Below are 52,997 nucleotides of genomic sequence, written 5' to 3' on the forward strand. Positions count from 1 at the left end.
CTTCCACGTAGACGTTGCCGACCGAGTCGGCGGTGAAGGCGCCCTGGGTGATGTTGCCCTGGGTTTTGCCGGTGATGCTGATGTAGGCGGGGGTAGGCATGACGGAACTCCGTTGTCGTCGTTAAGGCCCTGAGGGCCGTTAAACCTCCCGATGGAGGCGCTACGACGTCATATGCAAAACCCGTGCCAGATTCGGGCAACCAGAAATAAGCCATAAATAATCAATGACTTACGAGGATTCTCCGAGCGCTTGGAGTTGCCAAATCCAACCACGTGGCGAGAACCAGCGATTTTCAACGAAAAATCGGGCCAGATTTGACCCGATTTTTTATAAGCCATTGATAACTAAGGAAACGGAGCGAGCCAAATTTGACCCGGTCGGGTCAAATTTGGCCCGCTCTATCTTGCGGAGCGATTTTGGAACCTGCACAAGGCATTGCCTCGACCGGCCTAAGTGCCAAAAAACAAAAGGGCTGACCCGCAAGGATCAGCCCTTTTTCCTGTGCCGCCGCCCCCTCAGGGGCGTTGGCGCGGGAGGCTTACTGAACCACCTGGGCCAGCTTGCCCGACGCGTATTGCGCGGCGATTTCGGTCAGCGGCAGGGCCTTGATCTTGCTGGCGTTGCCGGCGGTGCCGAATTCGTTGTAGCGAGCCACACAGATGGCCTTGGCGGCGGCGCGGGCGGGCTTGAGGTATTCGCGCGGGTCGAACTTTTCGGGGTTCTCGGCGAAGAAGCGGCGGATCGCGCCGGTCATGGCCAGACGGATATCGGTGTCGATATTGATCTTGCGCACGCCGTACTTGATGGCTTCCTGGATTTCCTCGACGGGCACGCCGTAGGTTTCCTTCATGTTGCCGCCGAATTCACGGATCTCGGCCAGCAGTTCCTGCGGGACGCTGGAGCTGCCGTGCATCACCAGGTGGGTGTTGGGCAGGCGGGCGTGGATTTCCTTGATGCGGGAGATCGACAGGATGTCGCCGGTGGGCTTGCGCGTGAACTTGTAGGCGCCGTGGCTGGTGCCGATGGCGATGGCCAGCGCGTCCAGTTGCGTGCGGCGCACGAAGTCGGCGGCCTGTTCCGGGTCGGTCAGCAGCTGATCCATGGTCAGCTTGCCGTCGGCGCCGTGGCCGTCTTCCTTGTCGCCTTCCATGGTTTCAAGCGAACCCAGGCAGCCGAGTTCGCCTTCGACGGTCACGCCCAGCTTGTGGGCGATGTCCACGACCTTCTTGGTGACGTCGACGTTGTAGTCGTAGTCGGCGATGGTCTTGCCGTCTTCCTTGAGCGAACCGTCCATCATGACGCTGGAGAATCCCAGGTCGATGGCGCCTTGGCAGACCTTGGGCGACTGGCCGTGATCCTGGTGCATGACCACGGGGATGTGCGGATAGGACTCAACGGCGGCCTGGATCAGGTACTTCAGGAAGCCTTCGCCCGCGTACTTGCGCGCGCCGGCCGAGGCCTGCATGATCACGGGGCTGTCGGTCTCCGCAGCGGCTTCCATGATGGCCTGGACCTGTTCCAGGTTGTTGACGTTGAAAGCCGGAATGCCGTAGCCGTGCTCGGCGGCGTGGTCGAGCAACTGGCGCATGGAGACTAGGGCCATGAGTGGTCCTCCTTAGGTACTGTCTATTGAAAGATGGTTGAAGTCCTGCTGAATGGGGTGATTTTACGGGGGAATCGAAGAAAGGTCTTGCAACGGCCGGTATCCTATCCCTTCAGGCGATGCCGAACGGACGGGCGCAAGCGGCCGCCCTCATCCCGATGCAGGACGGGCCGGCGATACGCTTACGCCTCGCGCACTATGCTTACGGCCTGCCGGCGTGCGGCACGTCCACCCGGGTCGCGAGTATGCGGGCCTCTGGCCTGGCCCGGCGGTTGGCTTCGACGAAGTCCGGCGCGGCCGCCATGAACAGGGTCCGGCCATCCGGTCCCCCCAGGGCCGCGGCGAAGATGCCGAATTCGCCGGTATCGATCTGCTCCAGGATCCTGCCGCCCCGTTCGACGCGCACGATGCGCTTGCCGATGGCGTCGCCCACCCAGATCGCCCCTTCGGCATCCAGCGCGCCGCCGTCCGGCGCGATGGCTGATGCGCCGATCAGCACGGACAGGTCATCGCTGGCGGGCAATTCCCCGAAATTGGCCCAGTCCCGGCGAGGCCCCAGCGCGCCGTTGGCCTGGATGTCGAACTCGGAAATGCGGTTGCCGAAGGTTTCGTTGACGATCAGCGTCTTGCCGTCCGGCGTGATGAACGAGCCGTTGGGGAAGCACAGCCCGTCCGCCACCACCTGCGCCACGCCGTCGGGATCGACGCGCACCAGGGTCGTGGTCTGGACTGGCGCGCCGTTCATGATGTCGAAGCCGAAGTTGCCCACATAGGCCCTGCCCTGCGCGTCCACCACCATGTCGTTGACGTGCCCGCCCGTCAGCGCGGACAGGTCGGCGTGGACCGACAACGTGCCGTCGGCCTCGCGGCGCAGCACCTTGCGGTCTTTCATGGACGAGATCAGCAGGCGGCCATCGGGCAGCCAGCCCAGGCCCGACGGCTGCTGCGGCACCAGACAGACGCGGTCCACGGCGCCCTGCGCCGTCACGGTGATGACGTGGCCTGTATAGAAGTCCGACGCCCACAGGCGGTCCTCGTGCCAGCGCAACCCTTCAAGGTAGGTGTATCCAGACGCCAGTACGGACAATTCGCGATTCGGCATTGCTTTGTCTCCTTTGTCGCCCCCCGGCGGGGCCTGTGCTTGCGTCCGGCCCCATCGATGAAGGCCGGCGCCCATTCTGGCACGCCTGCCGCCGCTCGTTCCACCTTGCGGGCCGATACAAATTGCATTCTGCGCACACCCTTGGAGGCGTAAAAACGCCGCTCCATCCGTCCCCAAACTGACAACTAACTGTCAGGTGGCGGGCGTTAACATCGCGCCCCAAGGGTTAACCCGCAGCACCTCCCGGGCCCCTGGCATGTCCGTCACCGGACCGTCTTGCCCCGCCCCATGCCGGCGGGCCAGCCCCTTGGGGCAGCGGCGGCTCCCCGTTTTCCGTTTGAACATGAACACTAAGAAGCTGACGCGTTACATCGGCATCGCCATGGTGCTGGGCATCGTGGTGGGTTATTTCTGCAATACCTACGCGCAGAACCAGCAGGAGGCGGCGCAGATTGCCTCCTACTTCAGCCTGGTTACGGACATCTTCCTGCGCATGATCAAGATGATCATCGCGCCGCTCGTGTTCGCTACCCTGGTGACCGGCCTGGCCAGCATGAGCGACGCCAGCGCCGTCGGCCGCATCGGCATGCGCGCCATGATCTGGTTCATCGCGGCCTCCGCGATCTCGCTGCTGCTGGGCCTGGCGCTGGTGAACATCTTTCAGCCCGGCGCGCACCTGAACCTGGCCCTGCCCGACGCGGGCCTGACGTCCGGCCTGAAGACCGGCGACTTCACGCTCAAGGCCTTCATCGCCCACGTGTTCCCCAAGAGCATCGCGGAGGCCATGGCCAACAACGAGATCCTGCAGATCCTGGTGTTCTCGCTGTTCTTCGGCGCGGCGCTGTCGTACATCCGCGGCAAGGGCCACAACACGCTCTACAACATGATCGATGAGCTGGCCAAGATCATGTTCCGCGTGACCGACTATGTCATGCGCTTCGCGCCGCTGGGCGTGTTCGCCGCCATGGCCGCGGCCATCACCACGGAAGGCCTGGGCGTGCTGGTCAGCTACGGCAAGCTGATCGGCGAGTTCTACCTGGGGCTGGCGTTGCTGTGGGCCATCCTGTTCGGTGTGGGCTATCTGTTCCTGGGCAGATCCACGCGCCGCCTGGCCGGCCTGATCAAGGAACCCACCCTGCTGGCCTTCTCCACCGCCAGCAGCGAATCCGCCTATCCCAAGACGATCGAGGCCCTGGAACGGTTTGGCGTGTCCAAGCGCATTTCCGGCTTTGTGCTGCCGCTGGGCTACTCGTTCAACCTGGACGGCTCGATGATGTACCAGTCGTTCGCGGTGCTGTTCATCGCGCAGGCCTACAACATCGAGATGAGCTTTGCGCAGCAGCTCACCCTGCTGCTGGTGCTGATGGTGACCAGCAAGGGCATGGCGGGCGTGGCGCGCGCGTCGCTGGTCGTGGTGGCCGCGACGCTGCCGATGTTCCACCTGCCGGAAGCCGGCCTGCTGCTGATCATGGGCATCGACCAGTTTTTCGACATGGGCCGCACCGCGACCAACGTGGTGGGCAACAGCCTGGCCACGGCCGTCATCGCCAAGCTGGAGGGCAAGGAAGAGGCTCCGTCCGCCGCCCCCGAAACGGAAGGCGCGCCGGCCAGTCCGCCCGCCACCCAGAACGCATAAGAAAATCGGGCCGCAACGGCCCGATTTTTCTGGCCGCCGCAAGCTTGACCGGCTGCAGGGGCCGGGCGCAACATAGAGGCCCGTTTTTCACATTGCGGCGCGGCGCGCATGGGCGCCCCGCCTTCCTTGCACGCCATGAAATCCCGTCCCGTTCTTCGTGCCCTGGCGCTGCCCGCGCTTGCCGCGTGCGCCCTGGCCACCGCCCCCGCCGCGCATGCCTGGACCCGCATTTCCTGCGACCTTTCCGGCACCGTATCCAGCCTGCCCGCAACCCTGCGGCAGTTCCGGACCGATGGCACGGAGCTGTCTCAGGTGATGTTCAGATTGAAGGTCAGCGCCGCCGGCATTCCGGACGGCGAGCGCGCCGACAGCGATTGCACCCCGTTCGTGAACCGGGAGGTCGACGTGGTGCTGGACGATGTCGCGGCCCGCGCGATCCACAAGGGCAAGCCCCTGAAAGTGCGCTACCACTATGATGAATCGCTGGGGCAGAGCCTGGCGACAAAATACGAGCTGGCCCCTTAGGGCCGGCTCCGGGATGCGGCGGGTTTAATCGTTGACCGAGCAGGACACGGGCGTGCCGTCTTCGAATTCGACGTCATACGTGTGCACCGGATCCCAGGGCAGCGTGAACCACAGTTCGTAGCCGTCGCCGTCTTCGTCGAACAGCCACAGGGCGCGCAGCACGGCCTTGTCGGCCATGGCTTCGGGGGTTTCTTCCTTGAGCAGTTGATCGTCTTCGATGCCGAGCTTCTTGCAGTGCTCGTACGAATAGTTATCAAGCAGGAATTCGGCCGCGGCCAGAATCTGGTCATCGAGATTGTCGATGATGGCCTTGACCACCTTGGACGCGGCGCCGTCGGGCTCTTCGCCGTCCGTCTGGATCATGACGTGGATGGGCGGACGGCCTTCGCCCGCGGCGACGTTCTCGGCCGCCCAGAGATCGGGTTCTTCGGGGTCTTGAGTGAAATTGAATCGTGCCATCGCGCGCTCCGGAAAGAGAGGTGGCGAGCCGCGGTAGATACGGCGTCGCCTTAGGCGGTTACGCCTTTCCGCCATTTAACCAGATGCCAGCCCCCCCGTCTGTGGCTGCCGGCGATGTTTTTGCGCCTAGCACGGCCGCACCCTGAAAGACGGTCTTAAACCCGTTCCAGCGGAAGATGGGGCGGCTTGGGCAGCGTCACGCGGATGGAATCGCCCGCGCCCACCGTGCCGCCCGCCACCACGATGCCCATGACGCCGGCGCGGCGCATCAGGCTGCCGTCGGCATGGCGGCCCAGCACGGCGGCGGTCAAGCCCTGCTGGTAGTGGTCCAACTGGACGCAAGGGTTGCGCAAGCCGGTAATTTCGACAATCGCGTCCGCGCCCAGATGCAGCCGCGCACCGCGCGGCAGGCCCAGCAGGTCGATGCCGCGGGTGGTGATGTTTTCGCCCATCGTGCCCTCGGCCACATTGAAACCCGCTGCTTGGAGTTCGTCGTGGAGCTCGCCGTGGATCAGGTGGACCTGGCGCAGGTTGGGCTGCGTGGGATCGGCCCGGACCCTGGAACGGTGTTTGACGGTAACCCCCAGGTGCGCGTCGCCTTCCACGCCCAGGCCCGCCAGAAGCAGGATGGCGGGGACCACCGCCTTGGTGAAGGTATGCGTCTGGCTGAGCGCCACGGCTGTCACGACAGGATTCATTGCGGGTCTCCGGAAATCGCGTCAGGCCGCTAGGCTCTGCGGCTCGCCCGCCCTGCCCTCGTGCTCGCGCACCGGCGGATAGTGGGTCGAGAATACCAGCCGGCCGGCCGACCACGTATGGCTGATCAGCGGCTGCGCGCCCACCTGGGCGACCGCCACCAGGTCCGCGCGCAAGCCCACCGCGATACGGCCGCGGTCCGACAGGCCGCACGCCGCCGCCGGATTCAGCGTGACCAGCGCGATGGCCCGCGGCAAATCAAGGTCCGTCTGTGCCGCCACCGCGAAGGCGGCGGCGATCAGCGTCGATGGCTGGTAGTCCGAGCACAGGCAGCTCGCCACGCCCGCGCGAATGGCGTCGATGGCGCGCATGGATCCGCTCTGGCTCTGGCCGCGCAGCACGTTGGGCGCGCCCAGGATGGTGGGCAGGCCGCAGGACACCGCCGCCCGCGCCGTGTCCAGGGTGATGGGGAACTCGCTCATCGCCACGCCCAGGTTGCGCATGGTGGCGATTCGCTGGATGGAGTCGTCATCGTGGCTGGCGGTGGGGATGCCCAGCGCATGCGCCTGCGACAGCAGCGCTTCCACGCGCGCGACGGCGCCGTCCTTGGCGCGCGCCTTGGATTGCGCGGCCTCCTCGGCCTGCTCGCGGCTCATCGCATGGTTGCCCATCATGTATTGCAGATAGGATTCCAGCGTCTTGAACTGGCCCTGGCCCGGCGAATGGTCCATGACCGACAGCAGGTCGACCGCGCCTTCGTCCATCAAGGCACGCAGCACGTCCACGGACGTCTCATCGGTGACTTCGTAACGGCAATGGACTCGGTTGTCCACCAGGCTGTGGTGGCGGAAGGCGCGCACCGTGCGCACCACCTGCGCCGCGGTCTGGTTGTTGCGCACGCCCCATTCGTTGTTGGCGAACGACAGGGCGTGATAGGGCGTGGTGATGCCCGCGGCGGCATTGCGGCGGTCCACTTGCGCCACCGCGAAGTCCAGCGGAAACAGCACGCGCGAGCGCGGCTCGGCTTCCTTTTCGATGGCGTCGCAATGCAGGTCGATCAAGCCCGGCATCAGGGTCTGGCCCTGCAGGTCGATCTCGCGGTCGGCCTGCGCGCCATCCGGTTCGATGGCGACGATGTGGCCGCCGTCGATCAGCACGGCGCTGTTTTCCAGAACCCGGTCGGCCAACACCACGCGGGCATGGGTGAGGTAGGTGCTTTGCATGGTTACTCCGTGTCCGCCAGGGCGGGCTGCGCGGGGCGCAGGGCAATCGTCTTGGTGGCGACGGCATCGCGCACCTCGGCGTCATGGAAGATGCCCAGCAGGCAGCGTCCACCGGCCAGGGCCTCGTGGATCAGTTCGATCACCACGCGCCGGTTGTCCGCGTCCAGCGAAGCAGTGGGTTCGTCCAGCAGCAGGATCGGATGTCCGGCGATAAAGCCGCGCGCGATGTTCACCCGCTGCTGCTCGCCGCCGGAGAAAGTGGCTGGAGCCAGGCCCCACAGCCGGGACGGCACGTTCAGGCGCTGCAGCAAGGCGGCGGCGCGGGCGCGGGCCTCTTCGCCGTCCACCCCGGCCATGCGCAGCGGTTCGGCCACCACCTCCAGCGCCGACACGCGCGGTATCACGCGCAGGAACTGGCTGACATAGCCGATTACGTCGCGGCGCAGCGCCAGGATGCGCTGTTCGGGTGCGCCCACCAGTTCCACCCATTGGCCCCCGGCGCGCACACGGATGCTGCCCTCGGTCGCCAGATAGTTGCCGTAAAGGCAGCGCAGCAGGGTGCTTTTGCCGGTGCCCGAGGGCCCCGCCAGCACCAGGCAGTCGCCCGCGTCCGCATCGAAGTCGACGGACTCCAGCACCGGCAGGCGCATGCCGCCCTGGTTGTGCAGGGTGAACATCTTTCCGAGGCCCCGCACCTCGATCATGGATTTCGTTGCGCTCATGTTCAGCTCTGCAGGATGGAAGACACCAGCAACTGGGTGTAGGGATGCTGCGGATCGTCGAGTATCTGGTCGGTCAGCCCGCTTTCGACGACTTCGCCGCCGCGCATGACCAGCGTGCGGTGGGCCAATAGCCGCGCCACGGCCAGGTCGTGCGTGACGACGATGGCGGCCAGCCCCAGGTCGGTCACAAGCTGGCGCAGCAGGTCCAGCAGCCGCGCCTGCACCGAGACGTCGAGCGACGCGGTGGGTTCGTCCATGAACACCAGCCGCGGGTGCGTCACGAGGTTGCGGGCGATCTGCAGGCGCTGCTGCATGCCGCCCGAAAACGCCACCGGCGTCTCGTCCAGGCGGCTGGCGTCGATCTCCATCTTTTGCAGCCAGCTACCCGCGGCCTGACGCAGATCGCCGTAGTGCCGGTCGCCCACGGCCATCAGCCGCTCGGCAATGTTGGCGCCGGCGCTGACCTGCATGCGCAGGCCGTCGCGGGCGTTCTGGCGCACGAAACCCCAATCGGTGCGGGACAGCAGGCGCAGGCGCGCGCCTTGCAGCGCGGCCAGGTCGATGAAGCCCTGATCGCGGGTGTCGTACCAGACGCTGCCCGCGTCCGGCTGCGTCTGGTACGACACCGCGGACAGCAAGGTGCTCTTGCCCGACCCTGACTCGCCGACCACGCACAGCACTTCGCCGGGGTAGAGATCGAAACTGACGTTGCGGCAGCCGTGGGTGCCGTCCCAGGTGCGCGTCATGTTGCGCACCGAAAGCAGAGGTTGGGCGTTCATGCGGCGGCCTCGTTGGCGGCGGCTTGCGCCTGGCGGTGGTTGCAGTATTCGGTGTCCGAGCAGACGAAGCGGCGCGTGCCGGCGTCGTCCAGGATGATCTCGTCCAGGTAGCTGTCGCCCGAGCCGCACAGGTCGCAGCATTCGGTCCATTTCTCTATCGTGAAGGGATGGTCCTCGAAGTCCAGGCTCTTCACGCGGGTGTACGGCGGAACCGCATAGACCCGCTTTTCGCGGCCGGCGCCGAACAGCATCAGCGCCGGGCTGCGGTCCAGCTTGGGGTTGTCGAATTTCGGGATGGGCGACGGCCGCATCATGTAGCGGTCGTTCACGATGACCGGGTAGTCATAAGTGGTGGCGATGTGCCCGTGCTGCGCGATGTCCTCGTACAGCTTGACGTGCATGCCGCCGTATTCCGCCAGCGCGTGCATGGTGCGGGTCTCGGCCTCGCTGGGCTCGAGCCACCGCAGCGGCTCGGGCACGGGCACCTGAAACACCATGACCTGCCCTTCGACGAGCGGAGTCTCGGGGATGCGGTGGCGCGTCTGCACGATGGTCGCCGCGGGCGTGGATTCGGTGGTCGCCACGCCGGTCACGCGGCCGAAGAAGCGGCGGATGCTGATGGCATTGGTGGTGTCGTCCGATCCCTGGTCGATGACCTTCAGCACGTCATCGCGGCCGATGATGGACGCGGTGACCTGGATGCCGCCCGTGCCCCAGCCGTAGGGCAGCGGCATCTCGCGGCTACCGAAGGGCACCTGGTAGCCGGGGATCGCCACGGCCTTGAGCAGGGCGCGGCGCAGCATGCGCTTGGTGGACTCGTCCAGATACGCGAAGTTGTAGTGGCCGTCGCGGTCGGCCGTTGGGTTGCGTATCGTCATGGGGAAACGGCCTCGTCCATCAGCTTGTTGTGCGCGGCATCCGGCGCGCCGCGTTCCGCGCGCAAGCGGCGCAGCAGTTCCAGGTTGGACTGGAAGTCCACGTAGTGCGGCAGCTTCAGGTGCTGCACGAAACCCGACGCCTCGACGTTGTCGCTGTGATACAGCACGAACTCATGGTCGTTGGCCGGAGAGTCGGCGCGCTCGCCCAGGTCGCTCGCCTTCAGGGCGCGGTCCACCAGCGCCATCGACATGGCCTTGCGTTCGCCGTAGCCGAAGGTCAGCCCGTAGCCGCGCGTGAACTTCGGCCCGTCGTCGGCGGTGCCTGCGAACTGGCTGACCATCTGGCATTCGGTGACCTCGATCTCGCCCACGGCCACGCTGAAACCCAGCTCTTCGATGTGCATCTCCACCTCCAGGGCGCCGTAGCGGATCTCGGCGGCGAACGGGTGGGTGTTGCCGTAACCGCGCTGCGTGGAGTAGCCCATGGACAGCAGGAAGCCTTCGTCCGCGCGCGCCAGGTTCTGCAGCCGGGCCGCCCGCGTGGCGGGAAAGTCCAGGGGCTGGCGCGTCAGGTCGAAGGGTTCGGGGTCGCCCTCCGGGACGGGCTCCGCGTCGATCAGTTCGTCTTGCGCCAGCAGGTCCGTCACGCGCGGCATGGCGCTGTTCAGCGCCTCGCCGCCCGGCGGCAAGGCGTCGGCCTCGCGCTGCGCTTCCAGCGAGAAGTCCAGCAGGCGCTGCGTGTAGTCATAGGTCGGGCCCAGGATCTGCCCGCCCGGCACGTCCTTGAACGTGGACGAAATGCGGCGGTGCAGGCGCATGCAGCCGGTATCGATCGGCTGGGTGTAGCCGTATCGGGACAAGGTGGTGCGGTAGGCACGCAGCAGGAACACGGCTTCGATCAGGTCCCCGGCCGCCTGCTTGATCGCCAGCGCCGCGAGTTGCGGATCGTAAAGCGACCCTTCCGCCATGACGCGCGACACCGCCAGCGGCATCTGTCCGCGTATCTGCTCCAGGCTGAGCTCGGGCACCTTACGGTCGCCCCGCCGGTAGTCGTCCAGCATGCGATAGGAATTCAGGATGGCGCGCTCGCCTCCCTTCACGGCCACATACATATCAGCTCTCCACGCGCGTGCTGCGAGGCAGCCCGCAAATCCGCCGGCCCTGCGTCAGGAAGACGTCGACGCCCAGCGGGAACCGTTGATGATTGCGCCGCCATTCACGCCAGAAGCCGTCCGGCAGGCCCGCCGCGCGCAGTGTTTGCCGCGTCTGGATGCCCGGGCCGGACAGCATGGCGGCGTCCCCGTCCGTCAGTGATTCCACCTCGATCAGCAAGGTGGTCGACAGGTCGGGAAAGGCCGGGTCGCCCTGATGGCAGGCGGACAGCGCGGGCGCGTCCGAGCCCGCCGGTACGGCCGCGAACCGGGCCAGCGACGGCGACGGCACGATGGGGCACGCGCAATGAAAGCGCAGGAACGCAAGCACGTCCGCGCCGGTGGACTGCGGCAGCCACAGCGGGGTGTCCACGTCCACCAGCGTCAGCAGCAAGGCCGTCATGGCGGGCGACAGGCCGTCGGGCACGCCGCTGGCGGCCACGATGTCGTGCACCCGGCCCGGGTGGGCCAGCGCGTTCAACGCCGCGCGGAACGTAGCCTGCGCATCATGGCCCGGGTCCGCGAAGCCGGGCAGCAGCGCCCGGCTGGCCGCCGCGGCAGAGAGCATTTCTTGTTGCATGTCAGTCCTCGCCTCGCACCATCGTGAAGAACTCCACCTTGGTCTGTGCCGCCACGCGCGCCTGGCGTTCCACCCGTTCCGCGTGCTGGCGCGCCAGCGGCTGGATCAGTTGCGCCTGCACGGTTTCATGCCAGCCCGGCAACTGCAGCAGCGCGTCGGCGATCGCGGCCTGCTCGGCGTGGCGCAGCGAACGGCCCTGCACGTAGGACACGCCGACCACACCGTCATCCAGGGTTATGGCGCAACGTGTCACGGTGATTTCTCCCAGGTTGAACCGGGTTCCGGTGCCGCCGCTGCGCGCCCGCACCATGGCCATGCCCGTCTGTGCCGGCCGCAGCGTCCGATGCGCGGGCACGCCGCCCAGCGCGCCAAACGCCCCGTCCAGCGCGGCCGGATCGGCCATCGCCAGCACTCGCATCCAGGCGGCACGCCGTGCGTTGGCCGCGTCCTGCCCTTGTTGTGGGTGATCCATATTTCCTCTACACGTCTAGACGACTGGATGGAGTATGATCGCTCGGAATCCGAAGTTCAACAGCCTGGCGTGAATTTTTGATGACAGTTGCGGTCTGTCCCCACTGCCTATCCGGGCGGAGCCACATGATGCACAATCACAGCCAATCTTCATGAACTTGACGTGACAGCACGAGCGCACCCTATGGTTGAACGAGGTTCCGGCATCGCCGTCTGGCGGCAAATCGGCGAATCGCTTGCGGACGACATCCGCAACAAACTCTATGCGGCGGGCGAACAGCTTCCGTCGGAACCGGAACTGGCCGCCAAGTTCTCGGTAAACCGCCACACCATCCGGCGTGCCATGGGCGAACTCGAACAAGGCGGCCTGGTCCGGATCGAGCAGGGGCGCGGCACCTTCGTGCAAGAGCACGCCATCGATTACGCCATCGGCAAGCGCACGCGCTTTTCCGAAAACCTGCGCAGCCAGGGCGTGCTGGGCCACCTGGAGGCCCTGGGCAGCCAGACGCTGCGCGCGGCCGACATCGCCAAGCACCTGGGCCTCACACGCAGCGCGCCTCTGTTGCGCGTGCAGATCATGGGCAAGGCCGAGAACCGGCCCATCAGCGCCTCCGAGCATTTCTTCGACGAAAAGCGCTTCCCGGATTTCGCGGAACGCCTCACGGCGCTGCGCTCGGTGTCCAAGGTGTATGCGCACTACGGCATCGGCGACTACACGCGCAAGTGGTCGCGCATCACCGCCGCCCTGCCCACCCCGGAGATCGCCCGCCTGCTGGGCCAGCCGAAGACGCGGCCGATCCTGCAGGTGGAAGCCCTGAACGTCGATCAGGACGGCGCGCCGCTGCAGTACAGCATCACCCGCTTCGTCGGCGACCTGGTCCAGCTCATGGTGGCGGACGACGCATGACGGCGGGCACGCCGCTGGCCGGACGCCGGCGGCGTGCCATGGACGGAAGTATCTGAAAGCAATGCCGCGAAAGTCGCTACACACATCTAGACATCTGGTTGTAATGCAAGATCGATAACGTCTCATCATGAACTCACACGCACACGCCCCCTCGCCCTTGGCCGGTGTCACAGGCCAACGTATCCTGACCCCTCGCGGCATCGCCCAGGCCAGCCTGCGGTTTCAAGGCGGACTGATCGATGACGCGGGCGCCACGCCCGCGCGAGGCGCCGCGTGGTTCGACGCCGGCAACCTGCTGGTGCTGCCCGGCATCGTGGACCTGCACGGCGACGCCTTCGAGCGCGCCATCATGCCCCGGCCCAGCGTGACCTTTCCCTACAACAACGCCCTGTTCGACGTGGACCGCCAGTTGCTGGCCAACGGCATCACCACCGAATTCCATGGCGTCACGCTGTCTTGGGAAGGCGGACTGCGCGGCGAGGCCTACGCCGAACGCATGTTCGACGCGCTGGAAAGCATGCGCCACATCCTGGGCGCGCGGCACTACGTGCATCTGCGCTTCGAAACGCATCACGTGGGCGGCCTGGACATCGCCCAGCAATGGATACGCGATGGCCGCGTCCGCTTCCTGGCCTTGAACGACCACCTGCCCAGCATGGCGCGCCGACTGGGCGACGAGCGCCGCCTGATGCAATACGCCAACCGCGCCGAGTGCGACCTGGATGTGTTCCAGGATCGGATCCGCGCCGCCATGTCGGCGTCCGGCGCGGTGGCGGACGCCATGCGCGAGCTGACGCTGTGCGCGCAACAGGCCGGCCTGAAGGTGGCCTCGCACGACGATCCCGATGCCGCCACGCGCCGCTACTACCATCAACTGGGCTGCGGCGTGGCCGAGTTTCCCCTGACGCGCGAGGCCGCCGGAGTCGCGCGCGACCTGGGCGATTCCGTCGTCTTCGGGGCGCCCAACGTGGTGCGCGGCGGCAGCCACACCGGCGCGCCCGGGGCCACCGACATGATCCGCGCGGGACTGTGCGACATCCTGACCTCGGATTACTACTACCCCGCGCCGCTGGCGGCCGTCATGCGCCTGGTCCACGACGGCGTGCTGCCGCTGGAACAGGCCTGGAACCTCGTTTCCCTGAATCCGGCCCGCGCCGCCGGCCTGAAGGACCGTGGCGCCCTCGCGCCGGGCCTGATCGCGGACGCCATCGTGGTGGACGACCAGGTGGCCGGCCTGCCCCGCGTCTGCGCGGCCATCGTGGGCGGCGAGCTGCGCTACGCCACGCGCGCCTTCGGCGACGGCCTCGGCCAGCGGATGGCGGCCTGACCATGCCGCTTGCCCATCGTTACGCCCTCTATCTGGCGCCCACCGGCCCGTGGCGCGAACACGGCAGCCGCTGGCTGGGACGCTGCGCCGACACCGGCGAGGCGCTTGCGCCGCTGCCCGGCCAGGCCGACACCCCGCGCGAATGGACACAGGCTCCGCGTCACTATGGCCTGCACGCCACCTTGAAGCCGCCCTTCCGGCTGCGCGCCGGCGCCACGCCGGACGCGGTGGACGCCGCCGCCCGCGAACTGGTCCGCGGATTCCATCCCTTCGAGGTCGCCCTGGAATGTGAAACGTTGCGCGGCTTCCTGGCCTGGCGCATCGCGGACGCCGACACGCAGGGACAGGCCCGTATCCAGGCCCTGGCCGATGCGGCGGTGCGCGGCCTGGACGCCCTGCGCGCCCCGCCCACCCCGGAAGAAACGGCCCGCCGCCAGCCGCGGTCGCTCAGCCCCGCGCAACAGGACATGCTGGCACGCTGGGGCTATCCCTATGTCTTCGATACCTACACCTTCCACATCACCTTGACCGGCAAACTGGCGGGCGCGGCGCTGGAGCAGGCGCGGGCCGGCATCGCCGCCTTCGCCGATCCCCTGCGCGGGCAGGCCATGCCCGTGCCCGGCATCAGCGTCTATGTGCAGCCAGAATCCGGCGCAGACTTCATCGCCGCGCGGCATTACCGCTTCGACGGCAGCCACGCCGACGCGGCCGGCGCGGACTATCTGCAAGGCCCCGCCGCGCGATGAACGGATCCCGGCCGGTCCCGCCGCCCGCCGACGGCGGCCGCCTGATCTACCTGATGGGCCCGTCGGGCAGCGGCAAGGACACACTGCTGCGCCTCCTGCGCACGGGCCTGCGCGGCGAAGAGCCCGTGCTGGTTGCGCACCGCTACATCACCCGCGACAGCGCCGGCACCGAGGACGCGCTGCGCCTCACGCCCGAAGAATTCTCCCGCCGCGCCGCGCTGGGCTGCTTCGCCTTGCGCTGGGCCAGCCACGGGCTGCACTACGGCATCGGGGTCGAGATCGACGCCTGGCTGGCTGGCGGCGCGGCGGTCATCGTCAACGGATCGCGCGCGCACCTGGAACAGGCGCATGCGCGCTATCCGTCGCTGACCGCGGTGGAGGTGTCGGTGGACCCTGGCCTGCTGGCCCGGCGCCTGGCGTCCCGCGGACGCGAAAGCGCCGCGCAGATAGCGGAGCGGCTGTCGCGCGCCGCCCAGCCGTTTCCGGTGCCCGAGCGCTGCCGGCTGCTGCGGGTCAGCAACAACGAGGCGCCGGAGACGGCAGCCGGCGCCCTGCTGGATATCGCCCGCGCAAAGCTGGGACTCTGAAGGCCAGTCAGCGCGGATCGGCCTCGCCCTGCCGCCAAGGGGCGGCCGTGTCGCCGCACAGGTCCAGCAGGATGGCGGAGAAGCATTCTTCCGCGGCCAGCGGCTGGTCGCGCTTGCGGCGTATCAGGTTGATCGGCGGCAGTTCCCAGCCGAAATCCCAGGGCACCATCCCCAGCTTGCCGCGCAGGCATAGCTCGCGCGCAATATCTTCGGGCACGACCGAGACGAAGGTGTCGTTCATCGTCAGCATCCCTTCGATCACATCCGTTGAATAGGCCTCCAGCACCGGCGAAGGCGGGCGCAGCTCGGCGCGGATGAAATGCTCCACGATCAGTTGCCGGGTGGGCGTGTTGGCCGCCGGCAATACCCATTCCATTTCAGCGACCGCCGCCCAATCCGGCTTGCGCCGCGCCAGCCGCTGCGCGAGCCGGCCGTGCGCGATCAGGCGCGGCCGCTGGCGATACAGCACGCGATGGATCAGGTCGTCGGGCGCGACGGTCGACGTGGCGCGGCTGATGATGCAGTCCAGCTCGTGCTGGCGCAACATCGGCACCAGGTGGTCGGTGGTGGCGCGGTGCAGGCTCAGCGTCACGCCGTGGCGCTGGTGCAGGCGGCTGATGGCCGCGGTCAGCAAGGCGCTGGACACGTACGGCACCACCCCCACGTGCAGATGCGCGGACCGTCCCGCGTGCAAGGCTTCGACCTCGCGGGCCCACAGGTCCAGGTCGCTGAGCATGTGCCGCGCGCGCACCAGCGCCAGATTGCCCAGCGGCGTAGGCTGCAGGCCGCGCCCGGTGCGCGTGAACAGCGGCGCGCCGAAGATGTCCTCGAGTTCGGCCAGCGCCTTGGTGACCGCGGGCTGGCTGATGCCGGCGGCCGCCGCCACGCGCGTCAGCGAGCCGTGCCGGGCAATATCGATCAGCAGTGCCAGATGACGGTGCTTCAGACGGTTGGCGAGACGGACCGCGTCCCAGCTCATGGCATTCTCCTCATAACCAATTGGTTATTAAATTATGCCAACAAAGATAAAACCAGTTATTTCACGATCCTATACTTCCGACATCTCCCCCGCTGCCCGGAATGGCCCCATGAGCGCATCCTTCACCACCCGCCCCGAAATACGCGGCACGCACGGCGTGGTCTCGTCCACGCACTGGCTGGCCTCGCAAGTGGCCATGGGCGTGCTGGAGCGCGGCGGCAATGCCTACGACGCGGCCGTGGCGGGCGGTTTCACGCTGCAGATCGTGGAACCGCACCTGAATGGACCCGGCGGCGAAGTGCCCATCCTGTTCTGGAGCGAACGCGAACAGCGCATGCGCGCGCTGTGCGGCCAGGGTCCGGCGCCCGCGCTGGCCACCCCCGCGCATTTCCGCTGCCTGGGCCTGGACCTGGTGCCCGGCATCGGCCTGCTGCCCGCCACCGTGCCGGGCGCGTTCGGCGCCTGGCTGACCCTGCTGCGCGATTACGGCACCTGGGAACTGGCCGACGTGCTGCGCCCGGCCATCGACTACGCGCGCAACGGCTTTCCCCTGGTGCCGCGCATCTCGCAGGCCATCCTTGCCGTGCAGGCGCTGTTCCGCGACGAATGGACAAGTTCGCGGGACGTGTGGCTGCCCGACGGCCGCGTACCGGCCCCGGACGCCCTGTTCCGCACGCCCGCCATCGCCGCCACCTACACGCGCATCCTTGACGAAGCGCACGGCGCCAGCACCGACCGCCGCGGCCGCATCGATGCCGCGCTGGACGTCTGGTACCGCGGCTTCGTCGCCGACGAGATCGACGCCTACTACACCCATGAGGCGGTGCGCGACACCACCGGGCAGCGCAACCGCGGCCTGCTGCGCAAATCCGATCTGGCCGACTGGCGGGCCACGTACGACGAGCCGCTCACGGTGCAGTACGGGCGCTATACCGTGGCCAAATGCGGCGTCTGGTCGCAGGGCCCGGTCCACCTGCAGCAATTGGCGATACTGCGGCACCTGGACATCGACGGATTGGATCCGACGTCTGCGCCGTTCGTGCATCGCGTGGCCGAAGCCGCCAAACTGGCGTTCGCGGACCGCAGCGCTTGGTACGGCGATCCCGATTTTGTGCGGGTGCCGCTCGCGGAACTGCTGAGCGACGCCTACGCGAAGTCGCGCGCGGCCGGCATTGGCGACCGCGCCGCCACCGCGCTGCAGCCCGGCAGCCCGGCGGGCCTGGCGCCCCGCCTGCCCGACCTGGACGCCGCGGCCCGCACCCTGGCCGCGTCCGACACCCGCTTCGGCGTGGGCGAACCGACCTTCGCGGCCCTCCCGCCCGTGTCCGAATGGGCCGCGCGCGAGATCTTCGTCGGCGACACCTGCCAGATCGACGTCATCGACCGCGACGGCAACATGGTGGCCGCCACGCCGTCTGGCGGCTGGCTGTCGTCCAGCCCCGTCGTGCCCGCGCTGGGCTTCCCGCTGACCACCCGCCTGCAGATGACCTGGCTGGACGAGGGCGTGCCGGGCCAGCTACAGCCCGGCAAGCGCCCCTGCACCACTCTGTCGCCCGGCCTGGCGTTGCGCGACGGCCTGCCCTACATGGCGTTCGGCACGCCGGGTGGCGACCAGCAGGACCAATGGACCGTGGCGTTCTTCCTGCGCCACGCGATGGGCATGAATCTGCAGGAGGCGATCGAAGCACCCTCCTGGCATATCGATCACTTCCCGGGCTCGTTCTGGCCGCGCTCGCTGACGCTGAACCGGCTGACGGTGGAGTCCCGCATGCCCGCCGCCACGCTGGACGCGTTGCGCGCCGCCGGCCACGACGTCAAGGCCGGGCCGGACTGGTCCGAGGGCCGCATCAGCGCCTGCACCCGCGAACCGGCTGCCGGCGGCGGCCTGCTGCTGCGTGCCGGCGCCAATCCGCGCGGCATGCAGGGCTATGCCGTCGGCCGCTGAACCTGTTTTCATCCATCCGGCGCACAGACCGGACACTACGCAAGGGGTAAACACCATGAAGCTGCAATTCAAACGACTGTTGCGCACGTTCGCGCTGGGCCTGGCCCTGGCAGCGCCCGCGCTTACGCACGCCGCCTGGCCCGAAAAGCCGATCACGCTGATCGTGCCCTGGGCCGCGGGCGGATCCACCGACATCCTGGCGCGCGTGCTGTCCGAAGGCCTGACCCAATCGCTGGGCCAGCCCGTCATCGTGGAAAACCGCTCGGGCGCGTCCGGCAACATCGGCACCACCTTCGTCGCCCGCGCCAAGCCCGACGGCTACACGCTGCTGGTGGGCTCGATGAGCACGCACACGATGAACCAGGCGCTGTATTCCACCATGCCGTTCGACGGCGTGAAGGACTTCACGCCCATCGCGGAACTCGCGCTCGTCACCAACACCATGGTGGCGCACCCGTCCGTGCCGGCCTCCAACCTGAAGGAATTCATTGCCTACGTGAAGGCCAATCCCGACGCCGTGGCATACGCATCGGCGGGCCAGGGCTCGACCAACCATCTCAGCGCCGCCCTGTTCGAAAAGGCGGCCGGCGTGAAGATGATGCACATCCCCTACCGCGGCGGCGCGCCCGCGGTGCTCGACACCGTGGCCGGCCGCACGCAGGTGCTGTTCAGCGCCGGCACGCAGACCCTGCCGCATGTGCAGATGAACAAGCTGAAGCTGCTGGCCGTCACCGAGGAAGCCCGTTCGCCGTTCCTGCCCGACGTGCCCACCGTCGGCGAAACGCTGCCCGGCTATGAACTGTCGGTCTGGTACGGCGCGTTCGGTCCGGCGGGCATGCCGCCCGAGCTGACCGCCCGGCTGAACCGCGAAATCAACCTGATCCTCAAGCGTCCCGAAGTCATCAAGAAAATGGCCGACATGGGCGTGCTGCTGACCGAGACCACGCCGGAACAGTTCGGCCAGATCCTGGCGCGCGACGCCGACAAGTACGGCAAGCTGATCAAAGAACTGGGAATCACCGCGGAATGACGGCCGTCCCCAGCGCCGCCCTGCCCCCGAAGCCGGTGCTGGCCGGCGTGCAGGCCATCGCCCTGGCCTATGCCGCCGCCGATGCGGCGGCGGCCTTCCAGGCCATCGATGCCTACGCCCGCGCCACGCTTGCGCACACCCTGTGCACGGTCAACCGGTACGATGCCCAGGCCATGCGCGTCGTGCGCCTGTACAGCTCGAATCCAGAGGCCTATCCGCCCGGCGGCAGCAAGGACAAGACCGGTACGCCGTGGGGCCGCCACGTCCTGCTGGAACAACGGGTATTCGTGGGCGAAGGCGAGGACGCCATTCGCGAATTCTTCAACGACCACGATGCGATCCGCGACCTGGGCCTGCGGTCGGTCATCAACGTGCCCGTGGTGTACGGAGACGTCTGCCTGGGCACCATCAACTTCCTGATGCCGCGCCCCGTGGTGTCCGACGCCGACGTGGACGCCGCGCGCCTGGCGGGCCTGCTCGCGCTGCCCGCGTTCCAGTCGCTGCGCCAGCCGCCGCGCTGAGGCGCCCGGGGGTCCGCCCCCGGCCGTCAGATCAGCGCGTTGCGGATGCGCGCCGAGATCATATCGATCACCACGACGAAGGCTACGATGATGATCATGACCGCGCAGGTCTCGGCGTAGCGGAAGCTGCGGATGATCTCCCACAGCACGGTCCCGATGCCGCCGGCCCCGACGATGCCCAGCACCGACGCCGACCGCACGTTCGATTCGAACCGGTACAGCGAATACGAAATCCACAGCGGCAGCACCTGCGGGATCACGCCGTAAACGATTTCCTCCAGCGCATTCGCGCCCGCGGCCCGCACGCCTTCCACCGGCCGGGGGTCGATCGCCTCGACAGCCTCGGAAAACAGCTTGGCCAGCACGCCCGTGGTGTGTACCCACAGGGCCAGCACGCCGGCGAACGGTCCAAGGCCCACCGCCACGATGAACAGCATCGCGAAGACCATTTCGTTGATGGCGCGGCAGGCGTCCATCAGGCGGCGCATGGGCTGGTAGACCCAGGCGGGCACCATGTTCGACGAGCACAGCAGGCCCAGGGGCACCGCCACCGCGATGGCCAGGAAGGTGCCCCACACCGCGATCTGCACCGTGACGATCATCTCGTCCAGATACATGCGCCAGTCGCGGAAGTTGGGCGGAAAGAAATCGGCCGCGAACTGGGCCATGTTGCCCGAGTCCCGCAGCAGGTCCATCGGACGCATGTCGGCGCCTTGCCACGACATGACCAGCATTGCCAGCACGACGGCCCACACGAGAAGGACGGGCAGCGACGAGCGCGGCGCGGCGGGCAGGCGGGAGGAGTGCGTGGCGAGGTTCATTTTCTATGAAGATCCGCTAGGGAGATTGCTTGGGAAAAGAGCCAGCGCGCCCGGCGGCGCGCTGGCGTCATGCGGACAGGCTTACTGCCTGGCCACCGCCGGCTGGCCCAGGCTGGCAAGCCGGCCGTCCAGGTCGGACAGCAGCTTCTGCTTTTCGGCCTGGCCCAGCGTGGAATCGGCCTCGACCTTGGCCTTTTCGCGCGCCAGCTCGATCTGGCGGATGGGCACGAGCTGCAGGTTGTCCGACGCGCGGAAGCCCTGGTAGGTCAGCGCTTTCAGATTGGCCATTTCGCGCGCGGCGTCCTTGCCCTTGCCGTAGTTCAGGAAGAAGTCGCGGATCTTGGCCTTCAGGTCGGCCGGAAGATCGCTGCGCACGACCAGCGGATCGGCAGGAATGAGCGGCGACTTCCACAGCACGCGCACGCTGTCGTTGGCGTCGCGGCCGGTGCTCAGGCGGTAACGCTCCAGCGCCTCGGTATTGTTGACGGCCACGTCCACCTGCTTGTTGATGACCGACAGCAGATTCGCTTCGTGGTTGCTGGCGCGCACGGTCTTGAAGAAGGTCTTGGGTTCGATCTTGTTGGCGGCCCACAGGTAGTAGCCGGGCACGGCGGTGCCGGACGTGGAGTTGGGGTCGCCCGCGCCGTAGCTCAGCTTGGCGCCGTTCTTCAGCACGTCGTCCAGGGTCTTCAGGTTGCTGTCCTTGTTGACGATCAGGAGCGACCAGTAGCCGGGGTTGCCGTCCTTGTCGATGACCGAGGCGAACACCTCGCCCTTGGCGCGGTCGACGGCCTCGATCGCCGACTTGTTGCCGAACCAGCCCATCTGCACCTTGTTGAAGCGCATGCCTTCGATGATGCCGGCGTAGTCGGACGCGAAGAAGGGCTTGACCGGCACGCCGATCGAACGGCTCAGGTCGTCGATGACGGGCTGCCAGACGGACTTCAGATTGGTGGACGACTCGGTCGAGATGATGCCGAAGTTCAACGTCTTGGCGTCTTGCGCGTAGGCCTGGGCGGAGAGGGCCGCCGTGGCGATCAGGGTGACGAAGGTTCTGCGTAGCATGGAAGGCTCCGGGAAAGGAAAGGCCAGGAATCAGGCGGCTTGCGCCAGTCGGGACAGCGGCGCCACGGCCGGCGTGGCCGGCGCTTGGGGCGCGTATTCGGGAAGCAGCTCGCCCAGGTCGGAGCCATATAGCTCACCGAGCATGGCCGGAGTCAGACGGGCGGAGGGGCCGTCGTAGACCACCTTGCCGTGGCGCAGCGCCACGACGCGCGGGCAGTAACGCAGCGCCACGTCCACCTGGTGCAGCGACACCACCACCGCCACCTTGCGGCTTCGGTTGATCTGCGCCAGCGTATCCATGACGCGGCGCGACGATTCGGGGTCCAGCGACGCAATCGGCTCGTCGGCCAGGATGACGCGGGCGTTCTGCACCAGGGTGCGCGCAATCGCCGCGCGCTGCTGCTGGCCCCCGGACAGGGTGGATGCGCGCTGAAATGCGTAGTCGTCTATACCAACCTGGGCAAGCGCGTCCAGGCCCTGGCGCACCTCGTCGCGCAGGAACCAGCGCGTCAGGCTGCGCCACAGCGGCACGCGCGGCAGCATGCCGGTCAGGACGTTGGTGATGACCGGCAGGCGGCCCACCAGGTTGAACTGCTGGAACACGAAGCCGATGCCGGCGCGCGCGCCGCGCACATTTCGGCTCAGACGCCCATTGCGCTGGATAAGCTGGCCGTTGACCGTCACGCTGCCCGCTCCCGCGTCGCCCGCGACAAAGCCGGCCAGATGGCGCAACAGAGTGGATTTACCCGATCCCGAAGCGCCCAGCAGGGCGACCATCTCGCCGTCGGCCACTTGCAGGTTGATGCCGTCCAGCGCCCGCGTGCCGCCTTGAAAAGTCTTGCAGAGCCCTTGAACTTCGATGGCGCAGGTCATCGTTGGATCCCCTTGGATGTGTTCATGGCCGCATTCTGTTTTCGCGGCATGACAGCGCGATGACCTGAAGATCGAAACATTTGGCGAAAAATAGGGACATTGGAGCGGACTGAAAGACATCCGTCACAAAAGCCGGTTCGCGCGCATGGCGCCGCGGGTATATTGGAACTGTTCCCCCACTCGCCTAGCGCTCATCATGATCAAAGGTTCCTGCCTGTGCGGCCGCATTGCGTACGAGATCAACGGTCCGCTTACCAACGCCCTCAATTGCCACTGCGTCATGTGCCGCAAATCGCATGGCGCGGCCTTCCGCAGCCGCGCAACCGTCCAGGTCAAGGATTTCGCCTGGACTCTCGGGGAAAACCACGTCACCTGGTATGCCTCGTCGCCCGGCAATTACCGGGGCTTCTGCGAGGCTTGCGGCACCCCATTGCTCAGCCGCTTCGACCAGACGCCGGACGTCTACGGCCTGCCCCTGGGCGCGCTCGACGACGATCCGGGGGTCAAGCCCGAGGCGCACTGCCATGTGGCCGACAAAGCGCCATGGTTCGACATCACCGACAGCTTGCCGCAGCATCCGGGCGCGCTGGACGACGCGCCGGAGCACAGCCCGCAGATCGCCCCCCTGACTTTTTCCCACGGAAGATGAACCGGCGTCCGGCTCCGGACGCCCCAGGAGATCATCATGAGCGACTACGGCGCCGTACTGGACCCCGCCACCCTGCGTTTCACGCGCGTGCTGCCCGCCGGCGTGCAGGAAGTCTGGGCCTGGCTGACCAACTCGGACAAGCGCGGGCGCTGGCTTGCGGCCGGCGACATGGAGCTGCTTGAAGGCGGCGGCGTCACCCTGCGGTTCCTGCACGCCGACCTGTCTTCCGTGCGCGAGCCCACGCCCGAGGCCTACAAGCCCTATGAAGAGGGCCTCACCACCCAGGGGCTGATCACCCGTTGCGAACCGCCCCGCCTGCTGGCCTGCACCTGGGGCGGATCGGAAGGCGCGCCCTCGGAGGTGTCCTTCGAACTGTCCCCCCAGGGCGAAGGCACCCTGCTCGTGCTCACGCACCGCAAGCTGGCCAGCCGGGACGACATGGTCGACGTCGCCGGCGGCTGGCACACCCATCTGAATATCCTGGCCGCCAGGCTGGCCGGGCGCGACCCGGGCCCCTTCTGGTCCGCCAATGCAGCGTGGGAAGCCGAATACCAGGCCCGCATTCCGCGCCGCTAGAGTCGTTCACCAGCAACTATCGCGGCCAAGCCCAGGATAAAAACTGGCTAATCGGCGCGCTTTGAAGTAACATAAGTCCGTGATTTTTCCGCAAAAACCGGGCTTCGGTCACTCTGCGTGCCAACCTGTACCGCCAGCGGCGATGGGGCTTTTGACCCACCCTGCCAGCAACCCAGGCTGCTTCCGGTTTTTTTGGGCGAACCCCGTCACTGCCAAACGCGCGGCAACACCGATAATCGCGCCGCCCGGCATTGCAGCAGACGCTCCAACCCGCTTCTTCCGGCAATGTGCTTATCACGCCGCTGCCGCGACCAAGCCGCGCATCGCGCGCTCACTGCCCTCGCGGCGCGAGTACCCGTCATTTCAGACATCCGCTAGGGATGCCGTGGCCCCCACCCGCGCCTGCCCGGACGTTTTACGTTCAAACCGCTGGACCTGGTTATCTGAGTCCAACGCGCTTGCCGCCTTGCGCGGCGCGTCATGCCGCCGGCGTGGCTGCGCGTATTGATCAAGGAGTAGAAAATGGCTAAAGAAGAACTCATCGAATTGGATGGCATCGTTGACGAAGTGCTGCCCGATAGCCGCTACCGTGTAAAGCTGGACAACGGCATCGAAGTCGGCGCCTACGCCTCCGGCCGTATCCGCAAGCACCGCATCCGCATCCTGGCGGGCGATCGCGTCACCCTGGAAATGTCGCCCTACGACCTGACCAAGGGCCGCATCAACTTCCGCCACAAGGACGAACGCGCTCCCGCGCCGCATCGTCCCCAGCAATACCGCCGTTAAGTCTGGGATCCAGGGCCGGCCCGGCGCCGGCTCCCTGCCCCCCTTCGCGCGAGCCTTAAGCCCGTACCGCGAAATGCCGTAATGCGTGGAACGCCCGTTCATGAAAGAATGGCGTCCTGCCTGGCGCGACGCCTGGCCGGATACGCATGACGCAAGATGGACCTGAAAGAAGAATTGCAAGCCGCCGCAGACCAGCTTGCCCTGGCGCGAAGAAGATTCGTGAAGGGCGAGGAAGGCCTGCGCCTGCTGCGCCAATCGCGCGAGGCGTTCATCAACAGCCTGCGCAATACCGGCCTGACCTACTCCGAAGCCAAGACCAAGTACGACAACTGCCTGGATGACCAGGAAGCCGGGCATCTGCACGTCCGGCAACAGATGGAGTACGCCGAGCGCATGCACCAGTTCACGCTGAACCGGATCGCGTTGCAGGCCGCACAGGCGTAAAGCGCGCCCTGCCCCCTGCCGGCGGGCGCCTCAGGGCTTGAACGCCCCGATGAAAATGGCGGGATCGACGCGCGCGTCGTTCAGGCTCACGTTCCAATGCAGATGCGGGCCGGTCGCGCGGCCGGTCGCCCCGACCTTCCCCACCACGCCTCCCCGCGGCACCTCGTCGCCGACTTTCACGTCGATGGCCGACATGTGGCAGAACATGCTGACGAAGCCCTGGCCATGGTCCAGGAACACGGTCTTGCCATTGAAGAAGTAATCCCCCACCAGCACCACCACGCCGGCGGCCGGCGCCTTGATCGGCGTTCCCGCAGGCACGGCAAAGTCCAGGCCCGAATGGGGGTTGCGTTCCTGCCCATTGAAGAAGCGGCGCAAGCCGAAAGGACTGGACAGGCGGCCGCCATTGACGGGGCGGTCCAGCAGCAGATTGCTGGGCGTGACACCGGCCCGGTAGCCGCGGTTGGCGGCGCTTTGTTCGGCCATTTCACGCTCGATGCGCTTCATGTCGTCGGGATTCGGGTCGACCTGGCGCGGGTTCTTCAAGGTGATGTGCTGCGCCACGTAATCCTTGGCGCCGACCGTGAAGGCCACCTTGCGCTGGCCCTTCGCGTCCGTGACTTCAGCCTGCTGCTGGCCCGGCTTCACGCTCAGCGGAATGCCCAGCACCGCGATCCACTGCTTGCCCTCTTCCCGCACCACCATCACCCGCCGGCCCAGGAAGGAGACCTCTGGCGCGCGGTCGGCGTCGCCCAGGTTCAAGACGGCCACGCCGCCCGGCACGGGCACGTTGAGCTTGCGGGTGATGAAGCCTGCCTGCTGCGCGCGCGCGGGCAGGCCCAGACAGACGGCGGCCGCGGCCACGCCCAGGCGCAGTACGTCGCGGCGTCGATGCATCACGTTCACAGGCACAGGTTCGCCGGCTCGATGATGCTTTGGTCGCGACGCGCGATGCGCGTGGACAGGCGCGTTTCCGTCTTGCCCTTCCAGTGCGTGGTCGTCAGGACGGCCTCCACGCCCAGGCTGTCTTCCTGGACCAGTTCAAAGCCGTTGCGCACCGCCCGTTGCTTGAAGTTGACGCCCTGGGCCTTCCAGGCATCGGCCACGCACTGCGTGTAGTCCTCGGCCGAGCGCTGGGTGGCGCCGTAGAAAACGGGATCGCGATCGCGCACGTCTTTGACGTTGGCGCATGCCGACAGGGCGGCCAGGACGGTAAGGGACAGAACGATACGAACCTTCATGACTTTGGGACTCTCAGGCAGATGGGGATTATTGGGGGCGGACAACTATAACGCAGGGGCCTGGCCATATCGCCGGGGCCGGCAGCGCCCGCGTGCATCGCGCGGCCCGGCGGCCGGACTCAGGCTTGCGGGACGCGGCGGGCGGATTTGGGCCGGAAAGCGGCAATGACTTCCGGCCGCGTTTCGGCATACGGGCCGCCGATCAGGTCGATGCAATAGGGAATGGCGGCGAAGATGCCGGGCACCAGTTCGACGCCGTCTTCGGCCTTCAGGCCTTCGAGGGTCTCGCGTATGGACTTGGGTTGGCCCGGAAGATTGACGATCAGTGCGGCATGGCCGTCGGTTTCACGGATGACCGCCACCTGGCGGGACAGGATGGCGGTGGGCACGAAACGCAGGCTGATCTGCCGCATCTGTTCGCCGAAGCCCGGCATTTCCTTGGTGCCCACCGCCAGCGTCGCCTCGGGGGTGACGTCGCGCCGGGCCGGCCCGGTGCCGCCCGTGGTCAGGACCAGGTCGCAGCCGCAGCCGTCGACCAGTTCGACCAGGGTCTCGGAAATGCGGCCGGCTTCGTCGGGAATCAGCCGCTCCACCGCCTGCCAGGGCGTTGCCAGCGCGCGGCCCAGCCATTCGCGCAGCGCGGGGATCCCCTGGTCCTGATAGGTGCCGATCGAGGCGCGATCGGAGACGGACACCAGGCCCACGATCAGTTCATCGGGGTGGCTGCGGACGATTCGGGTGAGGTCGGTCATGGGCGGCGGGACGGGAATTCGAAGGGAAGGACGCCGCGTGGGCGGCTGACGCCGCGGTCAATCATGGAAATCCAGAAGAACCGCGCGACAACGATGCTATCGCATTCTTTGCCGGCAGGACGCGCGGTCCGCCGCCCGTCCGGTGTGGCAAAAAAGCAAATCGGCCCCGTGCGTGGGGTTTCCCGCGCTTGTTCCCGTCATGGACGCCCGATAACATCCGCTAACAATCGCAGCCTTCCGTCCGGGCATGCCGCGCACTCTTTCGGGTTTTCCATGTTCAAACGCACCCTTCGGCAGCATGCCCTGGCCGCGGCGCTGGCGCTGTCCGCCGCCGCCGCCGCCGGCTGGGGAGCCCTGCACGCGCTGGCCCTGAAGACCGGGCCGGTGCCGGCCGCCGCGCCCGGCGTCTACATCCCCAACCTGGGTAACACGCTGCAGGAACAGACCCGCAATCTTTCGCGGCTCGGCCAGGCGTTGCGCACCGGAGACCGCCTCGTGATCCTGGGCTCCTCTGAGCTGACCAGCAACGACCTGCGCTTCGTGCCCTACCGTTATCTGGCCGACGAATTGCAGATGCCCGTGCTGGCCTATGGCCATTCGGGCTTCCAGTCGCTGGGCATGCAGTTTGTGCTGGCGGCGCTGGCCGACGACCTGTCGCCGGCCTCGCGCGTGGTGGTCATGCTGTCGCCGGGATGGTTCGACGGCGATGGCGGGCTGGGGCCGGACGAATTCAAGGAACACGCCAACCCGCTGCTGCCCCGGCTGCTCAAGCAACCCGAGGCCCGGGCAGAGGTCATGCGCTGGCTGAACGACAAGGGCGACGCCAGCGTGATGTGGTCCATGGCCGCCGAACAGGCCTACGTATTCCGCCAGCGCCTGGTCGACCTGTGGACGCCGGCCTACGCCGCGCCCGCTCCCGAACCTGAGCGCGAGGGCCCGCCCGCCGCCGCCCGGGTGGTGGACTGGGATGCGCTGGCCAGCCAGGCGCAGACGGCCGAGCAGACGCTGATGAGCGGCAACCGGTACGCCGTACGCGACGAGTTCTTCAACAAATACCTGCGCGCCATCCCCGAGGGCGGCAAGACCGCCTACTTGCCCCAGCCGCTGACCGGGCGCGACGAGCTGCGCGAACTCACCGCCCTGATGGCGCTGTTGCGCCAGCACGGCGTCGATGCCCTGTTTGTCCTGCAACCGCTGCATCCGCTGGTGTTCAAGGACCTGGACCGTTTCCAGCCGATACAGCGCCATGTCGCGGCGCTGTGCCAGCGGTACGCCATGCGCTGCATGGACATGTACGGCGCGCCATTCGAAGTCGGAACGCTGCGCGACGTCCAGCACCTGGGTGAACTGGGCTGGCTGCGCGTGAACCAGAAGATCGCCGAGATATTCCGCCCATGAAGAAAACGCTTTGGCTCTGCCTGCTGTACCTGGGCCTGCTGGCCGTCATGCTGATCCAGGCGGATACGTCCGCCAATCTGGGCAAGCCGATGGAGATCGAGTTCCAGTATTCGAAGTTCTAGTAGCCCGACGCAACCGGGGACAGGTCACAAATCTGTAATAATCGGCACCTCTCGCCGGAACCTCGCCCCCGCCTCCATGTTCGACCTCTTCCACGGCCTAGACCCCTGGGTTGGCCTCAGTCTTGTGCTGGCCCTGACATTCGTCCTGGCCTTCGAATTCATCAACGGCTTCCATGACACGGCAAACGCCGTGGCAACGGTCATCTACACCAAGGCCATGCCGCCGCACCTGGCGGTGGTCCTGTCCGGTATTTTCAATTTCCTGGGCGTGCTGCTGGGCGGTGTCGGGGTGGCCTATGCCATCGTCCATCTGCTGCCGGTCGAACTGCTGATCAATGTGGACACGGGCCGCGGGCTGGCCATGGTGTTCGCCATGCTGGCCGCGGCCATCGCCTGGAACCTCGGCACCTGGTATTTCGGCATCCCCGCGTCCAGCTCGCACACCCTGATCGGTTCGATCCTGGGCGTGGGCCTGGCCAACGCGCTGATCACCGGCCTGCCGGTGGGCGAAGGCGTGAACTGGGGCAAAGCCATCGACATCGGCCTGTCGCTGGTGGCCTCGCCGGTGGCCGGGTTCCTGGTCGCGGGCGGGCTGCTGCTGGCGCTCAAGCGGTGGCTGCCGCTGTCCAAGATGCACAAGACGCCCGAGCAGCGCCGCGCCATCGACAACAAGAAGCACCCGCCCTTCTGGAACCGCCTGGTGCTGGTGCTGTCGGCCATGGGCGTGAGCTTCGTGCACGGCTCCAACGATGGCCAAAAAGGCATCGGCCTGATCATGCTGGTGCTGATCGGCATCGTTCCCGCGAATTTCGTGCTGGACACCACCAGCACCACCTACCAGATCGAACGCACCCGCGACGCGGCCAATCACCTGCTGGTTTTCTATCAACGCAACGAAGCGATGCTGGGGGACTTCCTGGCGCTCAAGCGCACCGATATCCAGGAAGAGCTGCCGGCCAATTTCCGCTGCGATCCCGCGCTGACCGTGCCGACCATCATTGCGCTGCAGACCGACCTGCACGGCGTGAGCAACTATGCCGACCTGTCCGCCGAAAAGCGTGTCGCCGTGCGCCGCTATCTGCTGTGCCTGGACGACACCGCCAAGCGGGTCGGGCGGCTGGAAGGGCTGCCCGCCCGTGAACGCGCCGACCTGCAACGGCTGCGCGCGGACCTGACCGCCACCACCGAATACGCGCCCTTCTGGGTGATCGTGGCGGTGGCGCTGGCGCTGGGCGCGGGCACCATGGTCGGCTGGCGCCGCGTGGTGCTGACGGTGGGCGAAAAGATCGGCAAGCAGGGCATGACCTACGCGCAGGGCATGTCGGCGCAGGTCACCGCCGTGGCCGCCATCGGCCTGGCCAACGTGTTCAGCCTGCCGGTGTCCACCACGCATGTGCTGTCGTCGGGCGTGGCCGGAACGATGATCGCCAACAAGACCGGACTGCAAGGCAACACCGTGCGCAACATCCTGCTGGCGTGGGTGCTGACGCTGCCCGCCTCGATGCTGCTGGCGGCCGGCCTGTTCTGGATCGGCGTGCAGATCGCCGGGTGATTTTCGGGGCCGTGCGGGCAATCCGCACGGCCGATGCAACACTCTGGCTACCGCGCCAGGCTGTTTCTTGCACCGGCCCGCGCCTACGATGGCGCCATGGCTACCCACACTCCCATCCTGCATTACATTTTCGATCCGCTCTGCGGCTGGTGCTACGGCGCCGCGCCGCTGGTGGAGGCCGCCCGGGGCATTCCGGGCCTGACCGTCATGCCCCACGGCGGCGGCATGATGACGGGCGGCAACCGCCAGCCGGTCACCGATGCGCTGCGGCGCTACGTCATGCCGCATGATGAGCGCATCGCCGGCATGACGGGCCAGGTGTTCGGCCCGGACTACTTCGACGGCCTGCTGCGCGACAGCGGCGCCGTATTCGATTCGGAACCGCCCACCACCGCCATCCTGGCGGCGCAAGCGCTGGCCGGCCGAGGCCTGGATCTGCTGCGCCGCCTGCAGCAGGCCCACTACGTGCAGGGCCTGCGCATCGCGGACCCCGCCGTGCTCAAGACGCTGGCCGCGGAAATCGGCCTGGACGCCGAGGCCTACGCCGCCGCCTATGCGGCAGCCGAAGGCGCCGCGACCGCCGCGCACATCGCCGACAGCCGCAAGCTGCTGGCACGGGTCGGGGGCACGGGATTTCCCACGCTGGCCCTGGAGCGCGACGGCATCTGCACGCTGCTGGAACCCAGCCGCTACCTGGGCCGCCCCGAGCAATGGCAGGCCCACCTGCGGGAACGCATCCAGGGCCAGGCCTGACGCCGGCCCGCCCGCGGCGGGACGGGAAGGCTCAGGACTCTTCGATGTCGCCGTCGCGCTGCAGGGCGCGGTGCATGGCCGGACGGTCGCTCAGGCGCTCGACGTAGGCGCTGAAGACGGGCGTCTCCGGTATGACCTTTACCTGCATCATGTACTGCAGCGATCCGCCCAGCACGATATCCACGGCGGAGAAGCGGTCGCCCAGGAAAAAGGGGCGCGCCTGCAGCACCCGGCTCAAGACCTGTTCGACCTCGTCCGCCGACCCCCATCCCAGCGCCGCCTGGTGCGGCGTCTTGAAGGCGCGCTCGACCATGGCGGGTTCGAACACGCCCGTGGAATACGCCAGCCAGGTCAGGTAAGGGCCACGCTGGCGGTCCCCCACCTGCGGCCCCAGGCCAGCCTGCGGAAACAGGTCCGTGAGATAGAGCGCGATGGCGGGCGTTTCGGATACCGGCACGCCATCATGCACCAGCGCCGGCACCTTGCGATGGGGGTGAATGTCGATGTAGTCCGAGGGCATATGGCCGGTGCTGTCGCTGCCGCGGATCGACACCATCTCGGTGTCGTAAGGCACGCCCAATTCCTCGAGCAGCCAGAGAATCCGGAACGACCGCGAGCGCGGCGCATGGTAGAGCGTAAGCATGGTCGGCCTCCTTGGGGGTTCGACCATTTTGCCTTGGGGCCACTACGCCGCCAAGGCCAGCAATATCCCGTATCCGGCCATGCCCATCAGCACCGCGACACCCGTATTGCCGACCATGCGCGCCGCCACGCCGGTGACCGCCAGCCCGCCCACGTACGGCGCGATGCGGGCGGCCTGATCGCCCGCGTCCAGCAGGTCGGGCACGATGACCGCCGCCGCGATCCCCGCCAGCAGGGACGGCCCCAGCGCGGCCAGCGCCGACCCTTCGCGCGAAAGATGGCGCAGCAGGCGGCTGCGCTCGGACAGCATGAAAGGGAGCGCGCGCGTCAGATAGGTGATGACCGCCATGGCGATCACCGCGCCCCAGAATCCCAGTCCATCGGCGTTCATGCCGGCCTCCTCAGGCGATAGGCGGCGCAGCCGATGATGGCGCCGGCCAGGATGGCCAGGCTGGTGTGGCCCAGCGCGGCGATCACGCCCGCACCCGCGACGGCGGCCACGATGGGCAGGCCCATGCCCCGCTTGGCGCTCTGGCACACCAGCGCCATGAACAGCGCCGGCAGCGCAAAACGCATCACCTGCGACAACACGGGGTAATGGCGTTCAAGTCCGTCGCCCGCATACACACCCACGGCGGTCCCGGCGATCCAGGTCAGCCAGGCGCCCAGACCCAGGGCGATCATCCAACCCTGCCGCCGGCCGGGCTCCACGCTTTGCAGGCGGTTGAACGCGGTGGCGAAGACTTCGTCGGTCAGCAGGAAAGCCACCTTCAAGCGGTCGTGCAGCGCGGCCGGCAGAAAGCGCGACAGCAGCGGCCCATAGAGCAGATGGCGGGCGTTGAGCAACGAACACAGCGCCACCACCCACAGCCACGGCGTGCCGGCCTTGATCGACGCCAGCAGCAGGAATTGGCTGGCGCCGGCATAGACCAGCACGGAGATCAGAATGACCTGCAGCGGGGTCAACCCGGCCGCGATGCCGGCAATGCCGAAGGTCACGGCCACGGGAAAGTAGCCGATCATCACGGGCAGGCAGGATTTCAGGCCGTCGATGCGCGCGCCGCCGGGAAGGGCGGGCGCGGCGGGAGGAGTCGCCAAGGTGCGTTTCGCTTTGTCGTGTTGCGCCGGGCGGCCATTTTACCCACCCTCGCCCACGCTATGGCTGGTCCAGGGCCCCCAGCGCCCGCAACTGCGATTTCAGACGGCGCACTTCCTGGCTCAGGTCCAGGATGAGCGCCACGGCGTCCAGGCCGGCGCCAAAGTCGTGTTCCAGGCGGCGCGCATGCAGCGCGCGCTGCAGGTCCACGCTATGGAAGCGCCATTCCGCGGGGCCGCCCCCGCTGGCGTTGACGATGCCGACCTCGACCAGCCGCGCCACCCATTCCACTTCCGCGCCGCACGCGCGGGCCAGGTCATCCGCGTTGAGCGGCTGCGCTTTGCCCACGACGGTGGCGCTGGTGATGACGATTTTCTTCATGGTCAGACCCCCAGGTGGCGCCGCGGGTTGAAGGGCAGATCCTGCTGCAGCTTCCGGTAGGCCGCCTTGGCGGCTTCGCTGTCGGCGGGCGGAAGCACCAGGTCCAGCACCAGGTACAGGTCGCCCGGCGGATCGCCGGGAATGCCGCGCCCGCGCAACCGCAGCTTGCGGCCGTTGCCGGATCCGGGCGGGACCGACACCTCGACCGTTCCGCCCGGCGTGGGCGCCTTGACGCTGGCGCCCAGCGCGGCCTCCCAGGGGGCCACCGGCAGCGTCATGTAAAGGTCGCGGCCTTCGGCGCGGTAGCGCGGATGCGGCTTGAAGCGCACCTCCAGATACAGGTCCCCGTTTTCGGCGCCGCCATAGCCGGGCATGCCCTGCCCCGTCAGCCGGATGTACTGGCCCTCCCGCACCCCGGCCGGGATCTTGACGCTGAGCGTGCGGGTCTGCATGTGGGGATGGCCCTGGTCGTCCATCTGCATGGACCGCAGGCTGATGTCGCGCGTGGCGCCCGCGAGCGCGTCCTCGAGGTCGACCTCGATCGCGGCGTGATGGTCTTCGCCGCGCGCGCGGAACTCCTGTTGCCGCGCCCCGCGCCGTTCGCCGCGGCCGCCGAACAGCGACGAGAAGAAATCGCTGAACTGCGCTTCTTCGCCGGCCGCCGCGCCGCGATGGAACTCGAACCCCTCGTCCCAGCCCGGCGGCGGCCGGAAGCCGCCTTCGGGCGAAACGCCCGCGGCCAGATTGTCGTACGCCTGGCGTTTTTCGGTATCGCGCAGCACGTCGTAGGCTTCGTTGACGTCGCGCATGCGGACCTCGGCGTCGCTTTCCTTGCTGACGTCGGGGTGATACTTCCGGGCAAGCTTGCGATAGGCGCGCCGGATATCGTCGTCCGATGCGCCCTGCTCCACCCCGAGAATGCTGTAGTAGTCCTTGAACTCCATGTTCCAGCTCACCGTGAGGGTTGAGGCCGCGCCCGGCAGCACCGGATTCGGCCTGGAATATCAAGAAGATAGGGGTTATGGACCGATTTTTCAATGCGCTTTGTCATGTCATCCGCGGCGCGCATAATGTTGGGTTGCCAACCCCAGATCCACCAGGAAACGATCGTGCTGGAAATCATCGACGCCGACTTCAACAATCCCGAGCATGGCCGCCAGGTGCTGGCCATGCTGAATGAGTACGCCAGCGGCCCCATGGGCGGCAATTCCCCCTTGCCCGCCTTTGCGCAAGCCAACCTGATCGCCGAACTGGCCCGCCGCCCCACCGCGCACGCCCTGCTGGCGCGCATCGACGGCGAACCCGCCGGCGTGGCGATCTACATTGAAGGCTTTTCGACCTTTGCCTGCCGTCCCCTGATCAACCTGCACGATCTGGGCGTCGCCGCGAAATTCCAGGGCCGGGGCGTGGGCAAGCATCTGCTGTCCGCGCTGGAAGACCGGGCGCGCCGGCTGGGCTGCTGCAAGATCACGCTGGAGGTGCTGGAGGGCAACGCGGTCGCCCAGGGGCTGTACCGCAAGCTGGGCTTCGAAGGCTACGCGCTCGACGAGGCCACCGGCCGCGCCATGTTCTGGCAGAAGAAGCTGGCCGCCTGAGTGGCGTAGTATGTGTTTACCGGCCTTGCCCCCGGGCAAGGCGCAAATGGCCCCGTGCAAGAGGCCGCAGTCACACGATGCAGGATTCAAGATGAAGATGAGCAACATCCCCTTCGGCACCACGGACTGGTCCGATGTGGAACGCACCGAACACGCGGGCGACACCGGCCTGGCCTATTGGCGGACCCGGCACTTCGGCGACCTGCGGGTGCGCATGGTGGAATACACGGCCGGATACCTGGCCGACCACTGGTGCAGCAAGGGCCACATCCTGTTCTGTCTGGAAGGCGAGCTGCACACCGAACTGGAAGACGGCCGCCAGTTCGTGCTGACGCCCGGCATGAGCTACCAGGTCGCCGACCAGGCCGAACCGCACCGTTCGTCCACCGCCACCGGCGCCAAGCTCTTCATCGTGGACTGACGCGCCGGCGCGACACGCCCGGATTGCACTTGCGTTACGCTTTGCAATTCCAGCGGCCGCGCGGCTCGCGCATTCCTTACCCCGCCTGACCGGAGACTAGCTTTGGGCGCCCCGATTACGCTATACGTCGATTCCCTGTTCCTCAGCCCGTACGCCATGTCGGTGTATGTCGCGCTGACCGAAAAGCAGTTGCCATTCGAAGTGCGCCCCGTCGACCTCGAGGCCGGCGAACAGCGCATGCAGCCGTTCCAGTGCCGCGCGCTCACAACGCGGGTGCCGGCCCTGACGCATGCGGATTTCAACCTGACCGAATCCAGCGTTATCGCCGAATACCTGGACGAAGTGTTCCCCGCGCCCGCGCATGCCGCCCTGTACCCGGCCGACACCCGCCAGCGCGCCCGCGCCCGCCAGATTCAGGCGTGGCTGCGCAGCGACCTGGGCGCGCTGCGCCAGGAACGCCCCACGGAAACGGTCTTCTACGGCAAGGCCGGCCAGCCGCTGTCCGACGCCGCCCATGCCGCCGCCGCCAAGCTCATCCATGTGGCCAGCCTGCTGGTGGGCGTGGACCAGACCGCCCTGTTCGACACCTGGAGCATCGCCGACACAGATCTGGCGGTCATGCTCAAGCGCCTGTCCCTGGACGATCTGCCCGATCCCCTGCGCGCCTATGCCGACGCGCAATGGCAGCGGCCCTCCGTCCAGAAATGGCTGGAGCACAACGCGGCCGCGCGAGCCTAGCCGCCTTTCGGCGCCCTTTCCCGGCGCCGGCTATGCAGGTCGGGGAGGGGAATCCGCTGCTTGACCGGTCAATCTGCACCATGTTGCACTGCAGCATCCATTGCGGTGTAATGGAGAGGTCAACTCAGCCGGTTCCACTTGGGATCGGCCCGGCGGCCTTCCGCCGCCAGCAGCCACTTACAGGAGATCGCCATGGCCGGATCCGGCACCGATCACGCACTCGCCCAGTCCTTCAACCCCTGGACCGCCGCCTACGAATACACCGTGGATGCCTGGCAGCGCGGCGTGCTCTACGCGGACGTGATGCGTCAGCGCGGCAATCAATACCACGCCCACATGGCCAAGCAGGCGCCCAATGTGCTCAGCATGGACTCCGAACTGGTGCTGGATGGCAGAAAGCTGCCGCGCCCGGTCAACTACGGCCTCCTGCGCATCACGCCGCCCGAGGGCGTGGAAACGGACCCGATCAAGCGCCCCTTCCTGGTGGTGGACCCGCGCGCCGGGCACGGTCCTGGCATCGGCGGTTTCAAGCCGGAAAGCGAGATCGGCGTCGCGCTGCGCGCGGGACACCCCTGCTACTTCGCGACGTTCCTGCCCCAGCCCATGCCCAGCCAGACCGTCGAAGACGTGATGATGGCCGAGGCCCGCTTCCTGGAAGAGATCATTGCGCTGCACCCCGACGCGGAGGGCAAGCCTGTCGTCGTGGCCAACTGCCAGGCGGGCTGGCAGATCATGATGACCGCCGCGGTCCGCCCCGAGCTGTTCGGCCCCATCATCGTGGCCGGCGCTCCGCTGTCGTACTGGGCCGGCTGGCGGGGCATGAATCCCATGCGCTATGCCGGCGGCCTGCTGGGCGGAAGCTGGCTCACGGCGATGACCAGCGACCTGGGCAACGGCAAGTTCGACGGCGCCTGGCTGGTGCAGAACTTCGAGAACCTGAATCCGGCCAATACCCTGTGGTCCAAGCAGTACAACCTGTACTCCAACGTGGACACCGAGGCCGACCGCTACCTGAGCTTCGAAAAATGGTGGGGCGGCCACGTGTTCCTGAACGGGCCCGAGATCCAGTACATCGTCGACAACCTCTTCGTGGGCAACCGCCTGGCCACCGCCGGCCTGGTGACGTCCGACGGTATCCGCATCGACCTGCGCAATATCCGTTCGCCCATCGTGGTGTTCTGCTCCAAGGGCGACAACATCACCCCGCCGCCGCAGGCGCTGGGCTGGATTCCCGACCTGTACCAGAATGAAGCCGAGGTGCTGGCCCACGGCCAGACCATCGTCTACGCCGTGCATGAAAGCATCGGCCATCTGGGCATCTTCGTGTCGGGCAGCGTGGCCCGCAAGGAACACCAGGAATTCACGTCCAACATCGACATGATCGACGTGCTGCCGCCCGGCATCTATCAGGCGGAGATCGCCGACAAGACGCCGGACACGCCCAACGCGGACCTGGCCTTCGGCAATTACGTGCTCTCCTTCGAACAGCGCAGCCTGGATGACGTGCGCGCCATCGTGGACCGCAACGAAGAGGACGACCGCCGCTTTGCCGCCGTCGCCCGCATCTCCGACATCAATCTGGGCATGTACCGCAGCTTCGTGCAGCCCTGGGTGCGCGCCCTGGTGACGCCGCAATCGGCCGAGTGGATGCAGCGGCTGCATCCGCTGCGCCTGCCCTACGAACTGATCTCCGACCGCAATCCCATGATCGCGCCGATCGCCCAGGTGGCGGAGCGCGTGCGGGAAAGCCGCCAGCAGGCGTCCCCCGCCAATCCTTTCCTGATGGCGCAAGAGATGTTCTCGAACATGATCGAGACCAGCCTGAACATCTGGCAGGAGCTGCGCGACTCGGCCGACGAACGCACCTTCATGGGCGTGTATGGTTCGCCGGTAGTGCAGGATCTGGCCGGCCTGGGCGCGCAGTCCGGCCCGCCGCGCAAACACCCCGGCGTCTCGCCGGAACACCGCCGCTTCATGGAAGAGCGCGCCGCCGAACTGCGTTCGCTGCTACAGGAAGGCGGCCTGCGCGTGGCCGCGATACGGATGCTGCTGTATGTCTCGGGCGCCGAGGGCGGCCTGGACGAGCGCAGCTTCGCGCTGATACGCAAGATGCGCGCCGAAGCCGACAACGCGCTGACGCTGCAGCAGTTCAAGGACGTGACGCGCGACCAGGCGTTGATGATGACCCTGGACTCCACCGCCGCGATCCAGGCCATGCCGCGCCTGCTCGAAGGTTCGACCGCGGCCGAAATCCGCACCACCCTGGATGCGATGAAGGGCGTGCTCGAAGCGGCCGAACCGCTGAGCGACGCCGCGCAAGAAAGCCTGGCCGAGATGGAGCGCATCTTCGAATCGGCCGAGCGCCGCGCGCAGAAGCGCGAACAGGGCCAGGCGCCCGCGGCCGCGGCGCGGCCCGCGCGCGCCAAGGCCGCCGATCCGGTCCAGGACCTGGTCGAAGCCGCCGCCCAAGTGCCCGCCAAGACCGCCAAGCCCCACCCCGCCGCCGCCCGCAAGGCGGCGAACGGGAGTTCCGCGGCGAGATCCGAAACGAAGCCCGCGCTCAAGGCTGCATCCAAGGCTGCTTCCAAGGCTGCGCCCAAGCCCGCCGCCAAGGCCGGCAAGGCCCCCGCCCAGGCATCCGCCAAAGCCCCCGCCAAGGCCCCTGTCGATGCGCCCGCCAAGCGCGCGCGCGGCAACGCCTCGTCCCGTCAACCTTCCAAGGCGTAGACCCCATGAGCCTGCCCACGTCCAAGCACTACGACAGACTCATCGCGCGCGCGCAGACGCTGGAGCCGGCCGCGTGCGCCATCGCCCACCCTTGCGACGAGCCCTCGCTGTCGGCCGCGCTGGAGGCCCGCGACCTGGGCCTGCTGCGGCCCATCCTGGTCGGTCCCGAGGGCAAGATCCGCGACACCGCCGCCCAGTTCGGCCTGCACCTGGGCGATGCCCGCATCGTGGATGCGCCGCACAGCCATGCCGCCGCCGAAACGGCCGTGGCGCTGGTGCGCAGCGGCGAGGCCACGCTGCTGATGAAGGGCAGCCTGCACACCGACGAACTGATGCATGAAGTGGTGGCGCGCACGACCGGACTGCGCAGCGGCCGGCGCATCAGCCATGTGTTCATCATGGAAGTGCCCACCTACACCGAACCGCTGTTCATCACCGACGCGGCCATCAACATCTTCCCCGACCTGGAAACCAAGGCCGACATCATCCGCAACGTGATCGACCTGCATCACGGACTGGGCCTGGGCGAGCCGCGCGTGGCCATCCTGTCGGCCGTGGAGCAGGTCACGCCCAGCATCCCCAGCACCATCGAGGCCGCCGCCTTGTGCAAGATGGCGGACCGCGGCCAGATCTCGGGCGGCCTGCTGGACGGCCCGCTGGCGCTGGACAACGCCATCAGCCCGGACGCCGCGCGCATCAAGGGCATCCGTTCGCCCGTGGCGGGCGTGGCCCAAGTGTTGGTCGTGCCCGACCTGGAAGCCGGCAACATGCTGGCCAAGAACCTGACCTTTCTTGCCAATGCGGAAGCGGCCGGGATCGTGCTGGGCGCGCGCGTGCCCATCATCCTGACCAGCCGCGCCGACAGCCCGCGCTCGCGGCTGGCCTCGTGCGCGGTCGCGGCGATCTACGCCCACCACCTCAGCCTACCCCCTACCCGCTGACGCGGGCCCCCTCCTGGGGGCGGAGCCAGAAACCTCAGTGTCTCAACAGGGAATCACAGCGCCATGAGCGATACCATTCTCGTCATCAACGCCGGCAGTTCCAGCATCAAGTTCTACCTGTACGACATCGAGGGCCAGGAGGCGCTGGCCCCGCGCCTGGGCGGCCAGCTTGAGGGAATCGGCACCACTCATCCCAGGCTGCGCGTGCGCGACGCGGCGGGCCAGACGCTGCTGGAACGCGACATCGCGCCCAGCCACGCGCCCGACGTGCCCAATGCCCAGGAAGTCGTGGGCACCTGGCTGAGCGGGCACCTGGGCGGCGCGCCGCTGGCCGTGGGGCATCGCGTGGTGCATGGCGGCCCGGACCTGTCCGAGCCGGTGCTGATCGACGACGCCGTCCTGGCCAGGCTGGACACCTTCACGCCGCTCGCGCCGCTGCACCAGCCCAACAACCTGGCGCCGATCCGCGTCATCCGCGAACGCCGTCCCTGGATTCCCCAGGTGGCCTGCTTCGACACCGCGTTCCACCGCAGCCACTCCGACGTGGCGGACCGCTACGCGCTGCCCGAGCGCCTGTACCTGGAAGGCGTGCGCCGCTACGGTTTCCATGGACTGTCGTACGAGTACATCGCGCAGCGCCTGCGGCAGGCGCTGCCGGACATCGCCATGGGCAAGATCGTCGCCGCCCATCTGGGCTCGGGCGTATCCGCCTGCGCCATGCACCAGGGCAAGAGCGTGGACAGCACCATGGGGTTCACGGCGCTGGAAGGCCTGCCGATGGGCACGCGCCCTGGCCGCCTGGATGCCGGGGTGGTGCTGTGGATGATGGAACAGGGCATGAGCCACAACGAGATCGAGCACATGCTGTATCACGACTGCGGCATGAAGGGGCTGTCGGGCATCGGCAACGACATGCGCGAACTGCTGGCCAGCGATGCGCCGTCGGCCCAGTTGGCGCTCAAGTATTTCGCCTGGCGCGTGGCCGAGGGCATGATCGGCCTGGGCTGCGCCATGAACGGCATCGACGGCATCGTATTCACCGCCGGCGTGGGCGAGAACTCCGCCGAGATCCGGCAGGCAATCAGCGAACATTGGGGCTGGCTGGGCATCAAGCTGGACCCCGAGCGCAATGCCCGGCACGGACCGCGCATCTCCAGCGACGACAGCCGCATCGGCGTGTACGTGGTGCGCACCAACGAAGAGCTGATCATCGCGCAGCACACCCTGGCCCTGGTGCGCCAACAATGAACGCGCCCCTTCCGCTGGCGGGCAAACGCGGCCTGATCACCGGCATCGCCAACGCCGATTCCATCGCCTGGGGCTGCGCCCAGGCGTTTCGCGCGATGGGCGCCGAACTGGCCGTGACCTACCTGAACGACAAGGCACTGCCACATGTGGAGCCGCTGGCGCGCCAGGTGGACGCGCCGCTGCTGATGCCCATGAACTTGCTGAACGAGGGCGAGCTGGAGTCCGTGTTCGCGCGCATCGCCGATGAATGGGGCGCCCTGGACTTCGTGCTGCACTCCGTCGCCTACGCGCCGCGCGACGATCTGCACGGCCGCGTCACGGACTGCTCGCGCGCCGGATTCCTGCAGGCGATGGACGTGTCGTGCTGGTCCTTCATCCGCATGGCCAAGCTGGCCGAACCCCTGATGGCGAACGGCGGCACCCTCTTCTGCATGAGCTACTACGGCTCGCAGATGGTGGTGGAACACTACAACATGATGGGGCCGGTCAAGGCCGCGCTGGAATCCGCCACGCGCTATCTGGCGGCGGAGCTGGGTCCTTCGGGCATCCGGGTGCATGCGATATCGCCCGGGCCGCTCAAGACCCGCGCCGCCTCCGGCATCGCCGACTTCGATTCGATGCTGGACCGCGCCCAGGCCAAGGCGCCCGCGCGCAGCCTGGTGTCCATCGAGGACGTCGGCCAAGCCACCGCCTGGCTCGCCACGGACGCCGCACGCCTGATGACCGGACAGACGCTATACATCGACGGCGGGTATCACATCATCGACTAGCGCCGGCGCCACGCAGCGTGCCGGGCGCCTCTTGGCGCCAGCGCTAGGCCAGCGTGTCCGGGGCATCCTGACGCCAGCGCTCGATGGCGTCCACCGCCTGTTCCGGGCTGCCGAAGATCTTGTCGCGGCCGATTTTCTTGATCAGGCCCGAACGTTCCAGCGCCGTGCGGAACTTGCCATGTCCGCCCGCGACCAGCAGCGTGATGCCGCGCGCATCCAATTCGCGCTTGAGCTCGTATAGCGCCTCGACCGCATCGGCATCGGCCTGGGTCATGGCCTCGGCGTCCAGCACGAACCAGCGCACGTCTCCGGCCTGCTCGATGATTTCGCGGGCGCGCCGGCGGAAGGCATCGGCGTTGAAGAACCACACCGACGACTCGAACAGCCACACCACCGCGCCCGGTACCGGCTGGGCCTCCGGATTCAGGTGCAGCTTTCCCAGCACCGACTCGCCGGGCACGCGGCCCAGCAGCGCGTCGCGCGGGTTGCCCGACACATACATGGCGTACAACAGGGTCGCGCCCACGGACACGGCCACGCCCTGCAGCACGCCGAATCCCACCACGCCGACCGCCGCCAGAATCCCGAACGCCAGCTCGATCCTGGAAATCCGGGCCAGCCGCAAGAAGGCGTGGCCGTCGAACAGACTGGCCGCCGCCTGGAGCAGAATGGCCGACAGCGCGGCTTGCGGCAGCCAGTACAACGGCGCGCTCAGCAAGCCCACCACTACCGCCAGCGCGGCGGCGGCGCTGACACTGACCAGCGGCGACGATCCGCCTGCCACCAGCCCCACGGCGGTGCGCGAATCCGCGCCGGTAACCACGTAGCCCTGGAACAGGCCCGCCGCCACATTGGCCGCGCCGAAGCCCACCAGTTCGCGGTTGGGGTCCACGTGCTCGCCCGAGCGGGCGGCAAAGCTGCGCGCCGTCACGATGCCGCTTGAAAAGCTGACCACCAGCACGCCCGCCGCGCCCAGCAGGATGCCATCCACGTTGTCCAGACGCAGCGGCAGGCTCAATCCGGGCAAACCGGCGGGGACCTCGCCCACCACCGCGATGCCCAACGCCGGAAAATTGAATATCCACGAAACCAGACAGGCGCCCGCCACCAGCAGGATGGGGCCGGGCCACGTGGGACGCCAGCGCTTGACGGCAACCAGCAGCAGGCAGGACGCCAGCCCCAGGCACAGGGTGGGGATCTGGATTTCAGACAGCCGGTGCGACAGCTCCAGGAAGGGATGCACCAGGCCGCTATTGCGCAGCCCCACGCCCGTCAGGCCGCTGAGCTGCGACATCGCCAGCGTGATCGCCACGCCCGCCATATAGCCGATCAGCACGGGCCGCGACAGCAGATTGGCCAGCACGCCCAGGCGCAGCACGCGCGCAATCAGGCAACCCACGCCCACGGTGAGCGCGATGGCGGTCGCGCCCACCAGCCGCTCTTCGGGCGTGGTGAGCGCCATGCCCGTCAAGGTGGCGGCGATCAGGGTGCAGGTGGCGGTATCGGGCCCCACGATCAGCGTGCGCGACGAGCCGAACAGCGCATAGCCCAGCATTCCGGCGATGGCCGCCCACAGCCCCGCCACGGGCGGCACGCCCATCATGGCGGAATACGCCAGGCCGACGGGCAGCGCCACGGCGGCCACGCTGAGTCCGGCGGTGACATCGCGCCGCGCCGATTCCCGGGTCACGCCGCGGAAGTTGTTCAGGCCAGGTAAAAAACGTAGATTCATGGCGCGGCGAAAGGACCGAAGGAAAAATTCCCGCACGGCGCGGGATCATCGCCTAGCCTACACCAAGCCCGTGACGCGCAACCCGCCCAAGATCAAGCAAGCGCGGATTCATTCCCCCAAGGAATGGACTTCATTCAATTTTTATCCCTTTTCCGCGACATGGGGATTGCGTAGAGTCGCCGGCATGAGAACCGCGGCGCAATGGCGCGCCGCTAGACCGACACGGCCCGCCCGCAGCGATACGCGTGACGGGGACAAAGGGCCGGCACTTCTGGAGACTCCATGTCCTTCGCCATCCTGCGACGCGCCCGCGGCGCGTTCGTGTTCGCCGTGCTAGCCGCCGGCATCGTCCCCGCCGCCCACGCGCAGGCCTATCCCGACCGTCCCATCAAGCTGGTCGTGCCCTGGCCTCCGGGTGGCGCAACCGATGCGCTGGGCCGGATGCTGGCGCAGCGCCTGACCGAACGCCTGGGCCAGACGGTCATCGTGGACAACAAGGCCGGCGCGGGCGGGAACATCGGCACCGCGTCCTTCGTGCGCGAAAAGCCGGACGGCTACACGCTGCTCATGGCCACCAGCTCCACCAACGCCGCCAACCCGCATCTGTATTCGCGCCTGGGCTTCGATCCGGCCAAGGACTTCACGCCCGTGGCCTTTGTCGCGGAGATCCCCAACATCCTGGAAGTGCCCAAGCAATCGCGCTTCCAGTCGGTGGCGGATCTGATCGCCGCCGCGAAGGCAGAGCCCGGCAAGCTCAATTACGGCTCGGGCGGGGTGGGTTCGTCGCAGCATCTGGCCGGGTCGATGTTCAAGCACCTGACCGGCGCGGACGTGCTGCACATTCCGTACAAGGGCAGCGGCCCCGCCGTATCGGACCTGCTGGCCGGCCAGGTGGACATGATGTTAGACACGGGCTCGCTCGCCCAGGTGCAGGCCGGCGCGCTGCGGGCGCTGGCCGTGGCATCGCGCACCCGCCTGCCGGCCTTGCCCGACGTGCCCACTTTCGACGAAGCCGGCGTGCCCAGGATGTACGCGTCAGCCTGGTACGGCATCGTCGCGCCGGCCGGCGCGCCGCCCGAGGTGGTAGAGCGCCTGAACAAGGAAATCAATGTTGTGGTGTCCGATCCGGAAATGAAAAAGCGGATGGAAGGCATGGGCGCGCTGGTGCCCGCGGGCCAGACGCCGGAAGCCTTCGGCGCCTTCATACGCGCAGAGATCGACCGCTACGCCGGCATCGTGAAGATGTCCGGCGCCAAGATGGAATAAGCAGGGTCCTGCCCAGCGAAAAAAAAGCCGCCCCGAGCAAGGGGCGGCTTTCTTGTCAGACGCAGTCTTGCTTACTTCCCGGCGCGGGCTTCCAGCACGGCAACGGCCGGGAGGGTCTTGCCTTCCAGGAATTCCAGGAACGCGCCGCCGCCGGTCGAGATGTAGCCGACCTGCTCGCCGATGCCGTACTTGGCGATGGCGGCCAGCGTGTCGCCGCCGCCGGCGATCGAGAAGCCTTCCGAGTCGGCGATGGCGCGCGCCACCACTTCCGTGCCGTTGGCGAACTGATCGAATTCGAACACCCCTACCGGGCCGTTCCAGACGATGGTGCCGGCCTTCTTCAGGATCTCGGCCAACTGCGCCGCGGTCTGCGGGCCGATGTCCAGGATCATGTCGTCGTCGGCCACGTCAGCCGCCGCCTTGACGGTGGCTTCGGCGTTGGCGCCGAAAGACTTGGCGCACACCACGTCCACCGGAATCGGCACGGCCGCGCCGCGCTTTTTCATGATGTCGATGACGGCGCGCGCCTGGTCGACCTGGTCGGGCTCGGCCAGCGACTTGCCGATGGGCAGGCCGGCGGCCAGCAGGAAGGTGTTGGCGATGCCGCCGCCCACGACCAGCTGGTCAACCTTGTCGGCCAGCGATTGCAGGATCGACAGCTTGGTCGACACCTTGGAGCCGCCCACGATGGCGACCAGCGGACGCTTGGGCTCGTGCAGCGCGCGGCCCAGAGCTTCCAGTTCGGCTTCCAGCAACGGGCCGGCGCAAGCCACGGGCGCGAAGCGCGCAATGCCGTGCGTGGTGGCTTCGGCGCGGTGAGCGGTGCCGAAGGCGTCGTTGACGTAGACGTCGCACAACGCCGCCATCTTCCGGGCCAGCGTTTCGTCGTCTTTCTTTTCGCCGACGTTCACGCGGCAGTTTTCCAGCAGCACGACCTGGCCGTGGTCGACCTGGACGCCATCGACCCAGTCGCGCACCAGTTGCACGGGCATGCCCAGCAGCTCGGACAGGCGCTGGCCAACCTTGGCGAGCGAGTCGGCATCGGTCAGGACGCCTTCTTTCGGGCGGCCCAGATGGGAAGTGACCATCACGGCGGCGCCGGCGTCCAGCGCCAGCCGGATGCCGGGCACCGAGGCGCGGATGCGGGTGTCTTCCGTGATGCGGCCCGCGTCGTCGAACGGCACGTTCAAGTCGGCGCGGATGAACACACGCTTGCCGGACAGGGCGCCGGCCTTGGCCAGCGCGGACAAAGTATTGACCTTGGACATATTTGGATTCCTACGATAGGCGAACAAAGGGGACGAACCCATTTTCCGCGATCGCGGAAAACAAATCCGTCCCCCTTTGGACTGACCGTGTGGCTTACTTGGCCGACATCAGCGCGACGGTGGTGTCGAGCATGCGGTTCGAGAAGCCCCACTCGTTGTCGTACCAGGACGAAACCTTGACCAGGCGGCCCGACACCTTGGTCAGCGACGCGTCAACGGTGCTGGAGGCCGGGTTGTGGTTGTAGTCCACCGAGACCAGGGGTTCGGTGTTGTAGTCCAGGATGCCCTTCAACTCGCCTTCGGAGGCGGCCTTCAGGATGCCGTTCACTTCTTCGGCGGTCGTGTCGCGGCTGGCCACGAACGACAGGTCGACCAGCGACACGTTGATGGTCGGGACGCGGATGGCGTAGCCGTCCAGCTTGCCGTTCAGTTCCGGCAGCACCAGGCCCACGGCGGCGGCGGCGCCGGTCTTCGTGGGGATCATGCTCATCGTGGCCGAACGCGCGCGGCGCAGGTCTTCGTGGTAGACGTCGGTCAGGACCTGGTCGTTGGTGTAGGCGTGAACGGTGGTCATCAGGCCGTTTTCCAGGCCCAGCTTGTCGTTCAGCGGCTTGACCAGCGGGGCCAGGCAGTTGGTGGTGCACGAAGCGTTCGAGATGACGGTGTCCGTCGACTTCAGCACGCCGTGGTTGACGCCGTAGACGATGGTGGCGTCGACATCCTTGCCGCCCGGGGCCGAGATGATGACCTTCTTCGCGCCGCCCTTGATGTGCGCGCCAGCCTTTTCCTTGGTGGTGAAGAAGCCGGTGCATTCCAGCACGACGTCGACCTTCAGGTCGCCCCACGGCAGTTCGGCCGGGTTGCGGTTGGCCAGCACGCGGATCTTGTCGCCGTTGACGACCATGAACTCGCCGTCGACTTCGACGGTGCCCGGGAACTTGCCGTGGGCGGTGTCGTAGCGCGTCAGGTGCGCGTTCGTCTTGGGATCGCCCAGGTCGTTGATGGCGACGATTTCGATATCGTGCTTCTTGCCACCTTCGTAGTGGGCACGCAGGATGTTGCGGCCGATGCGACCGTAACCGTTGATGGCGACGCGAATGGTCATGACTAAGCTCCCTTTTTACAAAACTTGGCGGACGGTCTCGGCCACCTTGTCGGCGGTCAGCCCGAAGAACTTGAACAGTGCGCCGGCCGGTGCGGACTCGCCGTAGCGGTCGATGCCGACCACGGCGCCCTCCAGGCCCACGTACTTGTGCCAGAAGGCGGTGACGCCAGCTTCCACGGCAACGCGCGGCAGGCCCTTGGGCAGCACGGACTGCTTCCAGGCGGTGTCTTGCTTATCGAACACATCGGTGCTGGGCATGGAGACCACGCGCACGGCGACGCCTTCCTTGGCCAGCAGCGCCTGCGCGTCCAGCGCGATGGCGACTTCAGAGCCGGTGGCGATGATGACGGCGCGGGCGCCTTCGGCGTCGCGCAGCACATAGCCGCCGCGGGCGATGGCGTCCACGGTGGCCGCGTCGCGCTGCACGAACGGCAGGTTCTGGCGCGACAGCAGCAGGGCAGTCGGGCCGCCGTCATGCACGTCCATGCCGATGCTGGTCGGGCGCGTCACGGCGGCGTTCCAGGCCACGGCGGTCTCGGCCGTATCGCAAGGACGCCACAGCGACAGGTTGGGGATCAGGCGCAGGCTGGCCGCGTGCTCGATGGATTGGTGGGTCGGGCCGTCTTCGCCCAGGCCGATCGAATCGTGGGTGAACACGTGGATGACGCGCTGCTTCATCAGCGCGGCCATGCGGATGGCGTTGCGCGAGTAGTCGGAGAACGTCAGGAACGTGCCGCCGAAAGGCAGGTAGCCGCCATGCAGGGCCACGCCGTTCATGATGGCGGCCATGCCGAATTCGCGCACGCCGTAGTTGATGTGGCGGCCGAACTGCACACCCTTGTCGCCGGCGCGGACGGCGGCGACGCCCTTCCAGTCGGTGAAGTTGGAGCCGGTCAGGTCGGCCGAGCCGCCCAGCATTTCCGGCAGCAAGGGGGCCAGCGCCGTGATGGCGAACTGCGATGCCTTGCGCGAGGCCACGGTTTCGGCCTTTTCCAGCGTTGCATCCAGGAATGCCTTGAACTGGTCGGCGTAGCCAGCGGGCATTTCGCCCTTCATGCGGCGCGTGAATTCAGCGGCTTGCGCGGGGAACTCGGCTGCGTAGGCGTCGAACGCCGACTGCCATTCGACCTGAGCGGCGGCGCCCTTCTTGCGGCCATCCCAGCCGTCGTAGATGTCTTGCGGGATCTGAAACGGTTCCGACGACCAGCCCAGCGCGGCGCGCGTGGCGGCGATCTCGTCCTTGCCCAGCGGGGCGCCGTGCACATTGTGCGTGCCGGCCATGTTGGGCGAACCCTTGCCGATCACGGTGCGGCAGACGATCAGCGTGGGCTTTTCCGATTGTGAACGCGCGGCCTTGATGGCGGCGTCCACGGCGGCGACGTCATGGCCGTCAACGCCACGGATCACGTTCCAGCCGTAGCCTTCGAAGCGCTTGGCGGTGTCGTCGGCGAACCAGTGTTCGACGTGGCCGTCGATGGAGATGCCGTTGTCGTCATACAGCACGACCAGCTTGGACAGCTTCAGCGTGCCGGCCAGCGAACACACTTCGTGCGAGATGCCTTCCATCAGGCAGCCGTCGCCCGTGAAGGCGTAGGTGTGGTGGTCGACAATCGTGTGGCCGGGCTTGTTGAATTCGGCGGCCAGCAGGGCCTCGGCCAGCGCCATGCCCACGGCATTGCCCAGGCCCTGGCCCAGCGGGCCGGTGGTGGTTTCCACGCCCGGGGTGATGCCCACTTCGGGGTGGCCCGGCGTCTTGGAATGGAGCTGGCGGAAATTCTTGAGTTCTTCGATCGGCAGATCGTAGCCCGTCAGGTGCAGCAGGGCGTAGATCAGCATCGAGCCGTGGCCGTTGGACAGCACGAAGCGGTCGCGGTTGGCCCAGGCGGGATCCTTGGGATTGTGGCGCAGGTTGCCGGCCCACAAGGCTTGGGCGATTTCCGCCATGCCCATGGGAGCACCCGGATGCCCGGAGTTCGCTTGTTGCACGGCATCCATCGCGAGGGCGCGGATGGCATCCGCCAAGGCAAGTTTAGGGGCGGTCGGATTGCTCATTCGGAAGGCTCTTTGAAACTGGCGCGCCTACGGAAGAAATAGGGCCAGTTGAGTAGGTTGCGAAGCAGGTGATTTTAGCATCAGGGGATTTCCCCAAGGCCATCGGCCGGATGCCCTATGTAAACGTGCGTTTCCGTGTGAAAACCCGGGCAGTGGTAGGCTACGCGTTCGACCGGGCGGCCGCTGCCCGCCGCAGCCTTTTTCCGACTCCCGCAACACCCATGCCCGCCCCCCGCTTCTACTGCGACGTACCCCTGACCGCCGGCGCCCGCGTCGCCCTGCCGGACGCCTTGGCCCATCACGCCCTGCGCGTGCTGCGCCTGCGGGCCGGCGAAACCATCGCGCTGTTCAATGGCCAGGGCGGCGAGTACCCCGCGGTGCTGGAAATCGACGGCAAGGCCGGCTATGCCCAGTTGGGCGATTTCGACCCGCGCGAAGCCGAACTGGCGGGGCGCATCACGCTGGTGCAAGGCCTGCCCTCCGGCGACAAGATGGACTGGGTGGTGGAAAAGGCCGTAGAGCTGGGCGCGGCCCGCGTCAGCCCCATCGCGGCGCAGCGCAGCGTGCTGCAGTTGTCTGGCCCCCGGCTGGAAAAGCGGGTGGCGCATTGGCAGCGCATCGCGCAATCGGCCGCTGAACAATGCGGCCGCAACCGCCTGATGGCGGTGGATGCGCCGCAAACGCTGGCCGAATGGCTGGCTGAGCCCGCCGAGGGCCTGCGCCTGCTATGCCATCCCGAGGCCGCCGAAGACCTGGCCGGCGTGCTCCGGGCGGCGCCCGGCTTGCCGGCGCTGACCCTGCTGGTCGGCCCCGAGGGCGGGTGGTCGGACAAGGAATTGGACTTGGCGCGCCAGGCGGGCGTGCAGGCGGTGCGCTTCGGGCCCCGGGTGCTGCGCACCGAGACGGCCGGACTGGCGTTGTTGTCGGCCGTCAGCGCCTTGATGGGCTGGTAGGCCGGATGGGCCGGGGCGCTGCCCCGGCAGGCGTATCAGCCGGTTTCGCCGTAAGGCGCCGCGGCCACGCCGGGTTCGGGGTCGGGATGCTTGCCGGCGTGCTCGATAACATACGCGAAGACGCGGCCGTTTTCATGCGCGAAATCCGCGGCGTCCGAGCAGACGGTTTCGATGCGGGCCGCATCTTCTTCCAGCGCCGGGTCTCCGGAGTGCAGCCGGTACAGCCACAGCACGACGCCGGCCTTGTGGTCCAGCACGGTATCGCACAGGCAGTCATACAGGGCGTCCAGGTTGCCGCCGAAATATTCGGGGAAGTCCACCGCTTTGACAATGGCGCGCAATACCGCCGAGCGGCTGCGGGCCGGATCGCAATTGGCAACGAAGAGCGACAGGCCAAGTTCATGCGCGGCATCCACCACGGCCTTCTTGTCCAGCCCTTCATGAGCCAGCGCTCCGCCGCGCATGAGTTGCCGCTGCAAAGTAGATTGGCCATTGCGCGTCATGCCTGTGCCTCCTTGAAAAAGGCGATCACTTCGTCGTTACGCTGCATCGTATCGGCATAACCCAGTTCAATCAATCGCTTGGTGTAGCTCGCTTCGAACAAGAGGTAGGACATAAGGGCCCCTCCCCCCGGACGGCCTGGATCGGACGATACACCGAGCACGCGAAAAAGGGCACGCGCCTGTGCGGGCATGTCCCGCAGATGTTCCAGCGCCATCAGATCCAGCGATTGGCTGGGCGTGATCGTCAGCACGTCGATGCGGCGCACGCTGGTGTGGGCACCGTCCGGGCCGGCCTGGTCCATCAGGTAATTGATCCGCTCCAGGCGCTCGACGTCCACCGACAGGCCGTCCAGGAAAATGCTGGACAGCGCGTGCCCGCCCACCTGCGCCAGCGACGGATACGGCGGGGAATCCTCGCGGTTCTCGGGGTGGGTGTCGTCGCGGAAGCCCGTGCCGATCACCAGTACGCGATGCGCTCCCAGATGGATGGCCGGGCTGATCGGCGCAAGCTGGCGCATCGACCCGTCGCCGCACCACTCGCCCTTGCCATGCACCTGCACCTGCCGGGCGGGAAACACAAAGGGGATGGCGGACGAGGCCATCAGATGGTCGATACCGATGGGAGTGGGAATCGCCAGCCGCAGGTAGCGGTGCCAGGGTTCGATGGGCGTGTGCGCCTGATAGAACGTCAGGTGCTCGCCGCTGGTGTAGCCCGACGCCGTGATCGCCAGCGCGGACAGCGAGCCGCTTTCCAGGTTCGCGCGCAGATTGTGAAAATCCAGCACCCGCTCCAGCAGCCCTTGCATGGGGGAGTTGTCCAGCAGGGAATGGGGCCGTTTGCGCGTCAGGCCCGAGTACATCCAGCCCAGGGACAGCAGCCCCAGCCACCGGACGCCGGTGCGGATCAGGCCGGGCGCGTCGGCCCGGTAGATCATGTCGGTATTCAGCGACGACCACAGGCGGCGGATGCGCCGCACGCCCAGATGGGGCCGGTCGGCGCGGCAGGCCAGCGCGGCGGCGTTGATCGCGCCGGCGGACGTGCCGCAAATGATGTCGAAGGGGTTCTGGAAACGGGAATGCCAGTCGGGGTCCAGCAGCTCCATGATGGCGCTGAGCACCCCAACCTGGTAGGCCGCACGCGCGCCGCCGCCCGTCAGGACCAGGCCGGTCGGCGTACGTCGGCAGGCTCGGCCTGCCGGCGTCACTTCAACGCGGTGTATTGACATCGACCACCGTCATCGCGGTCATATTGACGATGCGGCGCACGGTGGAACTGGAGGTCAGGATATGCACCGGCGCATTGCAGCCCAGCAGGAAAGGACCCACCGCCACGTTGCCGCCGGCCGCCGTCTTGAGCAGGTTGTAGGCGATGTTGCCCGAGTCCACATTCGGGCACACCAGCAGGTTGGCTTCGCCCTTGAGCGTGGACGACGGCAGGATGCGCATGCGCAGCGCCTCGTCCAGCGCGCAGTCACCGTGCATCTCGCCGTCGATCTCGAGTTCAGGATCGATCTGGCGCACCAGTTCCAGCGCGCGGCGCATCTTGGCGCCCGACGCCGAACTGCCCGAGCCGAAGTTCGAACGCGACAGCAGCGCCGCCTTGGGCGCCAGGTACATCCGGCGCATCTCGCGGGCGGCGGCCACGGTGAATTCCGCGATCTGCTCGGCCGTGGGCTCGTCGTTGACGTGCGTGTCCACCAGCACCACCGTGCGCTCGTTGAGCAGCAGGATGTTCATGGCGGCATACACGTTGTGGCCGGGCCGGCGGCCGATCACTTCGTCCACGAAGCGCAGGTGGTCGTGGTAGGCGCCGACCGAGCCGCAGACCATGCCGTCGGCATCGCCCAGGTGCACCATCATCGCGCCGATCAGGGTCATGCGGCGGCGCATTTCGACACGCGCCATTTCCTTGGTGATACCACGGCGGCACATGCGTTCCCAGTACGTCGTCCAGTACTGGTGGAAGCGTTCGTCGTATTCCGGGTTGGTGACTTCCACGTCCTCGCCCAGGCGCAGGCGCAGGCCCAGTTTTTCGATGCGGGTCAGCAGCACCGAAGGACGGCCCACCAGGATGGGACGGGCCAGGCCTTCGTCCACCACCACCTGCACCGCGCGCAGCACGCGCTCGTCTTCGCCTTCCGCGAAGACGATGCGGGCGGGGCCGCCTTCGCGCACGATGCGCTTGGCCGCCGAAAACAGCGGCTTCATGAACGCGCCCGAGTGGTACACGAACTGCTGAAGCTGCTCTTCGTAGGCTTCCAGGTCGGCCAGCGGGCGCGTCGCCACACCGCCGTCCATCGCCGCCTTGGCCACCGCCGGCGCGATGCGCACGATCAGGCGCGGGTCGAACGGCTTGGGGATCAGGTATTCGGGGCCGAACGAGATATCGAACGTGCCGTAGGCCGCGGCCACGACTTCATTCTGTTCTTCCTGCGCAAGCTGGGCAATGGCATGCACCGCCGCCATTTCCATTTCGCGCGTGATGGTCGTGGCGCCCACGTCCAGCGCGCCACGGAAAATGTACGGAAAGCACAGCACGTTGTTGACCTGGTTCGGGTAGTCCGAACGGCCCGTGGCCATGACGACATCGTCGCGCACGCCGTGCGCCACTTCCGGCAGGATCTCGGGCGTGGGGTTGGCCAGCGCCAGGATCAGCGGG

General features: G+C 67.3%; 56 protein-coding genes and 1 pseudogene. 26 read left to right on the top strand and 31 right to left on the bottom strand.

Features of this window, described 5'->3' with window-relative positions:
- The 3 genes and pseudogenes from ASE30_RS29900 to ASE30_RS11915 all read right to left on the bottom strand — a co-directional run.
- Positions 1-100: pseudogene (locus ASE30_RS29900) on the bottom strand (type VI secretion system tube protein Hcp); the annotation flags it as partial.
- A gap of 439 nt (positions 101-539) precedes the next feature.
- A complete protein-coding gene (fba, locus tag ASE30_RS11910) occupies positions 540-1,604 on the bottom strand; it encodes a class II fructose-bisphosphate aldolase (RefSeq protein WP_057284526.1) in 1,065 nt (354 codons plus the stop codon).
- A 202-nt stretch (positions 1,605-1,806) separates the two neighbouring features.
- Positions 1,807-2,706 carry an SMP-30/gluconolactonase/LRE family protein gene (locus ASE30_RS11915; protein WP_057284527.1) on the bottom strand — a complete coding sequence of 300 codons (900 nt, stop codon included), beginning with the start codon at positions 2,704-2,706 and terminating at the stop codon, positions 1,807-1,809.
- Between the two features lie 343 nt (positions 2,707-3,049).
- On the opposite strand from ASE30_RS11915, the gene ASE30_RS11920 reads away from it, so the two are divergent.
- Positions 3,050-4,342 carry a dicarboxylate/amino acid:cation symporter gene (locus tag ASE30_RS11920; RefSeq protein ID WP_057284528.1) on the top strand — a complete coding sequence of 431 codons (1,293 nt, stop codon included), beginning with the start codon at positions 3,050-3,052 and terminating at the stop codon, positions 4,340-4,342.
- Between the two features lie 135 nt (positions 4,343-4,477).
- Positions 4,478-4,867, top strand: a complete 390-nt coding sequence (locus ASE30_RS11925; RefSeq protein WP_057284572.1) for a hypothetical protein — start codon at positions 4,478-4,480, stop codon at positions 4,865-4,867.
- A 24-nt stretch (positions 4,868-4,891) separates the two neighbouring features.
- On the opposite strand, the gene ASE30_RS11930 is transcribed toward ASE30_RS11925, so the two are convergent.
- The 9 genes from ASE30_RS11930 to phnG form a co-directional block, all read right to left on the bottom strand.
- A complete protein-coding gene (locus tag ASE30_RS11930) occupies positions 4,892-5,326 on the bottom strand; it encodes a hypothetical protein (RefSeq protein ID WP_057284529.1) in 435 nt (144 codons plus the stop codon).
- Between the two features lie 155 nt (positions 5,327-5,481).
- Positions 5,482-6,024 carry an MOSC domain-containing protein gene (locus ASE30_RS11935; RefSeq protein WP_057284530.1) on the bottom strand — a complete coding sequence of 181 codons (543 nt, stop codon included), beginning with the start codon at positions 6,022-6,024 and terminating at the stop codon, positions 5,482-5,484.
- 21 nt (positions 6,025-6,045) lie between these two features.
- Positions 6,046-7,245 (bottom strand): alpha-D-ribose 1-methylphosphonate 5-triphosphate diphosphatase, encoded by a 1,200-nt coding sequence (locus ASE30_RS11940; RefSeq protein ID WP_057284531.1) that lies wholly within the window; start codon positions 7,243-7,245, stop codon positions 6,046-6,048.
- 2 nt (positions 7,246-7,247) lie between these two features.
- A complete protein-coding gene (gene phnL / locus ASE30_RS11945) occupies positions 7,248-7,967 on the bottom strand; it encodes a phosphonate C-P lyase system protein PhnL (protein WP_057284532.1) in 720 nt (239 codons plus the stop codon).
- Between the two features lie 2 nt (positions 7,968-7,969).
- Positions 7,970-8,746, bottom strand: coding sequence for a phosphonate C-P lyase system protein PhnK (phnK, locus tag ASE30_RS11950; protein WP_057284533.1), 777 nt, complete (start codon positions 8,744-8,746; stop codon positions 7,970-7,972).
- A complete protein-coding gene (locus ASE30_RS11955; RefSeq protein WP_057284534.1) occupies positions 8,743-9,624 on the bottom strand; it encodes an alpha-D-ribose 1-methylphosphonate 5-phosphate C-P-lyase PhnJ in 882 nt (293 codons plus the stop codon). Before ASE30_RS11955 ends, phnK begins: the two co-directional genes overlap by 4 nt.
- Entirely contained in the window at positions 9,621-10,736 is a 1,116-nt protein-coding gene (locus tag ASE30_RS11960) for a carbon-phosphorus lyase complex subunit PhnI (RefSeq protein WP_057284535.1), read from the bottom strand. Before ASE30_RS11960 ends, ASE30_RS11955 begins: the two co-directional genes overlap by 4 nt.
- Position 10,737: 1 nt before the next feature.
- Positions 10,738-11,355 (bottom strand): phosphonate C-P lyase system protein PhnH, encoded by a 618-nt coding sequence (phnH, locus tag ASE30_RS11965; protein ID WP_057284536.1) that lies wholly within the window; start codon positions 11,353-11,355, stop codon positions 10,738-10,740.
- Position 11,356: 1 nt separating this feature from the next.
- Complete coding sequence (gene phnG / locus ASE30_RS11970; protein ID WP_057284537.1) at positions 11,357-11,827, bottom strand: phosphonate C-P lyase system protein PhnG; 471 nt, start codon at positions 11,825-11,827, stop codon at positions 11,357-11,359.
- 183 nt (positions 11,828-12,010) lie between these two features.
- Between phnG and phnF the strand changes: the two genes are divergently transcribed.
- The 4 genes from phnF (at position 12,011) to phnN (ending at position 15,393) form a co-directional block, all read left to right on the top strand.
- Positions 12,011-12,733 (top strand): phosphonate metabolism transcriptional regulator PhnF, encoded by a 723-nt coding sequence (phnF, locus tag ASE30_RS11975; protein WP_057284538.1) that lies wholly within the window; start codon positions 12,011-12,013, stop codon positions 12,731-12,733.
- Between the two features lie 127 nt (positions 12,734-12,860).
- Positions 12,861-14,060 carry an alpha-D-ribose 1-methylphosphonate 5-triphosphate diphosphatase gene (locus ASE30_RS11980; protein ID WP_057284539.1) on the top strand — a complete coding sequence of 400 codons (1,200 nt, stop codon included), beginning with the start codon at positions 12,861-12,863 and terminating at the stop codon, positions 14,058-14,060.
- 2 nt (positions 14,061-14,062) lie between these two features.
- Positions 14,063-14,806: a DUF1045 domain-containing protein gene (locus tag ASE30_RS11985; RefSeq protein WP_057284540.1), complete on the top strand. Its 744-nt coding sequence runs from the start codon at positions 14,063-14,065 to the stop codon at positions 14,804-14,806.
- The gene (phnN, locus tag ASE30_RS11990; RefSeq protein WP_057284541.1) at positions 14,803-15,393 is read left to right on the top strand and encodes a phosphonate metabolism protein/1,5-bisphosphokinase (PRPP-forming) PhnN; all 591 of its coding nucleotides are present in this window, start codon (positions 14,803-14,805) and stop codon (positions 15,391-15,393) included. Before ASE30_RS11985 ends, phnN begins: the two co-directional genes overlap by 4 nt.
- Before the next feature lie 7 nt (positions 15,394-15,400).
- Here the strand turns inward: phnN and ASE30_RS11995 are convergent, their stop codons facing one another.
- Positions 15,401-16,372: a LysR family transcriptional regulator gene (locus ASE30_RS11995; RefSeq protein WP_057284542.1), complete on the bottom strand. Its 972-nt coding sequence runs from the start codon at positions 16,370-16,372 to the stop codon at positions 15,401-15,403.
- A 109-nt stretch (positions 16,373-16,481) separates the two neighbouring features.
- Here ASE30_RS11995 and ASE30_RS12000 point away from each other — a divergent pair, with 109 nt between their 5' ends.
- From ASE30_RS12000 to ASE30_RS12010, 3 genes are read left to right on the top strand one after another with little or no spacing between them, the layout of a single operon-like run.
- Positions 16,482-18,317, top strand: coding sequence for a gamma-glutamyltransferase family protein (locus ASE30_RS12000; protein ID WP_057284543.1), 1,836 nt, complete (start codon positions 16,482-16,484; stop codon positions 18,315-18,317).
- Positions 18,318-18,372: 55 nt separating this feature from the next.
- Complete coding sequence (locus ASE30_RS12005) at positions 18,373-19,347, top strand: tripartite tricarboxylate transporter substrate binding protein (RefSeq protein ID WP_057284544.1); 975 nt, start codon at positions 18,373-18,375, stop codon at positions 19,345-19,347.
- Positions 19,344-19,868, top strand: coding sequence for a GAF domain-containing protein (locus ASE30_RS12010; RefSeq protein ID WP_057284545.1), 525 nt, complete (start codon positions 19,344-19,346; stop codon positions 19,866-19,868). The genes ASE30_RS12005 and ASE30_RS12010 overlap by 4 nt, the downstream gene beginning before the upstream one ends.
- A gap of 26 nt (positions 19,869-19,894) precedes the next feature.
- Here the strand turns inward: ASE30_RS12010 and phnE are convergent, their stop codons facing one another.
- The 3 genes from phnE to phnC form a co-directional block, all read right to left on the bottom strand.
- Positions 19,895-20,689: a phosphonate ABC transporter, permease protein PhnE gene (gene phnE, locus ASE30_RS12015; RefSeq protein WP_057284546.1), complete on the bottom strand. Its 795-nt coding sequence runs from the start codon at positions 20,687-20,689 to the stop codon at positions 19,895-19,897.
- An 81-nt stretch (positions 20,690-20,770) separates the two neighbouring features.
- Positions 20,771-21,754, bottom strand: coding sequence for a phosphonate ABC transporter substrate-binding protein (gene phnD / locus ASE30_RS12020; protein ID WP_057284547.1), 984 nt, complete (start codon positions 21,752-21,754; stop codon positions 20,771-20,773).
- Between the two features lie 30 nt (positions 21,755-21,784).
- On the bottom strand, positions 21,785-22,627 hold the full coding sequence (phnC, locus tag ASE30_RS12025; RefSeq protein ID WP_057284548.1) for a phosphonate ABC transporter ATP-binding protein: 843 nt from the start codon (positions 22,625-22,627) through the stop codon (positions 21,785-21,787).
- A gap of 196 nt (positions 22,628-22,823) precedes the next feature.
- On the opposite strand from phnC, the gene ASE30_RS12030 reads away from it, so the two are divergent.
- The 4 genes from ASE30_RS12030 to ASE30_RS12045 all read left to right on the top strand — a co-directional run bounded on the left by ASE30_RS12030 (position 22,824) and on the right by ASE30_RS12045 (position 25,082).
- Entirely contained in the window at positions 22,824-23,276 is a 453-nt protein-coding gene (locus ASE30_RS12030; protein ID WP_057284549.1) for a GFA family protein, read from the top strand.
- Between the two features lie 36 nt (positions 23,277-23,312).
- On the top strand, positions 23,313-23,852 hold the full coding sequence (locus ASE30_RS12035) for an SRPBCC family protein (protein ID WP_057284550.1): 540 nt from the start codon (positions 23,313-23,315) through the stop codon (positions 23,850-23,852).
- A gap of 522 nt (positions 23,853-24,374) precedes the next feature.
- Positions 24,375-24,638: a translation initiation factor IF-1 gene (infA, locus tag ASE30_RS12040; protein WP_006221179.1), complete on the top strand. Its 264-nt coding sequence runs from the start codon at positions 24,375-24,377 to the stop codon at positions 24,636-24,638.
- 156 nt (positions 24,639-24,794) lie between these two features.
- The gene (locus tag ASE30_RS12045) at positions 24,795-25,082 is read left to right on the top strand and encodes a hypothetical protein (RefSeq protein ID WP_057284551.1); all 288 of its coding nucleotides are present in this window, start codon (positions 24,795-24,797) and stop codon (positions 25,080-25,082) included.
- Between the two features lie 30 nt (positions 25,083-25,112).
- Here ASE30_RS12045 and ASE30_RS12050 read toward each other — a convergent pair whose 3' ends face one another.
- From ASE30_RS12050 to mog, 3 genes are all read right to left on the bottom strand, one after another.
- Positions 25,113-25,979 (bottom strand): M23 family metallopeptidase, encoded by an 867-nt coding sequence (locus tag ASE30_RS12050; RefSeq protein ID WP_057284573.1) that lies wholly within the window; start codon positions 25,977-25,979, stop codon positions 25,113-25,115.
- 5 nt (positions 25,980-25,984) lie between these two features.
- Positions 25,985-26,323, bottom strand: coding sequence for a hypothetical protein (locus ASE30_RS12055; protein ID WP_057284552.1), 339 nt, complete (start codon positions 26,321-26,323; stop codon positions 25,985-25,987).
- A 119-nt stretch (positions 26,324-26,442) separates the two neighbouring features.
- Positions 26,443-27,075, bottom strand: a complete 633-nt coding sequence (gene mog / locus ASE30_RS12060) for a molybdopterin adenylyltransferase (RefSeq protein WP_057284553.1) — start codon at positions 27,073-27,075, stop codon at positions 26,443-26,445.
- 273 nt (positions 27,076-27,348) lie between these two features.
- Here mog and ASE30_RS12065 point away from each other — a divergent pair, with 273 nt between their 5' ends.
- The 4 genes from ASE30_RS12065 to ASE30_RS12075 all read left to right on the top strand — a co-directional run bounded on the left by ASE30_RS12065 (position 27,349) and on the right by ASE30_RS12075 (position 30,900).
- Positions 27,349-28,473, top strand: a complete 1,125-nt coding sequence (locus ASE30_RS12065) for a D-alanyl-lipoteichoic acid biosynthesis protein DltD (RefSeq protein WP_057284554.1) — start codon at positions 27,349-27,351, stop codon at positions 28,471-28,473.
- Complete coding sequence (locus ASE30_RS29755) at positions 28,470-28,595, top strand: hypothetical protein (RefSeq protein ID WP_255352919.1); 126 nt, start codon at positions 28,470-28,472, stop codon at positions 28,593-28,595. Before ASE30_RS12065 ends, ASE30_RS29755 begins: the two co-directional genes overlap by 4 nt.
- Before the next feature lie 76 nt (positions 28,596-28,671).
- On the top strand, positions 28,672-30,147 hold the full coding sequence (locus ASE30_RS12070; RefSeq protein WP_057284555.1) for an inorganic phosphate transporter: 1,476 nt from the start codon (positions 28,672-28,674) through the stop codon (positions 30,145-30,147).
- A gap of 96 nt (positions 30,148-30,243) precedes the next feature.
- Positions 30,244-30,900 carry a DsbA family protein gene (locus tag ASE30_RS12075; RefSeq protein ID WP_057284574.1) on the top strand — a complete coding sequence of 219 codons (657 nt, stop codon included), beginning with the start codon at positions 30,244-30,246 and terminating at the stop codon, positions 30,898-30,900.
- Positions 30,901-30,931: 31 nt separating this feature from the next.
- On the opposite strand, the gene ASE30_RS12080 is transcribed toward ASE30_RS12075, so the two are convergent.
- From ASE30_RS12080 to ASE30_RS12100, 5 genes are read right to left on the bottom strand one after another with little or no spacing between them, the layout of a single operon-like run.
- Positions 30,932-31,543 (bottom strand): glutathione S-transferase family protein, encoded by a 612-nt coding sequence (locus tag ASE30_RS12080; protein ID WP_057284556.1) that lies wholly within the window; start codon positions 31,541-31,543, stop codon positions 30,932-30,934.
- Between the two features lie 42 nt (positions 31,544-31,585).
- Positions 31,586-31,933: an AzlD domain-containing protein gene (locus tag ASE30_RS12085; protein WP_057284557.1), complete on the bottom strand. Its 348-nt coding sequence runs from the start codon at positions 31,931-31,933 to the stop codon at positions 31,586-31,588.
- Positions 31,930-32,640 (bottom strand): AzlC family ABC transporter permease, encoded by a 711-nt coding sequence (locus ASE30_RS12090; protein ID WP_057284558.1) that lies wholly within the window; start codon positions 32,638-32,640, stop codon positions 31,930-31,932. The genes ASE30_RS12085 and ASE30_RS12090 overlap by 4 nt, the downstream gene beginning before the upstream one ends.
- A 58-nt stretch (positions 32,641-32,698) precedes the next feature.
- Entirely contained in the window at positions 32,699-33,019 is a 321-nt protein-coding gene (locus ASE30_RS12095) for a chaperone modulator CbpM (protein ID WP_057284559.1), read from the bottom strand.
- Between the two features lie 2 nt (positions 33,020-33,021).
- Positions 33,022-33,963 (bottom strand): DnaJ C-terminal domain-containing protein, encoded by a 942-nt coding sequence (locus ASE30_RS12100; protein WP_057284560.1) that lies wholly within the window; start codon positions 33,961-33,963, stop codon positions 33,022-33,024.
- Positions 33,964-34,128: 165 nt separating this feature from the next.
- On the opposite strand from ASE30_RS12100, the gene ASE30_RS12105 reads away from it, so the two are divergent.
- The 7 genes from ASE30_RS12105 to fabI all read left to right on the top strand — a co-directional run bounded on the left by ASE30_RS12105 (position 34,129) and on the right by fabI (position 41,459).
- Positions 34,129-34,614: a GNAT family N-acetyltransferase gene (locus ASE30_RS12105; RefSeq protein WP_057284575.1), complete on the top strand. Its 486-nt coding sequence runs from the start codon at positions 34,129-34,131 to the stop codon at positions 34,612-34,614.
- A 91-nt stretch (positions 34,615-34,705) separates the two neighbouring features.
- Entirely contained in the window at positions 34,706-35,035 is a 330-nt protein-coding gene (locus tag ASE30_RS12110) for a DHCW motif cupin fold protein (protein WP_057284561.1), read from the top strand.
- 102 nt (positions 35,036-35,137) lie between these two features.
- A complete protein-coding gene (gene yfcF, locus ASE30_RS12115) occupies positions 35,138-35,773 on the top strand; it encodes a glutathione transferase (protein WP_057284562.1) in 636 nt (211 codons plus the stop codon).
- A gap of 192 nt (positions 35,774-35,965) precedes the next feature.
- Entirely contained in the window at positions 35,966-38,500 is a 2,535-nt protein-coding gene (locus ASE30_RS12120) for a DUF3141 domain-containing protein (protein ID WP_057284563.1), read from the top strand.
- A gap of 5 nt (positions 38,501-38,505) precedes the next feature.
- Positions 38,506-39,441 carry a phosphate acetyltransferase gene (locus tag ASE30_RS12125; RefSeq protein ID WP_057284564.1) on the top strand — a complete coding sequence of 312 codons (936 nt, stop codon included), beginning with the start codon at positions 38,506-38,508 and terminating at the stop codon, positions 39,439-39,441.
- Between the two features lie 63 nt (positions 39,442-39,504).
- The gene (locus ASE30_RS12130; RefSeq protein WP_057284565.1) at positions 39,505-40,689 is read left to right on the top strand and encodes an acetate/propionate family kinase; all 1,185 of its coding nucleotides are present in this window, start codon (positions 39,505-39,507) and stop codon (positions 40,687-40,689) included.
- Entirely contained in the window at positions 40,686-41,459 is a 774-nt protein-coding gene (gene fabI, locus ASE30_RS12135; protein WP_057284566.1) for an enoyl-ACP reductase FabI, read from the top strand. The genes ASE30_RS12130 and fabI overlap by 4 nt, the downstream gene beginning before the upstream one ends.
- A 43-nt stretch (positions 41,460-41,502) precedes the next feature.
- On the opposite strand, the gene ASE30_RS12140 is transcribed toward fabI, so the two are convergent.
- Positions 41,503-43,191, bottom strand: a complete 1,689-nt coding sequence (locus tag ASE30_RS12140; protein WP_082601562.1) for a SulP family inorganic anion transporter — start codon at positions 43,189-43,191, stop codon at positions 41,503-41,505.
- Positions 43,192-43,473: 282 nt separating this feature from the next.
- Between ASE30_RS12140 and ASE30_RS12145 the strand changes: the two genes are divergently transcribed.
- Positions 43,474-44,457: a tripartite tricarboxylate transporter substrate binding protein gene (locus ASE30_RS12145; RefSeq protein ID WP_057284567.1), complete on the top strand. Its 984-nt coding sequence runs from the start codon at positions 43,474-43,476 to the stop codon at positions 44,455-44,457.
- Between the two features lie 71 nt (positions 44,458-44,528).
- Here the strand turns inward: ASE30_RS12145 and ASE30_RS12150 are convergent, their stop codons facing one another.
- From ASE30_RS12150 to tkt, 3 genes are all read right to left on the bottom strand, one after another.
- The gene (locus ASE30_RS12150) at positions 44,529-45,725 is read right to left on the bottom strand and encodes a phosphoglycerate kinase (protein ID WP_057284568.1); all 1,197 of its coding nucleotides are present in this window, start codon (positions 45,723-45,725) and stop codon (positions 44,529-44,531) included.
- A gap of 94 nt (positions 45,726-45,819) precedes the next feature.
- Positions 45,820-46,830 carry a type I glyceraldehyde-3-phosphate dehydrogenase gene (gene gap, locus ASE30_RS12155; RefSeq protein WP_056326654.1) on the bottom strand — a complete coding sequence of 337 codons (1,011 nt, stop codon included), beginning with the start codon at positions 46,828-46,830 and terminating at the stop codon, positions 45,820-45,822.
- Between the two features lie 15 nt (positions 46,831-46,845).
- On the bottom strand, positions 46,846-48,882 hold the full coding sequence (gene tkt, locus ASE30_RS12160; protein WP_057284569.1) for a transketolase: 2,037 nt from the start codon (positions 48,880-48,882) through the stop codon (positions 46,846-46,848).
- Between the two features lie 221 nt (positions 48,883-49,103).
- Here tkt and ASE30_RS12165 point away from each other — a divergent pair, with 221 nt between their 5' ends.
- Positions 49,104-49,835, top strand: coding sequence for a 16S rRNA (uracil(1498)-N(3))-methyltransferase (locus ASE30_RS12165; protein ID WP_057284570.1), 732 nt, complete (start codon positions 49,104-49,106; stop codon positions 49,833-49,835).
- A gap of 35 nt (positions 49,836-49,870) precedes the next feature.
- Here ASE30_RS12165 and ASE30_RS12170 read toward each other — a convergent pair whose 3' ends face one another.
- From ASE30_RS12170 to ASE30_RS12180, 3 genes are all read right to left on the bottom strand, one after another.
- Positions 49,871-50,338 carry a barstar family protein gene (locus ASE30_RS12170; protein ID WP_057284571.1) on the bottom strand — a complete coding sequence of 156 codons (468 nt, stop codon included), beginning with the start codon at positions 50,336-50,338 and terminating at the stop codon, positions 49,871-49,873.
- Positions 50,335-51,564, bottom strand: a complete 1,230-nt coding sequence (locus ASE30_RS12175) for a patatin-like phospholipase family protein (RefSeq protein WP_082601563.1) — start codon at positions 51,562-51,564, stop codon at positions 50,335-50,337. Before ASE30_RS12175 ends, ASE30_RS12170 begins: the two co-directional genes overlap by 4 nt.
- Positions 51,545-52,997: phosphate acyltransferase (locus tag ASE30_RS12180; protein ID WP_255366959.1), on the bottom strand; the 1,453-nt coding region annotated here is incomplete at its 5' end. The genes ASE30_RS12180 and ASE30_RS12175, both read right to left, overlap by 20 nt.

Source organism: Achromobacter sp. Root83 (genome assembly GCF_001428845.1).
Classification (GTDB): Bacteria; Pseudomonadota; Gammaproteobacteria; order Burkholderiales; family Burkholderiaceae_B; genus Achromobacter.

Coding starts and splice junctions, on each gene's coding strand:
- phnG (WP_057284537.1), bottom strand. CDS start 11,827: ATGGATCACCCACAACAAGGGCAGGACGCGGCCAACGCACGGCGTGCC.
- phnH (WP_057284536.1), bottom strand. CDS start 11,355: ATGCAACAAGAAATGCTCTCTGCCGCGGCGGCCAGCCGGGCGCTGCTG.
- ASE30_RS11920 (WP_057284528.1), top strand. CDS start 3,050: ATGAACACTAAGAAGCTGACGCGTTACATCGGCATCGCCATGGTGCTG.
- tkt (WP_057284569.1), bottom strand. CDS start 48,882: ATGAGCAATCCGACCGCCCCTAAACTTGCCTTGGCGGATGCCATCCGC.
- phnE (WP_057284546.1), bottom strand. CDS start 20,689: ATGAACCTCGCCACGCACTCCTCCCGCCTGCCCGCCGCGCCGCGCTCG.
- ASE30_RS12010 (WP_057284545.1), top strand. CDS start 19,344: ATGACGGCCGTCCCCAGCGCCGCCCTGCCCCCGAAGCCGGTGCTGGCC.
- ASE30_RS12165 (WP_057284570.1), top strand. CDS start 49,104: ATGCCCGCCCCCCGCTTCTACTGCGACGTACCCCTGACCGCCGGCGCC.
- ASE30_RS11930 (WP_057284529.1), bottom strand. CDS start 5,326: ATGGCACGATTCAATTTCACTCAAGACCCCGAAGAACCCGATCTCTGG.
- ASE30_RS11995 (WP_057284542.1), bottom strand. CDS start 16,372: ATGAGCTGGGACGCGGTCCGTCTCGCCAACCGTCTGAAGCACCGTCAT.
- ASE30_RS11980 (WP_057284539.1), top strand. CDS start 12,861: ATGAACTCACACGCACACGCCCCCTCGCCCTTGGCCGGTGTCACAGGC.
- phnK (WP_057284533.1), bottom strand. CDS start 8,746: ATGAACGCCCAACCTCTGCTTTCGGTGCGCAACATGACGCGCACCTGG.
- fabI (WP_057284566.1), top strand. CDS start 40,686: ATGAACGCGCCCCTTCCGCTGGCGGGCAAACGCGGCCTGATCACCGGC.
- ASE30_RS12085 (WP_057284557.1), bottom strand. CDS start 31,933: ATGAACGCCGATGGACTGGGATTCTGGGGCGCGGTGATCGCCATGGCG.
- ASE30_RS12125 (WP_057284564.1), top strand. CDS start 38,506: ATGAGCCTGCCCACGTCCAAGCACTACGACAGACTCATCGCGCGCGCG.
- ASE30_RS12070 (WP_057284555.1), top strand. CDS start 28,672: ATGTTCGACCTCTTCCACGGCCTAGACCCCTGGGTTGGCCTCAGTCTT.
- ASE30_RS11935 (WP_057284530.1), bottom strand. CDS start 6,024: ATGAATCCTGTCGTGACAGCCGTGGCGCTCAGCCAGACGCATACCTTC.
- infA (WP_006221179.1), top strand. CDS start 24,375: ATGGCTAAAGAAGAACTCATCGAATTGGATGGCATCGTTGACGAAGTG.
- ASE30_RS12000 (WP_057284543.1), top strand. CDS start 16,482: ATGAGCGCATCCTTCACCACCCGCCCCGAAATACGCGGCACGCACGGC.
- ASE30_RS11915 (WP_057284527.1), bottom strand. CDS start 2,706: ATGCCGAATCGCGAATTGTCCGTACTGGCGTCTGGATACACCTACCTT.
- ASE30_RS12150 (WP_057284568.1), bottom strand. CDS start 45,725: ATGTCCAAGGTCAATACTTTGTCCGCGCTGGCCAAGGCCGGCGCCCTG.
- ASE30_RS12075 (WP_057284574.1), top strand. CDS start 30,244: ATGGCTACCCACACTCCCATCCTGCATTACATTTTCGATCCGCTCTGC.
- ASE30_RS12045 (WP_057284551.1), top strand. CDS start 24,795: ATGGACCTGAAAGAAGAATTGCAAGCCGCCGCAGACCAGCTTGCCCTG.
- phnD (WP_057284547.1), bottom strand. CDS start 21,754: ATGCTACGCAGAACCTTCGTCACCCTGATCGCCACGGCGGCCCTCTCC.
- ASE30_RS12175 (WP_082601563.1), bottom strand. CDS start 51,564: ATGTCAATACACCGCGTTGAAGTGACGCCGGCAGGCCGAGCCTGCCGA.
- ASE30_RS11985 (WP_057284540.1), top strand. CDS start 14,063: ATGCCGCTTGCCCATCGTTACGCCCTCTATCTGGCGCCCACCGGCCCG.
- ASE30_RS12050 (WP_057284573.1), bottom strand. CDS start 25,979: ATGCATCGACGCCGCGACGTACTGCGCCTGGGCGTGGCCGCGGCCGCC.
- gap (WP_056326654.1), bottom strand. CDS start 46,830: ATGACCATTCGCGTCGCCATCAACGGTTACGGTCGCATCGGCCGCAAC.
- phnC (WP_057284548.1), bottom strand. CDS start 22,627: ATGACCTGCGCCATCGAAGTTCAAGGGCTCTGCAAGACTTTTCAAGGC.
- ASE30_RS12005 (WP_057284544.1), top strand. CDS start 18,373: ATGAAGCTGCAATTCAAACGACTGTTGCGCACGTTCGCGCTGGGCCTG.
- ASE30_RS11955 (WP_057284534.1), bottom strand. CDS start 9,624: ATGACGATACGCAACCCAACGGCCGACCGCGACGGCCACTACAACTTC.
- ASE30_RS12095 (WP_057284559.1), bottom strand. CDS start 33,019: ATGAAGAAAATCGTCATCACCAGCGCCACCGTCGTGGGCAAAGCGCAG.
- ASE30_RS12035 (WP_057284550.1), top strand. CDS start 23,313: ATGAGCGACTACGGCGCCGTACTGGACCCCGCCACCCTGCGTTTCACG.
- ASE30_RS12030 (WP_057284549.1), top strand. CDS start 22,824: ATGATCAAAGGTTCCTGCCTGTGCGGCCGCATTGCGTACGAGATCAAC.
- phnL (WP_057284532.1), bottom strand. CDS start 7,967: ATGAGCGCAACGAAATCCATGATCGAGGTGCGGGGCCTCGGAAAGATG.
- ASE30_RS29755 (WP_255352919.1), top strand. CDS start 28,470: ATGAAGAAAACGCTTTGGCTCTGCCTGCTGTACCTGGGCCTGCTGGCC.
- ASE30_RS12065 (WP_057284554.1), top strand. CDS start 27,349: ATGTTCAAACGCACCCTTCGGCAGCATGCCCTGGCCGCGGCGCTGGCG.
- ASE30_RS12140 (WP_082601562.1), bottom strand. CDS start 43,191: ATGAATCTACGTTTTTTACCTGGCCTGAACAACTTCCGCGGCGTGACC.
- ASE30_RS12145 (WP_057284567.1), top strand. CDS start 43,474: ATGTCCTTCGCCATCCTGCGACGCGCCCGCGGCGCGTTCGTGTTCGCC.
- phnF (WP_057284538.1), top strand. CDS start 12,011: ATGGTTGAACGAGGTTCCGGCATCGCCGTCTGGCGGCAAATCGGCGAA.
- ASE30_RS12055 (WP_057284552.1), bottom strand. CDS start 26,323: ATGAAGGTTCGTATCGTTCTGTCCCTTACCGTCCTGGCCGCCCTGTCG.
- fba (WP_057284526.1), bottom strand. CDS start 1,604: ATGGCCCTAGTCTCCATGCGCCAGTTGCTCGACCACGCCGCCGAGCAC.
- ASE30_RS12100 (WP_057284560.1), bottom strand. CDS start 33,963: ATGGAGTTCAAGGACTACTACAGCATTCTCGGGGTGGAGCAGGGCGCA.
- ASE30_RS12130 (WP_057284565.1), top strand. CDS start 39,505: ATGAGCGATACCATTCTCGTCATCAACGCCGGCAGTTCCAGCATCAAG.
- mog (WP_057284553.1), bottom strand. CDS start 27,075: ATGACCGACCTCACCCGAATCGTCCGCAGCCACCCCGATGAACTGATC.
- phnN (WP_057284541.1), top strand. CDS start 14,803: ATGAACGGATCCCGGCCGGTCCCGCCGCCCGCCGACGGCGGCCGCCTG.
- ASE30_RS12170 (WP_057284571.1), bottom strand. CDS start 50,338: ATGACGCGCAATGGCCAATCTACTTTGCAGCGGCAACTCATGCGCGGC.
- ASE30_RS12120 (WP_057284563.1), top strand. CDS start 35,966: ATGGCCGGATCCGGCACCGATCACGCACTCGCCCAGTCCTTCAACCCC.
- ASE30_RS11940 (WP_057284531.1), bottom strand. CDS start 7,245: ATGCAAAGCACCTACCTCACCCATGCCCGCGTGGTGTTGGCCGACCGG.
- ASE30_RS12110 (WP_057284561.1), top strand. CDS start 34,706: ATGAAGATGAGCAACATCCCCTTCGGCACCACGGACTGGTCCGATGTG.
- ASE30_RS11960 (WP_057284535.1), bottom strand. CDS start 10,736: ATGTATGTGGCCGTGAAGGGAGGCGAGCGCGCCATCCTGAATTCCTAT.
- ASE30_RS12080 (WP_057284556.1), bottom strand. CDS start 31,543: ATGCTTACGCTCTACCATGCGCCGCGCTCGCGGTCGTTCCGGATTCTC.
- ASE30_RS11925 (WP_057284572.1), top strand. CDS start 4,478: ATGAAATCCCGTCCCGTTCTTCGTGCCCTGGCGCTGCCCGCGCTTGCC.